The 52,956-nt window shown below is 68.7% G+C and carries 51 protein-coding genes; 18 read left to right on the forward strand and 33 right to left on the reverse strand.

Going from position 1 to position 52,956, the window contains the following annotated elements; translation table 11 throughout:
* On the reverse strand, window positions 1–1,704 hold a 1,704-nt coding region (locus VHS75_RS04430; RefSeq protein WP_329637400.1), incomplete at its 3' end, for a DUF885 domain-containing protein.
* Between the two features lie 38 nt (window positions 1,705–1,742).
* On the reverse strand, window positions 1,743–3,542 hold the full coding sequence (locus VHS75_RS04435) for a DUF885 domain-containing protein (protein ID WP_329637401.1): 1,800 nt from the start codon (window positions 3,540–3,542) through the stop codon (window positions 1,743–1,745).
* A 151-nt stretch (window positions 3,543–3,693) separates the two neighbouring features.
* On the opposite strand from VHS75_RS04435, the gene VHS75_RS04440 reads away from it, so the two are divergent.
* The 3 genes from VHS75_RS04440 to VHS75_RS04450 all read left to right on the forward strand — a co-directional run bounded on the left by VHS75_RS04440 (window position 3,694) and on the right by VHS75_RS04450 (window position 8,666).
* Window positions 3,694–6,507 carry a hypothetical protein gene (locus tag VHS75_RS04440; RefSeq protein ID WP_329637402.1) on the forward strand — a complete coding sequence of 938 codons (2,814 nt, stop codon included), beginning with the start codon at window positions 3,694–3,696 and terminating at the stop codon, window positions 6,505–6,507.
* A 68-nt stretch (window positions 6,508–6,575) separates the two neighbouring features.
* Complete coding sequence (locus VHS75_RS04445; RefSeq protein WP_329637403.1) at window positions 6,576–7,811, forward strand: TIGR03862 family flavoprotein; 1,236 nt, start codon at window positions 6,576–6,578, stop codon at window positions 7,809–7,811.
* A gap of 18 nt (window positions 7,812–7,829) precedes the next feature.
* Window positions 7,830–8,666 (forward strand): phytanoyl-CoA dioxygenase family protein, encoded by an 837-nt coding sequence (locus VHS75_RS04450; protein WP_329637404.1) that lies wholly within the window; start codon window positions 7,830–7,832, stop codon window positions 8,664–8,666.
* A 54-nt stretch (window positions 8,667–8,720) separates the two neighbouring features.
* Here the strand turns inward: VHS75_RS04450 and VHS75_RS04455 are convergent, their stop codons facing one another.
* From VHS75_RS04455 to VHS75_RS04465, 3 genes are all read right to left on the reverse strand, one after another.
* Entirely contained in the window at window positions 8,721–9,086 is a 366-nt protein-coding gene (locus tag VHS75_RS04455) for an RcnB family protein (protein WP_329637405.1), read from the reverse strand.
* 116 nt (window positions 9,087–9,202) lie between these two features.
* Window positions 9,203–9,943 (reverse strand): dienelactone hydrolase family protein, encoded by a 741-nt coding sequence (locus VHS75_RS04460; protein ID WP_329637406.1) that lies wholly within the window; start codon window positions 9,941–9,943, stop codon window positions 9,203–9,205.
* 19 nt (window positions 9,944–9,962) lie between these two features.
* Window positions 9,963–10,781, reverse strand: coding sequence for an SDR family NAD(P)-dependent oxidoreductase (locus VHS75_RS04465; protein ID WP_329637407.1), 819 nt, complete (start codon window positions 10,779–10,781; stop codon window positions 9,963–9,965).
* Window positions 10,782–10,889: 108 nt separating this feature from the next.
* Between VHS75_RS04465 and VHS75_RS04470 the strand changes: the two genes are divergently transcribed.
* Complete coding sequence (locus VHS75_RS04470) at window positions 10,890–11,753, forward strand: phytanoyl-CoA dioxygenase family protein (protein ID WP_329637408.1); 864 nt, start codon at window positions 10,890–10,892, stop codon at window positions 11,751–11,753.
* 65 nt (window positions 11,754–11,818) lie between these two features.
* Here the strand turns inward: VHS75_RS04470 and VHS75_RS04475 are convergent, their stop codons facing one another.
* The 13 genes from VHS75_RS04475 to flgB all read right to left on the reverse strand — a co-directional run bounded on the left by VHS75_RS04475 (window position 11,819) and on the right by flgB (window position 23,110).
* Window positions 11,819–12,646: a hypothetical protein gene (locus tag VHS75_RS04475; protein WP_329637409.1), complete on the reverse strand. Its 828-nt coding sequence runs from the start codon at window positions 12,644–12,646 to the stop codon at window positions 11,819–11,821.
* Between the two features lie 128 nt (window positions 12,647–12,774).
* The gene (locus tag VHS75_RS04480) at window positions 12,775–12,990 is read right to left on the reverse strand and encodes a hypothetical protein (RefSeq protein WP_329637410.1); all 216 of its coding nucleotides are present in this window, start codon (window positions 12,988–12,990) and stop codon (window positions 12,775–12,777) included.
* Complete coding sequence (locus VHS75_RS04485; RefSeq protein WP_329637411.1) at window positions 12,987–13,913, reverse strand: DUF5996 family protein; 927 nt, start codon at window positions 13,911–13,913, stop codon at window positions 12,987–12,989. The genes VHS75_RS04480 and VHS75_RS04485 overlap by 4 nt, the downstream gene beginning before the upstream one ends.
* Complete coding sequence (locus tag VHS75_RS04490) at window positions 13,910–14,977, reverse strand: tetratricopeptide repeat-containing glycosyltransferase family protein (RefSeq protein WP_329637412.1); 1,068 nt, start codon at window positions 14,975–14,977, stop codon at window positions 13,910–13,912. The genes VHS75_RS04485 and VHS75_RS04490 overlap by 4 nt, the downstream gene beginning before the upstream one ends.
* 72 nt (window positions 14,978–15,049) lie before the next feature.
* A complete protein-coding gene (cckA, locus tag VHS75_RS04495) occupies window positions 15,050–17,131 on the reverse strand; it encodes a cell cycle histidine kinase CckA (RefSeq protein ID WP_329637447.1) in 2,082 nt (693 codons plus the stop codon).
* Window positions 17,132–17,227: 96 nt separating this feature from the next.
* Window positions 17,228–18,325 carry a flagellar biosynthesis protein FlhB gene (flhB, locus tag VHS75_RS04500; RefSeq protein WP_329637413.1) on the reverse strand — a complete coding sequence of 366 codons (1,098 nt, stop codon included), beginning with the start codon at window positions 18,323–18,325 and terminating at the stop codon, window positions 17,228–17,230.
* A gap of 21 nt (window positions 18,326–18,346) precedes the next feature.
* Window positions 18,347–19,102, reverse strand: a complete 756-nt coding sequence (fliR, locus tag VHS75_RS04505; protein WP_329637414.1) for a flagellar biosynthetic protein FliR — start codon at window positions 19,100–19,102, stop codon at window positions 18,347–18,349.
* Between the two features lie 13 nt (window positions 19,103–19,115).
* Window positions 19,116–19,379 (reverse strand): flagellar biosynthesis protein FliQ, encoded by a 264-nt coding sequence (gene fliQ, locus VHS75_RS04510; RefSeq protein WP_329637415.1) that lies wholly within the window; start codon window positions 19,377–19,379, stop codon window positions 19,116–19,118.
* A gap of 95 nt (window positions 19,380–19,474) precedes the next feature.
* On the reverse strand, window positions 19,475–21,034 hold the full coding sequence (locus VHS75_RS04515; RefSeq protein WP_329637416.1) for an ABC transporter permease/substrate-binding protein: 1,560 nt from the start codon (window positions 21,032–21,034) through the stop codon (window positions 19,475–19,477).
* Window positions 21,031–21,828, reverse strand: coding sequence for an ATP-binding cassette domain-containing protein (locus VHS75_RS04520; protein ID WP_329637417.1), 798 nt, complete (start codon window positions 21,826–21,828; stop codon window positions 21,031–21,033). Before VHS75_RS04520 ends, VHS75_RS04515 begins: the two co-directional genes overlap by 4 nt.
* 77 nt (window positions 21,829–21,905) lie before the next feature.
* A complete protein-coding gene (locus tag VHS75_RS04525; protein ID WP_329637418.1) occupies window positions 21,906–22,220 on the reverse strand; it encodes a flagellar hook-basal body complex protein FliE in 315 nt (104 codons plus the stop codon).
* A gap of 14 nt (window positions 22,221–22,234) precedes the next feature.
* Window positions 22,235–22,657 (reverse strand): flagellar basal body rod protein FlgC, encoded by a 423-nt coding sequence (flgC, locus tag VHS75_RS04530; protein WP_329637419.1) that lies wholly within the window; start codon window positions 22,655–22,657, stop codon window positions 22,235–22,237.
* 21 nt (window positions 22,658–22,678) lie between these two features.
* A complete protein-coding gene (gene flgB, locus VHS75_RS04535) occupies window positions 22,679–23,110 on the reverse strand; it encodes a flagellar basal body rod protein FlgB (RefSeq protein ID WP_329637420.1) in 432 nt (143 codons plus the stop codon).
* 94 nt (window positions 23,111–23,204) lie between these two features.
* On the opposite strand from flgB, the gene VHS75_RS04540 reads away from it, so the two are divergent.
* Genes VHS75_RS04540 through VHS75_RS04550 form a run of 3 tightly spaced genes read left to right on the forward strand, consistent with a single transcriptional unit; the run spans window position 23,205 to window position 25,051 of the window.
* Complete coding sequence (locus tag VHS75_RS04540; RefSeq protein ID WP_329637421.1) at window positions 23,205–23,477, forward strand: flagellar biosynthetic protein FliO; 273 nt, start codon at window positions 23,205–23,207, stop codon at window positions 23,475–23,477.
* Window positions 23,474–24,271 carry a flagellar type III secretion system pore protein FliP gene (fliP, locus tag VHS75_RS04545; RefSeq protein ID WP_329637448.1) on the forward strand — a complete coding sequence of 266 codons (798 nt, stop codon included), beginning with the start codon at window positions 23,474–23,476 and terminating at the stop codon, window positions 24,269–24,271. The genes VHS75_RS04540 and fliP overlap by 4 nt, the downstream gene beginning before the upstream one ends.
* Window positions 24,272–24,277: 6 nt before the next feature.
* Window positions 24,278–25,051, forward strand: a complete 774-nt coding sequence (locus VHS75_RS04550) for a retropepsin-like aspartic protease family protein (protein ID WP_329637422.1) — start codon at window positions 24,278–24,280, stop codon at window positions 25,049–25,051.
* Window positions 25,052–25,054: 3 nt separating this feature from the next.
* Here the strand turns inward: VHS75_RS04550 and VHS75_RS04555 are convergent, their stop codons facing one another.
* The 6 genes from VHS75_RS04555 to VHS75_RS04580 all read right to left on the reverse strand — a co-directional run bounded on the left by VHS75_RS04555 (window position 25,055) and on the right by VHS75_RS04580 (window position 33,762).
* The gene (locus tag VHS75_RS04555; protein WP_329637423.1) at window positions 25,055–27,019 is read right to left on the reverse strand and encodes a redoxin domain-containing protein; all 1,965 of its coding nucleotides are present in this window, start codon (window positions 27,017–27,019) and stop codon (window positions 25,055–25,057) included.
* A 558-nt stretch (window positions 27,020–27,577) separates the two neighbouring features.
* Window positions 27,578–30,493 carry an endoglucanase gene (locus VHS75_RS04560; protein WP_329637424.1) on the reverse strand — a complete coding sequence of 972 codons (2,916 nt, stop codon included), beginning with the start codon at window positions 30,491–30,493 and terminating at the stop codon, window positions 27,578–27,580.
* A gap of 3 nt (window positions 30,494–30,496) precedes the next feature.
* Window positions 30,497–31,492 (reverse strand): MotE family protein, encoded by a 996-nt coding sequence (locus VHS75_RS04565; protein ID WP_329637449.1) that lies wholly within the window; start codon window positions 31,490–31,492, stop codon window positions 30,497–30,499.
* A 5-nt stretch (window positions 31,493–31,497) separates the two neighbouring features.
* Window positions 31,498–32,046 carry a DUF6468 domain-containing protein gene (locus VHS75_RS04570; RefSeq protein WP_329637425.1) on the reverse strand — a complete coding sequence of 183 codons (549 nt, stop codon included), beginning with the start codon at window positions 32,044–32,046 and terminating at the stop codon, window positions 31,498–31,500.
* Window positions 32,043–33,125, reverse strand: a complete 1,083-nt coding sequence (gene fliM / locus VHS75_RS04575) for a flagellar motor switch protein FliM (protein ID WP_329637426.1) — start codon at window positions 33,123–33,125, stop codon at window positions 32,043–32,045. The genes VHS75_RS04570 and fliM overlap by 4 nt, the downstream gene beginning before the upstream one ends.
* A 43-nt stretch (window positions 33,126–33,168) precedes the next feature.
* Window positions 33,169–33,762, reverse strand: a complete 594-nt coding sequence (locus tag VHS75_RS04580; protein WP_329637427.1) for a flagellar basal body-associated FliL family protein — start codon at window positions 33,760–33,762, stop codon at window positions 33,169–33,171.
* A 220-nt stretch (window positions 33,763–33,982) separates the two neighbouring features.
* Here VHS75_RS04580 and flgF point away from each other — a divergent pair, with 220 nt between their 5' ends.
* The 6 genes from flgF (at window position 33,983) to VHS75_RS04610 (ending at window position 38,707) form a co-directional block, all read left to right on the forward strand.
* On the forward strand, window positions 33,983–34,723 hold the full coding sequence (gene flgF, locus VHS75_RS04585; RefSeq protein ID WP_329637428.1) for a flagellar basal-body rod protein FlgF: 741 nt from the start codon (window positions 33,983–33,985) through the stop codon (window positions 34,721–34,723).
* 14 nt (window positions 34,724–34,737) lie between these two features.
* Complete coding sequence (gene flgG / locus VHS75_RS04590; protein ID WP_329637429.1) at window positions 34,738–35,526, forward strand: flagellar basal-body rod protein FlgG; 789 nt, start codon at window positions 34,738–34,740, stop codon at window positions 35,524–35,526.
* Window positions 35,527–35,529: 3 nt separating this feature from the next.
* On the forward strand, window positions 35,530–36,279 hold the full coding sequence (flgA, locus tag VHS75_RS04595; RefSeq protein ID WP_329637430.1) for a flagellar basal body P-ring formation chaperone FlgA: 750 nt from the start codon (window positions 35,530–35,532) through the stop codon (window positions 36,277–36,279).
* A gap of 15 nt (window positions 36,280–36,294) precedes the next feature.
* The gene (flgH, locus tag VHS75_RS04600) at window positions 36,295–37,029 is read left to right on the forward strand and encodes a flagellar basal body L-ring protein FlgH (protein WP_329637431.1); all 735 of its coding nucleotides are present in this window, start codon (window positions 36,295–36,297) and stop codon (window positions 37,027–37,029) included.
* An 18-nt stretch (window positions 37,030–37,047) separates the two neighbouring features.
* Window positions 37,048–37,509 carry a hypothetical protein gene (locus VHS75_RS04605; protein WP_329637432.1) on the forward strand — a complete coding sequence of 154 codons (462 nt, stop codon included), beginning with the start codon at window positions 37,048–37,050 and terminating at the stop codon, window positions 37,507–37,509.
* A gap of 67 nt (window positions 37,510–37,576) precedes the next feature.
* Window positions 37,577–38,707 carry an alpha/beta hydrolase gene (locus tag VHS75_RS04610; protein WP_329637433.1) on the forward strand — a complete coding sequence of 377 codons (1,131 nt, stop codon included), beginning with the start codon at window positions 37,577–37,579 and terminating at the stop codon, window positions 38,705–38,707.
* On the opposite strand, the gene dxs is transcribed toward VHS75_RS04610, so the two are convergent.
* The 5 genes from dxs to VHS75_RS04635 all read right to left on the reverse strand — a co-directional run bounded on the left by dxs (window position 38,704) and on the right by VHS75_RS04635 (window position 43,405).
* Window positions 38,704–40,617, reverse strand: coding sequence for a 1-deoxy-D-xylulose-5-phosphate synthase (gene dxs, locus VHS75_RS04615; protein WP_329637434.1), 1,914 nt, complete (start codon window positions 40,615–40,617; stop codon window positions 38,704–38,706). The genes VHS75_RS04610 and dxs overlap by 4 nt on opposite strands.
* A gap of 25 nt (window positions 40,618–40,642) precedes the next feature.
* Window positions 40,643–41,542 carry a farnesyl diphosphate synthase gene (locus VHS75_RS04620; protein ID WP_329637435.1) on the reverse strand — a complete coding sequence of 300 codons (900 nt, stop codon included), beginning with the start codon at window positions 41,540–41,542 and terminating at the stop codon, window positions 40,643–40,645.
* Window positions 41,542–41,784 carry an exodeoxyribonuclease VII small subunit gene (locus VHS75_RS04625; protein ID WP_293369339.1) on the reverse strand — a complete coding sequence of 81 codons (243 nt, stop codon included), beginning with the start codon at window positions 41,782–41,784 and terminating at the stop codon, window positions 41,542–41,544. Before VHS75_RS04625 ends, VHS75_RS04620 begins: the two co-directional genes overlap by 1 nt.
* Window positions 41,785–41,793: 9 nt before the next feature.
* Window positions 41,794–42,363: a histidine phosphatase family protein gene (locus tag VHS75_RS04630; protein ID WP_329637436.1), complete on the reverse strand. Its 570-nt coding sequence runs from the start codon at window positions 42,361–42,363 to the stop codon at window positions 41,794–41,796.
* A gap of 118 nt (window positions 42,364–42,481) precedes the next feature.
* Complete coding sequence (locus VHS75_RS04635; RefSeq protein ID WP_329637437.1) at window positions 42,482–43,405, reverse strand: histone deacetylase family protein; 924 nt, start codon at window positions 43,403–43,405, stop codon at window positions 42,482–42,484.
* Between the two features lie 32 nt (window positions 43,406–43,437).
* Here VHS75_RS04635 and VHS75_RS04640 point away from each other — a divergent pair, with 32 nt between their 5' ends.
* Window positions 43,438–44,010: a GNAT family N-acetyltransferase gene (locus VHS75_RS04640; protein WP_329637438.1), complete on the forward strand. Its 573-nt coding sequence runs from the start codon at window positions 43,438–43,440 to the stop codon at window positions 44,008–44,010.
* A 118-nt stretch (window positions 44,011–44,128) separates the two neighbouring features.
* Window positions 44,129–44,638 carry a recombinase family protein gene (locus VHS75_RS04645; RefSeq protein ID WP_329637439.1) on the forward strand — a complete coding sequence of 170 codons (510 nt, stop codon included), beginning with the start codon at window positions 44,129–44,131 and terminating at the stop codon, window positions 44,636–44,638.
* Here the strand turns inward: VHS75_RS04645 and VHS75_RS04650 are convergent.
* From VHS75_RS04650 to VHS75_RS04660, 3 genes are read right to left on the reverse strand one after another with little or no spacing between them, the layout of a single operon-like run.
* Window positions 44,635–46,236: a DHA2 family efflux MFS transporter permease subunit gene (locus tag VHS75_RS04650; protein ID WP_329637440.1), complete on the reverse strand. Its 1,602-nt coding sequence runs from the start codon at window positions 46,234–46,236 to the stop codon at window positions 44,635–44,637. The two genes, VHS75_RS04645 and VHS75_RS04650, sit on opposite strands and share 4 nt — an antisense overlap.
* A gap of 27 nt (window positions 46,237–46,263) precedes the next feature.
* A complete protein-coding gene (locus VHS75_RS04655) occupies window positions 46,264–47,388 on the reverse strand; it encodes an efflux RND transporter periplasmic adaptor subunit (protein ID WP_329637441.1) in 1,125 nt (374 codons plus the stop codon).
* Between the two features lie 48 nt (window positions 47,389–47,436).
* The gene (locus VHS75_RS04660) at window positions 47,437–48,864 is read right to left on the reverse strand and encodes an efflux transporter outer membrane subunit (RefSeq protein ID WP_329637442.1); all 1,428 of its coding nucleotides are present in this window, start codon (window positions 48,862–48,864) and stop codon (window positions 47,437–47,439) included.
* Window positions 48,865–48,974: 110 nt separating this feature from the next.
* On the opposite strand from VHS75_RS04660, the gene VHS75_RS04665 reads away from it, so the two are divergent.
* Window positions 48,975–49,592 carry a TetR/AcrR family transcriptional regulator gene (locus tag VHS75_RS04665; protein ID WP_329637443.1) on the forward strand — a complete coding sequence of 206 codons (618 nt, stop codon included), beginning with the start codon at window positions 48,975–48,977 and terminating at the stop codon, window positions 49,590–49,592.
* On the opposite strand, the gene VHS75_RS04670 is transcribed toward VHS75_RS04665, so the two are convergent.
* On the reverse strand, window positions 49,593–50,498 hold the full coding sequence (locus VHS75_RS04670; RefSeq protein ID WP_329637444.1) for a LysR family transcriptional regulator: 906 nt from the start codon (window positions 50,496–50,498) through the stop codon (window positions 49,593–49,595).
* A 108-nt stretch (window positions 50,499–50,606) separates the two neighbouring features.
* Between VHS75_RS04670 and VHS75_RS04675 the strand changes: the two genes are divergently transcribed.
* Both VHS75_RS04675 and VHS75_RS04680 read left to right on the forward strand, forming a co-directional pair.
* Window positions 50,607–51,614, forward strand: coding sequence for an aldo/keto reductase (locus VHS75_RS04675; RefSeq protein ID WP_329637445.1), 1,008 nt, complete (start codon window positions 50,607–50,609; stop codon window positions 51,612–51,614).
* Window positions 51,615–51,823: 209 nt separating this feature from the next.
* Window positions 51,824–52,956: VWA domain-containing protein (locus VHS75_RS04680; RefSeq protein WP_329637446.1), on the forward strand; the 1,133-nt coding region annotated here is incomplete at its 3' end.

The following is a 52,956-nucleotide window of genomic DNA, read 5'->3' on the forward strand; positions in this document are numbered from 1 at the left end:
GGCCTCATCGCGCACCTTCACCCAGACGGTGTGGCCGACCTTGTAGCTGTTGGCCTGGCCGGGACCGGCGAAGTAGCGCTCCACCTCGCGCTGGGCGCGGGTCTTGGTGTTGCCGATGGTGTCGACCATGTACTGGGTCGCTTGCTCGCGGGTCCAGCGCTTGGCGTGGATGCCGGTATCGGTGACCAGGCGCGCGGCTCGGAACAACAAGGACTGCAGATAGCCGGCCTCGCCCAGCGGGTCGAAGTCGTTGGCGCCCATCTCCTGGGCCAACTGCTCGGCGTAGAGCGCCCAGCCCTCGACGAAGGCGGAGTAGCCGCCGCCGGTGCGCCGGATGATCGGCATCTGCGTGGACTCCTGCGACAGGGCGATCTGCAGATGGTGGCCGGGGATCGTCTCGTGGTGCGCCAGCGTCCACAGATTGTAGCGCGGCCAGTCGGACGTCTCTTTCAGGTTGATGTTGAAGGCCGCCGGGCGCGACCCGTCCAGCGAGGCGGAGTTGTAGTAGCCGTTAGCGGCGCCGTCCTGGATGAACACCGGCACCCGGCGCACCTCCACCTTGGCCTTGGGCAGGGTGCGGAAGGCGTTGGGCAACAGCTTGTAGACGTCAACGATGTGGGCGTTCAGCAGCTTCAGGATCTCGGCGCGGCCCTCGTCGGTGTTGGCGAACACCTGGTCGGGCCGGTTGTTCAGCGCCACCAGCCGCGCGCCCACCGTGCCCTGGGTCAGGCCCTGCTTCTTGAGGATGGCGTCCAGCCGTCCGCCGATCTCCGCCACCTGCTCGCGGCCCAACTGGTGCACTTGCTCCGGCGTGTAGTCGGTGGTGGTCGAGGCCTTCACCGCGTCGGCGTAGTAGGCCTCGCCGTTGGGGAGGGCCCAGGCTCCTGAGTCCGGCTTGGCCTTGGCCTTCAGCGCGGTCATGGCGGCGATCTGGCGGTCGAGCGCCGGGAAGACATCGGTCTCGACGATCTTGGTGGCGCGGCCTTCCCAGTCGCCGGTGAGGTTGGCGGCCTTGGCCTTCTTGACGATGGAGGAGACCAGTATGGTCTTGCCCGCCGGCTGGTCGCGCAGCGCCTTCATCTGGCCGACGCTCAGGTCGCAGATAAATGCCGCCGGGATAGCGCCCAGCGCTACGTCGTGGCGCTGGCGGTCAAGGTCTTGATCCATCACTCGGGCGAAGGCGCTGAGGCGCGAGAGATAGGCCTCGGCGTCCTCGGCGTTGGCGACCTTGTGCGACGAGTCCAGGAAATCCGGAATCTCCTGATAGGAGCCCGACTGCTGGCTGATCACATAGGGCCGGAAGTTGCCGCCGGTATCGCCGAATTTCCACTTGTCGCCGCTACGGACCGACTGCTCCTGGCCGTAGAGCACCACGTCGAGGTCGACCTTCGAGGCGGCCGAGAGCTTGGCCCGGTCGATGGTCTGTAGCTGCTTCATCCGCCCGCGGGTGCGCTCCAGGCGCTGGGCGCGGGCCGCGAGCGAATTGTCGTCAAGTTGCGATTTCAGGGCCGTGCGCTTGCCCTTGTCGAGGCCGAGCGAGGTCGCGCGCCGTGGGCTCTCATCCACCTGCGCCTCGAAAATCTGGTCGAGCATGGCGCGCAGCCTGGCGTCCTCGGACCCGCCCTGGGCCAGGGCGGGTGCGGCCGTCAGCAGGGCCGCGCCGGCGGTGGTCGCCAGGAAGCTGCGGCGATCGAATTCACTCATGTTTTCTATCCCCCGAGAGAAAGACTTAAAGCTCTGGATCAGGCCTTGTGGGCGGCGATGTAGCCGTCGACGACGTTGCCCAGCACGGTCAGCGGCATGGAGCCGGCCGCCAGCACGGTGTCGTGGAACGAACGAATGTCGAAGCGCGGCCCCAGCGCCGCCTTGGCCTTGTCGCGCAGCTTCAGGATGGTGATCTTGCCCACCATATAGCTACAGGCCTGGCCCGGGCTGCAGGCATAGCGCTCGATCTCCTGGCCGGAATAGGCGGGCGGATCGCCTTCGATGCCGCTCAGCGTTTCGACCGCCTTCTCGCGGCTCCAGCGCAGCGCATGGATGCCGGTGTCGACCACCAGGCGGCCGGAACGCAGCAGGGCGTCGTGGATGTAGCCCAGCTCCCACGCGGGCTCGTCTTTGTAGAAGCCCATCTCCTGCGCCAGCTGCTCGGAATAGAGCGCCCAGCCCTCGATGTAGGCCCCGAAGCCCTGCACCTTACGGATCAGCGGCAGGTCGGCCTGGGTGGCCAGGGTGATCTGCAGATGGTGGCCGGGAATGCCTTCGTGGAAGGTGGTCGTGGGCATGTCCCAGAAGGCCGCCTCGCCGGTGTCGCGCAGGTTTAGCCAGTAGATGCCCGGCCGCGTCCCATCGAGGCTGCCGTTGGTGTAGTGGGTCGAGGCGCCGGCCTCGGTGCTGGCCGGGATGCGGCGGATCTCCAGCGGCGTCTTCGGCAGCTTGCCGAAGTATTCCGGCAGGCGCGCCTGCATGCGCTGGACGAGCTGGTTGAGGTCGGCGATCTCCTTGGCCTTGCCCTCGTCGGTGTTCGGATAGAGGTACTTCGGGTCCTTGTAGAGCTGCGCATAGCGCTCGCCGACCGTGCCCTTGGTCAGGCCGATCCTGGCGAACAGCCCCTCGGCGCGGGCCGACAGCTCCTTGGTGACGTCGAGGCCGGTCTTGTGGACCTCCGCCGGCGTCATGGTGGTGGTCGTGCGCGCCTGCAGGGCGGCCGCGTAATAGGCCTCGCCGTCGGGCAGCCGCCAGACGCCGGCGTCGTGCACCGCCTTGGGCTGCAGGCTTTGCAGCAGCGCCATCTGCCGTTCCAGGGCAGGCAACACCTTGGCTTCGTAGACGGCCGTCGCGTGGCCCCGCCAGTCGCCCTCGATACCCTTGGCCTTGGCCCGGTCGGCGAGGGAATTCACCAGCGTCGACTTCTCGGCCGGCGCGTGCAGCACCTTCATCTGGTTCAGCGCCTGGGCCAGCGCGAAGTCCGGCGGGATGACGCCCAGCCCGACGTCGTGGCGCACCCGTTCGATCTCCTGGTCCATCACGCGGGCGAATTCGTTCAGGCGCGAGACGTAGGCCTCGCAGTCGGCGCGCACCTCGATGGTGTGCTCGCTGTCGAGGAAGTCGGGCGCGCCCGCATAGGCGCCGTTCAGCTGGCTCAGCACATAGGGCGAGCCGGCGCCCTCGTCGCCGTAGGCGAAACGCCGGTTGGCCCGGTCGGTCGTCTCCAACTCATAGACCACGCAGTCATAGTTCACCGCCGCCATGCCGCTCAGCGCCTTGCGGTCGATGGCGCGGAAGCGCGCCAGATTCTCGGTGGTCTCGCGTTTGACACGGTCCAGTTCGGCGAGCGAGGCGTCGTGCAGCTTGAACTTCGGCGGCTTGCCGCCCGTGTCGAGGCCGAGCGACGTGGAAAGCTCCGGGCTTTCCGCCAGGGCCTGGGCGAAGAGGTCGGCCAGCGCCTTGTTCAGCTGGGCCGTGGCGTCGGCGGGCTGGGCCTGGGCGCTCGCAGCGAGGCCGAGGGTGGCGCCCGCGCTTAGCAGGGCTTGGCGGCGGCTCAACAAGGCTTCAGCTCCGGGTTACCTTTGTTACAGTCAGGCTTAAGGTCGTCCGCGGCGGGACGGCAAGCGTGGGTTTCCGTCGCGGAGGCCTTTCTGCGCCCTGCGTCTCAGAGATGTCACCTAACGCCGCCACGGTCTCCGGAGAATGACATTGCATCGACTCATCGCCCCCGCCCTCGCTCTGGTCGCCGGACTGGCCGCGAGCCCCGCATTCGCCGCGCCGGGTGACATCCTGCCGACCGGCCAGCGCATCACGCCGCAGGCGGCGCACGGCGCTCTCTTCCAGCCGTTGAACCCGGACCTGCCTGACCTGCCGGCCTTCACCGCGGGCCAGGCCTCCGCGGTGGCGCTGTCCCCGGACCGCCGGACCCTGCTGATCCTGACCAGCGGCTACAACCGCAACACCGGCGCCGACGGCAAGCGGGTGGAGGCGCTCAGCCACGAATACGTCTTCGTCTTCGACGTATCAGGCGCGACGCCGGTCAAGCGTCAGGTGCTGCAGATTCCGAACACCTTCCTGGGACTGGCCTGGGCGCCCTCGGGCGAGCGGTTCTACGTCTCGGCCGGCGTCGACGACGCGGTGCTGGAATACCAGACCGGCGCCCAGGGCTACCAGCCGGCCCGCCGCTTCCCACTGGGCCACACGGCCGGCCTGGGCGTGGAGGTCAAGCCCGAGGCGGCCGGCATCGCCGTCAGCCCCGACGGCCGCCTGCTGCTGGCCGCCAACCTGCAGAACGATTCCGTCAGCCTGATCGACCTCGCCAGCGGACAGGTGGTCGCCGAGCGGGACCTGAGGCCCGGCAAGATCGATCCCGCCCGGCGCGGCCAGTCCGGCGGCGGCTATCCCCGCGCCATCGTCTGGACCGGGCCGCACAAGGCGTTCGTCACCGCAGAGCGCGACCGCGAGATCGTCGGGCTGGCGATTCGCGGCTCGACGCTGGCGGTCACGCAGCGCATCCGCACCACCGGCCAGCCCAACGCCCTGCTGGCCGGGCCCGGCGGACGGCGCCTCTTCGCCGCCTTAGGCAATACCGATGGGGTGGCGCAGATCGATCCGGCCAGCGGCCGCGTCCTGTCACGCACGCCCACCATCGCCACCGCCGCCCTGATGGCCGGCAAGCGTTTCGAGGGCGGCGCCAACAGTAATTCGCTGGCGCTGTCGCCCGACGGCCGGCTCCTCTACGTCTCGAACGGCGGCGAGAACGCCGTGGCGGTGGTCGCCCTGGGCGCCGGGAAGGCCGCATCGCGCGTCACCGGCCTGATCCCCACGGGCTGGTATCCCACAGGCGTCGCCGTGACCGGCGGCCGGCTCTATGTCGTCAACGGCAAGAGCGACCCTGGCCCCAATCCAGGCTGGTGCCGCAACACGCTCAGCACCGATCCCAAGGACTCCGCCGCCTGCCGGGCCACCAACAGCTACGGCTGGCAGTTGGAGAAGGCCGGGTTCCTGACCCTGCCGGCGCCGGGCGGCGCGGAACTGGCGCGGCTCACCCATCAGGTGGCGGTCAACGTCGGCTTCGCGCCTGACCCTGCCGCCGCCCAGGACGCCGCGGTGATGGCCGCCGTGCGGGCGCGCATCAAGCATGTGATCTTCATCGTCAAGGAGAACCGAACCTACGACCAGATCCTGGGCGACCTGGAGGTCGGCGACGGCGATCCGAAACTGGCGATCTTCCCGCGCGCCATGACCCCCAACCAGCACGCCATCGCCCGTCAGTTCGTCGACCTCGACCACCTGTTCGCCTCGGGCGAAAGCTCCAACACCGGCTGGGACTGGACCACGGCCGCCAGGACCACCGACTTCACCGAGCGCGAGGCGCCGGTGAACTACGCCGGCCGCGGGCTGCAGTACGACCAGGAAGGCGAGAACCGAAACGTCAACGTCGGCATCGCCGATCCCAAGGCCCGCAAGGCGGCGAAAGCCGCCACGCCCGACGACGACGATATCCTGCCTGGCGCCACGGACGTTGCCGCGCCTGACGGGCCCGAGGGCGAGGAAGGCCAGGGCTACATCTGGAACGCGGCGCTGCGCAAAGGCCTCAGCCTGCGCAACTACGGCTTCTTCGGCGACCTCTCGCGCTACAACGAGAAGGCCGCCGACCGCATTCCGCCCGAGCGGGACCCGCACGCCAAGCGCCTGACGGTGTTCATCCCCACCAAGCCGGAACTGGTGAAGGTGACCGACCCCTACTTCCGCGGCTTCGACCAAGGCTTCCCGGATTACTGGCGGTTCCAGGAATGGAAGCGGGAGTTCGGCGGCTATGTGGCCAAGGGCGCTCTGCCCAACCTGACCCTGCTGCGCCTGGCGCACGACCACACCGGCAACTTCGGCAAGGGCGTGGACCGGGTCGACACTGTGGAGACCGAGCAGGCGGACAATGACTATGCAGTGGGCCTCGTCCTGCAGACCGTGGCGGAAAGCCCGTTCGCCAAGGACACCCTGGTCTTCGTCATCGAGGACGACGCCCAGGACGGCCCGGACCACGTGAGCTCGCGGCGCACGGTCGCCCTGGTGGCCGGCCCCTATGTGCGCCAGCACGCGGTGGTGTCGCACCCCTACACGACCGTCAACTTCGTGCGCACGATCGAGGATGTCCTGGGCCTGAAGCCGATGTCGATGACCGACGCGCTGGCCCGGCCGATGACCGAGGTGTTCGACCTAAAGCAGGCCAGCTGGCGCTTCCAGGCCGAGGTCCCCGCGGTGCTGCGAACCACCGATCTGCCGCTGCCCGGCAAGACCGCCGACGCGGGCTCCCTCGGCCTCTGCCGGCCGCCGCGCAGCGCCGCGTATTGGGCGACCGCCATGTCCGGGCTGAACTTCGACGTCGAGGACCACCTCGACACGCCGCGGTTCAACCAGGCCCTCTGGACCGGCATGACCGGCCAGGCCAGCGTACCCACGCCCACCGGCGAGGACCTGAGCCAGGATCGCACGGCGCGGCTGGCGGCGTCGGCCTGCCGTTGACGGCGCACTGGCGCGGCGCGTGCGACGGCTGATAAGGGTCGGCCCCGAGACCTGAGGGATTGCCCGCCATGACCGCCGCCAAGCTCCGCCGGCACGTCGCGGTCGTCGGCGGCGGGCCCGCCGGCCTGATGGCGGCTGAGGTGCTGGCCGAGGGCGGCGCCAGCGTCACTGTCTACGACCGGATGCCATCCGTGGGCCGAAAGTTCCTGATGGCCGGGCGCGGCGGCCTCAATCTCACCCATTCCGAGCCGCTGGAGCCGTTCCTGGCGCGTTACGGTGAAGCTGCCGGGCGTCTCGCGCCGCTGATCGAGGCCTTGCCGCCATCAGCCTTGATCGCCTGGGCCGAGGGCCTTACGCAGGAGACCTTCGTAGGCTCCTCGGGACGCGTGTTTCCGAAGACGCTGAAGGCGTCGCCCCTGCTTCGCGCCTGGCTCGCCCGGCTGCGAGAGCTTGGCGTTGAGCTGCGCCCGCGCCACGACTGGCTCGGCTGGGATGCCAAGGGCACGCTGCGGTTCCGAACCACCGAAGGTGAGACGGCCGTCTCGCCCGATGCGACCGTCCTGGCGCTGGGCGGCGCGAGCTGGCCGAAGCTCGGCTCGACCGGCGACTGGGCGGACGTCCTCGAAAAGTCAGGCGTAGCCGTCAGCCCGCTGAAGCCCGCCAACGCCGGCTTCGACGTGGCCTGGAGCGACCTCGTCCGTGACCGCTTCGCCGGGCAGCCGCTGAAGGGTGTCGCCCTCACCTTCGGGCGTGTCCGGGTGCGCGGCGAGGCGATGGTCACCCGCCACGGCCTGGAAGGCGGCGCCGTCTACGCGCTCTCCGCCGCCCTGCGCGACGCCATCGCGGCGCAGGGCTCGGCCAAGCTCTGGATCGACCTGCGGCCGGACGCCCGCGCCGAGGAACTGGCTGCGAAGCTGGCGCAGCAGCCGGCTCACCAGTCGCTGACCAACCGGCTGCGCAAGGCGCTGCACATGACGCCACTGGAGACCAACCTGCTGCGCGAGGCGCACGGCAAGGACCTGCCCTCCGATCCCGCCGCCCTCGCCCAGGCGATCAAGGGCGCGCCGCTGACCCTGACCGGCATGCGGCCAATCGAGCGCGCCATCTCCACCGCCGGCGGCGTCGCGTTCGGCTCCGTGGACGAGAACCTGATGCTCACCGTCCGTCCCGGCGTCTTCGTGGCTGGCGAGATGCTGGATTGGGAGGCGCCCACCGGCGGCTACCTGTTGCAGGCGAGCTTCGCCACGGGCGCTGCGGCGGCCAAGGGCGTGCTGCGCAGGCTGGAAACAGGCGTGGTACAATAGCTGCGGGAGGTCCGCCGCATGGACAAACCGACTGCCAGCTTCGACGCCGACGCCCACGCCGCAGAGATCCGCGACCAGGGCTTCACCGTCATCCGCGACTTCATGGCGCCCGACGCCATCGCCGAATTCCGCGAACGCCTTCAGCCCTTCCTCGGCAGCCACCGCGGACGCAACGACTTCGAGGGCTTCGAAACCGAGCGGGTCTACACCCTGGTCGCCCGCGCCAAGGTGTTCGAGGACCTGGCCTGCGACCCCAGGCTGATGGCCCTGCTCAGCCGCTTCCTCGAAGGCAATTTCCTGCTCTCGGCCAGCCATGCGATCAACCTGATGCCGGGCGAGACGGCGCAGGGCATCCATACCGACGACGGCTTCTACCGCCAGCCGCGGTCGAGCCCGGCCGTCGGCTATTCGGTGATCGGGGCCATCGATGCCTTCACCGCCGCCAATGGCGCGACTGAGGTGATCCCCGGCAGCCACCTCTGGACAGAGGCGGACATTGCAGCGCGCCGCGCCGAGCCCGGCGGCCTGGAGAAGTATCTGGTCCCGATGGAGGTCCCTGCCGGTGCGGCCTTCGTCTTCCCCGGCAAGCTGTTGCACCGCGGCGGCGCCAACACCACCGACCAGCCGCGCCTGGCCTTCACCAATCAGTACTGCGCCGGCTGGGCGCGGCCGCAGGAGAACTTCTTCCTGTCGGTGCCTAAGGAGATCGTGCGGGCCATGTCGCCGCGCGCCCAGGCGCTGCTCGGCTATGAGCTCTGGCCGACCTTCATGGGCATGGCCACCGCCTCACATCCGGCGAAGTCGCTGGAACCCGGCTGGGTCCCGCCGATCGTCGCCCAGGCTCCACGCGCATAGCAAAATCCCCCCGCCACGCGAGCGGCGGAGGGACTTAAGTTTCGACGGCTGCGTCTAGTGGTTGGCGGCCGCGATCGAGGCGATCAGGCCGGTCGCAATGGCGACCATCGCGTAGTTGTTGTCGTCGGTCCGCACCCAGCGATAGCCGCGGCGCGGCGCGCTCAGATGATAGGCGCGGTAATCCACATAGCGGCTGCTGTCGCGATAGTAGGTCGAGGGCATGCGCTGGCCGCGGGCCCAGTGCTGCTGAGCCTGGCGCGCGTCGTTGCGCTGGTGGACTTCCTGCGAGCGGTCATTGCCCTTCTGGTCGTCGCGGCCCTGGGATTGGGCGCCGCGGTCGTCGCGGTGGTCGGGCTGAGCCATGGCGGCCGTGCCGGTGAGCAGGCTGAGCGCGATGGCGGCGGTGAGCAGACGTTTCATGGTTGGACTCCTTATCCACGACCACAAATATCGCCCGCGGCCTGAGCTCGGTCTGAACGCCAAGGCTCAGCTAAGGTTCATCTTATGTCCGCCAGGAAACACAATAGGTTCCGCCGCTAGACAAGCCGCCGCTTCCACAGCGAGAACAGCCGCTCCCAGTGCCGCTCGGCCGCGGCCTTGTCGAACACCGCGCCGCGCTGCGGGAAGGCGAAGCCGTGGTGGACGCCTTCGTAGAGCTCGACCTCGGCGTTGAGGTTCTTCGACTTCACCAACTGGTCCAGGGCCTGGACCATCTCCATCGGGGCATAGCTGTCGTGCTCGGCGCAGGCGAAATAGAGTTCGCCCTTGGCCTTCTGGGCCGCCAGGTGCGGGCTGTCGGCCTGATCTGTCACCAGCTGCACGCCATAGATCGAGGCCGCCGCCGCCACCCGATCCGGATAGCGCGCGGCGAAGTTGATCGCGTACTGGCCGCTCATGCAGTAGCCGAGCGTGGCGATCTTGCCATGGCTCGCCGCCGGGTCGCGGTCGGCGTAATCCAGCAAGGCGTCGGCGTCGTCCATGACCAGCGGGATGGTGATCGAACCCATCAGCTCGAACATCCGCGCCCGCGCCTCGGCCTCCGGCAGCGGCGGTAGGTCCTTCAGCTCCAGCACGCCGGAGCGATAGTAGAGGTTGGGCAGCATGACGTAGTAGCCCGCCGCGGCGATGCGGCGGGCCATGTCGCGCAACTCTTCGCGGATCGCCGGCGCATCCATGAAGAACAGCACCACCGGTCTCGGCCCGTCCCGCTCCGGATGGACGATGAAGGTGGTGATGGCCCCGTGCTTGGTGGGGATGTCGAGCGTCTGTTCAATCATGGCGTGTCAGCTTTCCGGCTCAAACGAGTTCCGCGGGTTCGACCTTCTGCTCCTTCAGGAACGGCTCCGCGTAGTTGATGGTGCCCGTCAGCGTCTTCGGATCGCCGGAGGCCAGGCGATAGACCGCCTCGGCGATGTACTTGATCGGTTGCACGCGGTCCTTGGTCGCCTCGTTGATCAGGCCGTGGACCGCGACCCCGGGCGTGTCGACCAGGCCGGGCGAGACCACGTTGACCGCGATATTGTCGTCGTAGACCTCGGACGCGAGACCGGTCGTGAAGCGCTCCAGCGCGGCCTTGCACATGCCATAGACCGTGCCGCCGCCGCGCCGCGTGTAGGGCAGCTTCGGATGCAGGCCGGCGCCGGAGGAGATGTTGACGATCCAGCCCTGTTTGCGCTCGCGCATGGAGGGCAGGACCAGCTGGCTCAGATGGAACGGCGCATAGACCTGCACCTCCATCATCAGCTTGAAGCGCTTCTCCGGGAACTCCGCGACCGGCATGAAGTAGGTGATCGCCGCGTTGTTCACGAGGATGTCGATCGGGCCGTAGGCCGCCACCGCCTCCTCGATCAGCCGCTCCCGTTCGGCCGCCTGCGCCAGGTCGGCCTTGATGAAGGTCGCATGCCCGCCGGCGCGCTTGATGCGGTCGACCGTCTCGTGAAGCGTGCCCGGCAGGCGGCTTTCGCCGTCCTCGGCAGTGCGGGCGGAGACCACCACATTGGCGCCCTCCATGGCCAGGCGCGCGGCGATGGCCTCGCCGATGCCGCGGCTGGCGCCGGTGACCAGGGCGTTGCGGCCCTTCAACGGTCCATTAGGATTGATCCGGGGTTCACTCATGGCGCGTCCTCCAAATGTCTTTTGTTCTAATGGGCCAAGGCTCGCGCGGCTGGCGAGCAGACGCAAGGCTGGTTGCGTCACAGCGTGGCGAGCGGTTCACTGACGGCCATGAAGATTCCTGACGAAAAGCTGGCCGAGGTCTTCGACCGGGGCTTCACCGTGGTCGAGGGCTTCCTGGACAAGGCGACCCTGGCCGCCGCCCAGGAGGGCCTCTGGGACATCTATCCGCGGCCCGAGGCCTATTTCGCCGACCCCGAGGCCCATTCGAAGTTCACGAGGAGCCAGTTCTCGGGCCTGCGGTTCTTCCCCTACCCGTCCTGGGGCCTGAACCAGGTGCCGGTCTATCCGGACCTGATCGACGCGGCCGAGCGCTTCCTTCAGACCCAGGAGATCGACTGCTACAAGATCGAGCTCTGGGCGAAATACTCAGGCGCCATCGATTACGACCAGCATCACCACCGCGACTACGAGAACCACACCATCGTGGTTCCCCGCGCCGACCAGCTGATGCCGCAGATGACCTGCTTCATCCTGCTCTCCGACGTCACCGAGCTGGACGGGCCGACCAAGGCGGTGCCGCTGGAGAAGACCCGCGACATCCCGCTCGGGATCACCCAGACGCAGATGGGCGACTTCTTCGAGGACGAGGTGGCGGTGACCGGGCCCGCCGGCACGATCCTGATCTACAAGACCGACGTCTTCCATCGCGGTTCGAACTTCAAGGCGCCGGGCCGCTCGCGCTTTGTCATGCCGGTGGACTTCAAACCGCGCGGCTGGCGCTGGCAGGGCAAGCTGGCCTGGCCCGACCGCACCCTGAACCCCGGCTGGAAAGAAGCCATGGTAAGAATGACGCCACGCCAGCGCGACCTCTTCGGCTGGCCGCCGGCCGGCGATCCCTATTGGAACGCCCAGACGCTGAGTGACGTGGCCCTGCGCTACCCCGGCATCGACCTGACGCCCTACGGCGCCTAGGCTCCACGCAAGCGTTCGAACGGCCAACCCACGATCGGCCGCCACAGGGCCGAACGGGAGAATCCCTATTTCAGAGCGGCCGGCATGGCGTCGTGGCCGCGCACCACATGCGGAGTTACGACGATATAGAGGTCGGTCTTGGACCTGGTCGAGTTCTCGGTGTTGAAGAGGGTGCTGAGCAGCGGTACGTCGCCGACGATTGGCAGCTTGTTGCGGTGCTTGAGGTCGGCCTCCTGGGCGAGGCCGCCGATCACGAAGCTCTCGCCGTCGCGAACCGTAGCCGAGGTCGATGCCTCGCGCTGGCTGATGGTCGAATACCCTTGCGAGAACCCGGTGACCGAGGAGACCACCGCGAACACATGCGAGGTCACCATGCCATCGTCGCTGACCCGCGGGGCGATCTGCAGGGTCACCCCGACGTTGACGTACTGCACCTGGTGCTGGACGGCGTTGACGCCCGAAAGGGCGATCGAGGTGAGGATCGGCAAAGCGTCGCCGGTCACGATCTTGGCCGAACCCCCGCTCTGGGCCGCGATCCTCGGCTTGGACACGATGCGCCCCTCGCCCTTGGCGATCTGGGCGTAGAGGGCGGCCTGCATGCTGACGCTGACGCCGCCGCCCCGCGGCGTGTCGGCGAGGCCCGGGAATCCCTTGGAGAAGGCCCAGGCGGCGGTGGCGATCTGGTTGTTGGCATTGTTGAAGTCGAGGCCGAGGTTCCGGGCGCCGGTCTCGGTCAGCTCAACGAACACCGTCTCCAGCACCACGCTGGTCACCGGCTGATCGAGGCTGGCGATCGCCGCCTTGATCACCGCCACCCGATCGGGCGTTCCCTTGAGGATCACGGCGTTGAGGCGGCGATCGACGCCGATGGCGCCGTTGACGTCGCGACCCAAGGGGTCGGCTCTCCCCCGGGAGTGTAGCACCTATGGCGGGTTTCTTAGCCGCATGCCACTTTGGGTCGAGCCTGGCCATTGGCTCTCTGTCCGATGGCGGGGCCTGGCCGGATTTATGCGCCTACGCCCTAGTCGTCCTCGCCGAGCTGGACGATCCGGCGGACGCGAAGCTCGTCGATCTCCAGCCGCCTGATCCGCACCTTGCCGACGCTCAGCGCGCCGATCGCCATGGCGCCGACCGAGATGGCGCCGACGGTCAGCGCCCCCACGGCGGCCGCCCCGGCGGCCAGGCCGAGCCAGGCGCCGAGCGGCAGGCGCGGCTTGGCGATGAGGGGCTCGTTCATGCTCGCTCCAGGTCCTGGCGCGGCCAGTGGGCCAGGTCGGCCGCCGCTTCATAGGTCGACTGGAAGAAGTCCATCAGCGCCGCGTCCGGGTCGGGCGCTGTGCGCACAGCCTCGTAAGGCAGGACGAACTCTGCGAACGCGGTGTCCCAATGGGCGGCGGCAGGACGCACGGCGGCATCCTTGAACCCTTCGGGCTCCGGATAGGCGTAGGCGTAGAACATCGCCGCCATCCCCGGCGCGCCCGGCCAGAAGCCGCAGCTCGACTCCTGGTGCGAATAGGCCTCGACGCTGACCGAGGCGGGCGCCAGCGGCGTGCCCGGGTGGGCCGGCGCGCGGCGGCCGGAGAAGCGGGTCTCCGCCAGGTCGAAGCTGCCCCAGAAGAAGTGCACGGGGCTGGCCTTGCCCAGGAAACGGGCCCGGAACGCCTTCATCGCCCGGTCGGCCTGGACCAGCACGCGCCAGAACCGCTGGACGGCCGCGGCGTCGTAGGATCGGTGGGTCTCGTCGGCGTCGAAGGGGATCGGGTTCTCCACCTCGCAGGGCGTCGTCCAGATGTGCGGATGCGCGCCCACCCGGTCCAGCGCCGCCATCGTCTGGCGATAGAACGCCGCCACGGTCATCGGCTGCAGGGCGAAGCTCTCCTCATGGCCGTCGCTGCAGGTCAGCCGCAGGCGGTGGTCCAGGAAGTCGAAAACGATCTCGAAGGTGCGGCCGGCCAGCGGGATCGGCGAGGTCGTCAGTCCGCGCGCGGAGACGTAAAGCGGCACGTGCCACCAGTGGTTCACCGGAGGGGTCATGACCATCCGCACCTTACCCACGATCTGGGTCCACATGTGCAGGGTAGCCGCGGTGTCGGCCCAGTCGTCGTAGGCGAGCGCCGGCCAGTCCGCAGCAGAGCCGGCCAAGGCGCCCGCCGGGGTCACGCCGCCTGTCCCGCCGCGGCGCGCACCTGCGCCACCACGCTCGCCCAGTCGCCGGGCGTCGGCTGGCGGAAGATGCGCATCGAGGGATACCAGGGGCTGTCGGTGCGATCGATCAGCCAGCGCCAGTCCCCCTTGTAGGGCAGGAGCAGCCAGCAGGGCTTGTCCATAGCGCCGGCCAGGTGCGCCACAGCGGTGTCGACGGTGATCACCCGCTCCAGGCCGCGGACGATCTCGGCGGTCTCCTCCATGTCGCGCGCGCCGGTGGCCTCGCGCTCCAGGCGTGTCACGCCGGGCAGGGTCGCCAAAGCGGCGGAGGCTTCCTCGGGCATCGAGCGGTTGTGGTCGTCCGGGTGGCTCGGCGCGCCGCGGGTGATCAGGCCCACGCCCGACCCGCCCTCGCGGCCGGTGAGGTAGGGCGCCGGCGGGATCGTCTGCAGCGTCGTGCCCATCCGCCACGGCAGGGACGCCGACAGCACCCAGGCGTCGTGGGTCGGGATCTGGACCGGTCCCTCGGCGGCGATGACCTCGCAATCCAGCGCATCGAAGAGCCGCTTCAGCGCCGGATGGCACATCAGGGTCACCCTGATCCCGCGCGCGCGCAGCGGCGCGACGTAGCGGGCGTACTGGATCTGATCGCCCAGGCCCTGCTCGTGCCAGATCAGCAGGCTGCCCACCGCCTGGCCCTGCCACTCCGGAAAGCTCAGGGGCGGCTTACGGTTGTGGCCCGGCTTGACCATGCGGGCTTCGTAGTAGGGCCACGCCTCGGCGTAGCGGCCCAGGCGCAGCAGCAGGAAGGCGAGCTGGCGCTGCGCAGGCGGATCGTTGGGATCGAGCCGGAGCGCGTCGCGGTAGGCGGCCTCGGCCTCCGCCCAGCGCCGGCCGTCCTCAAGCAGGAGGCCCAGATTCACCGCCGTGACCGTGGTCGGGAGCGAGGTCTGCAGGGCCGTATAGTAGCGCTCGGCCTCCTGCAGCCGGCCCGCGTTGTGGGCGGCCACAGCACGGTCCCACACCTGGGCGGCGGTCAGCGTCTGGCGCTCGGGGACTTGCGGATCGACAGGCGGCACGGCGGGCTTTCGAACTGGCGGAGGGGTGGGCCGATGTTTGGCGGCCCGGCCCCCGGAAGGCAAGCTCGGCCGTCAGGCCGCCTTCTGCAGTTCCTGCTTCACCCGCTCGGCCAAGGTCTTGATGTCGATCGGCTTGGGCAGGAACGACACGTTGACCTCGCCTTCCAGCAGGTCGGAGAACTCGCTCTCCGCATAGCCGGAGATGAATATCACCGGCGCGGCGCCCAGATAGCAGCGGGCTTGTTTCAACAGGTCCGGGCCCTGCATGCCGGGCATCACCACGTCGGAGATCATCAGGTCGATGGTCCCGGCATGGGTCTGAGCCAGCTCCAGGGCCTCCTCGCCGCTGGCCGCCTCGATCACCTCGTAGCCGCGGGCCCGCAGGAGCTTCGCGGCCACCCCGCGCACGGCGTCCTCGTCTTCCACGAACAGGATGCGGCCCGCGCCGGACAGATCGCGCGCCACCGGCCGCTTCGGCGCCTGGGCGACGGGTGGCGGCGCCACGCCGGCCACCGGCACATGCACCGGCAGGAAGATGCGGAACGCCGCGCCCTCGCCCGGCTTGGAATCCACCGCGATCCAGCCGTCCGACTGCTTGACGATGCCGTAGACGGTCGCCAGCCCAAGACCGGTGCCCTCGCCCACGGGCTTGGTGGTGAAGAAGGGGTCGAAAATCTTGTCCATCACCGCGGGCGGGATGCCGGGGCCGTCGTCGCTGACCTCGATCATCGCCTGGTCGCCCTGGGCGGTTGGATAGCCGAGGCTCTGGGCCTGTTCCTGGGTGACGCGGGCGGTGCGGATGTTGACGCAGCCGCCGCCGTGGGCGCGGACGCTGTCGCGGGCGTTGACCGCCAGGTTCATCACCGCGGTTTCCAGCTGGCTGCGGTCGGCGCGCACCTGCGGCAGGTTGCGGCCATAGTCGGTGGTGAGCTTGACGTCCTCGTAGAGCACCCGGCGCAGCAGCACCTCGAACTCGCTGACCAGCTCGCCGATGTCGAGGATCTCACGCTGCACGGTCTGTTTGCGCGAGAAGGCCAGCAGCTTGCGCACCAGATCGGCGGCCCGCGTCGAGGTCTGCTTGATCTCGTTCAGGCCTTCGTAAGAGGGGTCGCCCACGGGATGGCGCGTGGCCAGCACGTCGAGCTGCATGAAGATGGCGGTGAGCAGGTTGTTGAAGTCGTGGGCGACGCCGCCGGCCAGCTGGCCGATGGCCTGCATCTTCTGGCTCTGGGCGAGCTGCAGCTCGATCTGCTTCTGCTCCGAGACATCGACCAGATAGGCGACGAACCCGCCGTTGTTCCTGGAGAGATAGAGGTGGGCGATCCGCGCCGGGTCGTAGGCCAGGCGCACCTCCAGCGGAGCGCCGGAGCCCTGGCCGGCGCTCAGCTTTTGGGCCGCGTCAATCCGGCTGGCGGGGTCGATCAGGTCGCCGAACGCCTGGCCCTTCTCGCCGCCGCCGGCGACGGCTTTCAGCGCCGGGTTGGCCTCGATGATCCTGGCCTCGAAGGGGTCGTCGCCCTCCAGCAGGGCCGCGCCGAAGGGCGAGGCCGCGGCGAAGGCGTCCAGCACTTTGGGCGGTGGCGGCGCGGCGCTGGAAAAAGCGGTCAGCACCTCCAGGGCGGCAGGCGGCAGGGCGAGCGCGCCCGCGCCCGGGCCATTCAGCCGCACCAGGAAGCGGCGCAGCCCGAGTGGCGAGACCAGAGCCGAATGCTCGGCGCCGCCGGCCTTGATCGCGGCCTGGGCGGTCTCTCCGCGGCGCGCGGCGGTCAGGGCGGCGAACAGGCTGGAGGCCGAAGACCCCGACTTGGGCAGGCGCGCGGCCGTGCCGATGGTGGATTTCCAGGCGGCGTTTGCGGCGTGGACGCGACCGTCCGGCGCGGCGATAGCGGCCGGCTCACTCAGCGCGTCGACCAGCTGCTCCGCGCCGGGCTCGATCTCGGCCGCCGTGTCCGCCGATCCGCGCAGGACGAAAAGCCCGAGGCAGGCGACGCCCGCCAAGCCGATCAGCAGTAGCAGCCCGGCCAAGGTCGTGGGGCCCGCGTTCATCGCCGGCGCCGCGGCGAAGGCGACGGCCATCAGGAAAAACACCACAGCGGCGGCGGTCAGCGGCTCGAACCAGCCCTTACGGCCTTTGCGGACCTGCGGCTCGGCCATGGCCAGCGACAGCGCCTCCTGCTTGACCCGCGATGGGCCTTGGACGATTTCGCTCAGCGAATCGGTCACGTGCATTCTCTCACAGGCAGGGTCGCGTTACAGGCCGCCGGCGCGCAGCGACCTGGCGGCCGCCTTGCGTCCGGCGCTGAGGATGAAGCCGATGATCTTGGCGACCGCCTCATAGTGCGCCGGCGGGATGATCTCGTCGATGTCCACGGCGGCGTAGAGGGCGCGCGCCAGCGGCGGGTCCTCGATGATCGGCACGCCGGCGGCTTCGGCGATCTCGCGAATCTTGAGGGCGAGACTGTCCACGCCCTTGGCGACGCACAGCGGCGCGGGCGCCTCGTTGGTGTCGTACTTCAGCGCCACGGCGTAGTGGGTCGGGTTCATCACCACGACGGTGGCGCCCGGCACCGCAGCCATCATGCGGCGCTTGGCGCGCGTGTTGCGCAGCTGCTTCTGCTTGGCCTTGATGTGGGGATCGCCTTCGGACTGCTTGAAGTCCTCCTTCAGCTCCTCCTTGGTCATCCGCATGCGGGCCATGAACCGCTGGCGCTGCCAGAACCAGTCGGCGCCGGCGACCAGCGTCAGAAAGGTCGCCACCGCGAACACCAGCCTACGCAGGATGTCGGCGGAGAAGCTCAGCACGACCACCGGGTCCATGCTGACCAGGCCCTCCAGCTCATTGAGGTGCGGGTTGAGCACCCACCAGGCCAGGAGGCCGGTCAGGCTCACCTTCAGCAGCGACTTCAGGAACTGGACGAAGCCGTCGATGCCGAAGATCCGCTTGAAGCCGGCGGCCGGCGAGACCTTCTTGAAATCCATGGACAGCCGCTCGGGGCTGAACATCAGGCCGGTCTGGATGACATTGCCGAACACCCCGGCCGCGCAGGCCGTCAGGATCACCGCGCCGATCACCGGCGCCGCGGCCATCACCGCCGCGCGCATGATCTGCACCCCGCCGCCGCCCGCAAAGCTCATGGAGTCCGGCGACGCCAGGAACGGGGTGAGCGCGGTCATCAGATTGCGCGAGAGATAGCCGCCGCCCAGCGCAACCACCGTGGCCGCGCCGGCCAGGGAGGCCATGGACGCCAGGTCCTGGGTCTTGACCACCTCGCCGCGTTCGCGGGCCTGCTGGAGTTTGCGCGGTGTCGCCTCTTCTGTGCGTGAGGCCGCGTCGTTGGTGTCGCTCATGGGTGCTCACTCATGGGCGGGCTAGCCGAACATCGCGACGAGGTCGCGGTAGTGGTCGATCCACACCACGCCGATCAGGCCGAGGCTGAGGGCGAAGATCGACAGGCCCAGCAGCACCATCAGCGGCGAGGCCACGAAGAAGATTTGGAATTGCGGCATCACCCGACCGACCAGGCCGATCGCGACGTTGAAGATCAGCGAGAAGGCGACCACCGGCGCAGCCAGCTGCAGCCCGAGCGCGAAGGAGCTTGAGACCGTCTGGATCGCCAGGGTGTTGGCGTCGGCTAAGGGCATGCCTCGGGTGAACGGGAAGATCGTGTAGGAGCGCACGATCGCCGACAGAAACATGTGGTGCAGGTTGGTGCTCATGATCAGCACCAGGCCCAGCAAGCCCAGGAAGGTGCCGAGCGTCGTGGACGGCGCGGCCTGGGTCGGGTTGGCGGTCTGCGCGAAGCCGAGGGTGGTCTGGATCGAGACGATCTCGCCGGCTGCGGCCAGCGAGGACATGAACATCCGCAGGATCGTGCCGATCATCAGGCCGATGGCGGTTTCCTTGATCACCGCCAGGCTGATGCCGCTGATGTCGCCCGGGATCGGCGGGATGGCTGAGGCCAACACCGGGAACAGCACCAGGGCCAGCAGCAGGGCCAGCGACAGGCGGATGCGCACCGGCACGAAGGTCTCGCCGAAGCCCGGGATCAGCATCAGGATCGGACCCAGGCGTGCGAAGATCAGGCCGGCGGCGAAGACCTGTTGGGCCGGGGCGTAATGTTCCATCGCCCGCCGGCCTCTAGAGGCTGGCGATGCGGGCGGCGATGTGGCGCATGAAGCCGTTCATCAAGGAACCCATCAGCGGCAAGAAGATCAGCAGCGACACGAAGATCGCGACGATCTTCGGCGCATAGACCAGCGTGGCTTCCTGGATCTGCGTCAGAGCCTGCAACAGGCCGATGCCGACACCCACGATCAGGCCGACGATCAGGCAGGGCGCGCAAAGCTGGATGGCCAGCCAGATGGCGTCGCGCCCGACGTCCAGAACCTCGGCGCCGCTCATAAGGACCTCTTGGAAGCTGGAAGACTTGGGAAAGCTTGACGAATTCGCGCGCTCAGCGAACTCCGCCACCATGGTCCGGCATGGTTAATGAAAGCCTACGGACTGGGCAGAATCTGCCGGCTGAGCGCCTTGGCGGCCTCGGCTGGCGAGGCCTTTCCCTGGTCTCGGTCGACGCTGTAGTTGGCCGCCTGCATGGCCCCCACCGAGATCTTGCCGATCAGCGGCTGCAGGGCCTCAAGCAGGCGCTTGTCGTGCGCCCGCTTGGGCGAGATCAGCACCACCGCGTCGTAGGGCGGGATCGCGCCCTTCGGATCGGTCAGGATCACCAGATGGTCGGCAGCGATGCGGCCATCGGACGAGAACGCGCTGATCACGTCGGCCTCCCCACCGCTGAGTGCACGGTACATGAAGGTCGGCTGATACGACCGCTTGGTCTTGAACTTCAGGTCGTAGGCGCTCTCCACCGCCTTCCACTCCGGCCGCGACAGGAACTCCAGGTCCGAGCCCAGGGTCAGCTTGGGCGCCTCGCGGGCCAGGTCGGCGATGGAGGTCACAGCGAGCGCCTTGGCCCGGTCCGAGCGCATGACGAAGGCGTAGGCGTTCTCGAACCCCAGCGAGCCCAGGACGGTGACCCCGTCGCGCGTCTTGAGCTCCGCGGTGAGCACCTTCAGCACTTCGGCGCGGCCGGGATTGTCCTTGCGGTTCAGCACATTGGTCCAGAGCGTTCCTGAATAGTCGACATAGGCGTCGATCTCCCCGGCGGCGAGCGCGCGATAGGCGACCGCCGAGCCCAGGTCCTCCTTGCGGCTGACCTGCGCGCCCGAGGCCTCCAGCCGCGAGGCCATCAGTTCGGCCAGGATGTACTGCTCGGAGAAATTCTTGGCGCCGACCGTATAGGCCTGGGTGCGGTTCAGCCCGGCCGCCAAGGGCGCGACCGCGGCGGCGACGCCGATCAGCAGGCCGGCAGCCCCGATCAGCATCAGGCGCAGGCTGCGTTTGCGGGTCCCCGCCTCGATCAGCCCCAGCAGCTGGTCGGCGACCAGCGCCAGGACCGCCGAGGCCGCGCAGCCGAACAGCACGAAGACCCAGTTCTCGGTCTGCAGGCCGGCGAAGATGTAATTGCCGAGGCTGGTCTGGCCGACCGGCGTCGAAAGCGTGGCGGCCCCGATGGTCCAGACCGCGGCGGTGCGCACCCCGGCCATGATCACGGGCGCGGCCAGAGGCAGCTCGACTTGTAAAAGGCGCTGGCGCGCGGTCATGCCGACCCCGTCGGCCGCCTCCTTGATCGCCGCGTCGACGCCCAGGATGCCCGCGGCCCCGTTCCGCAGGATCGGCAGCATGGAATAGAGCGTCAGCGCTAGCAGGGAAGGCAGGAAGCCGAGGGCCGAGAAGCCCTTGCCGATCACGGCCTGACTGAGCGCCGAAAGCGCCAGCAGCAGTGGAAAGAACAAGGCCAGCAGCGCCAGGCTTGGGATGGTCTGGATCAGGCTTGCGCCCGCCAGCACCGGCCAGCGCAGCCGCGCGCTGCGGCTGGCGGCGATCGCCAGCGGCAGGCTGATGAGCACGCCCAGCAGCAGGGCGCTGAAGCTCAGCAGCACGTGCCAGCCAAGATATTCCGGCAGCAGCGCGAAGGCCTGCGAGAGCCGCGGGCTCATGTCGCCCCGTCCGCGGGCGTGTTCGGCGCGGCCGCCAGCTTGGCGCGCAGTCGCTCGGCCTGGCGGCGCGGCGCCTCCAGCAGGTCACGGACCCCGGCGTCCTTGGCGTGGGCCAGCAGCTCGCCCGGCGTCCCGTCGGCGACGATGGCCCCGTCGCGCATCACCACGATGCGGTCCGCCAGCAGCACAGCCTCCGCCATGTCATGGGTGACCATCACCGTGGTCAGGCCCAGCCGGTCGTGCAGGCCGCGGTAGTCGGTCCCCAGCGCGTCGCGGGTCAACGGATCGAGTGCGCCGAACGGTTCGTCCATCAGCATCAGCTTCGGCTCAGCGGCGAGCGCGCGGGCGACGCCCACCCGCTGGCGCTGGCCGCCGGAGAGCGCGGCGGGCGCGCGCGATCCCACCTCCAGCGGCAGGTCGACGAGGCCCAGGAGGTTCGCCACCCGCCCGTCGATCCGCTTGTTGTCCCAGCCCAAGAGCTTGGGGGTAATGGCGATGTTCTCGGCCACCGACAGGTGAGGAAAAAGGCCGATCTCCTGGAAAACATACCCGATCTTGCGACGCAGGAGGTGCGGCTCGGCGCTGGTCACATCAACGCCCAGCACCCGGACGGCTCCCGCGTCGGGCGTCACCAGCCGATTGATGGTCTTTAAGAGAGTAGTCTTGCCGGAGCCGGAGCCGCCGACCAAGGCGGTGAACACGCCCGCCTCGATGGAAAGGTCGACGCCGGCCAGGGCCGCGTGGCCGCCGTAGCGTTTCTCAACCCCCGAAAGCTCGATGACCGGCCCCGCCATGGCCAAGGCCTAGCACGTAATGTGAAGTTCGAAGAACGCTTGGATCCCCGCCTTCGCGGGGATGAGTCGCTACGCGCTCAAATCGGCATCCGCATGATTTCCTGGTAGGCGCTGATCACCTGGTCGCGGATCGCCATCACCGTCGACAGGCTCTGGCTGGCGTCGGAGACGGCCGTCACCACGTCGATCAACTGGGCCTTGCCCTGCGCCTGCAGGGTCATCTGGTTCTCGGCGGTCTTAGTCGCCTTCATGGTGTCGGCCATGGCCGACTTCAGGATGTCGCCAAAGCCGCCGCCGGCCGAGGCGGCGCCCGGTCCCACGGATGCGGGATCGACGGTCATCGCCTTCTGGACGGCGCCGTAGGCCTTGGCGGCGGCGAGAGCGGTCATCATCGGTCAGCCCTCCCCTATGGCTTCAGGAGGTCGAGCGTGCGCGTCGCCATGGCGCGCGACGTCTCGATGACGTTGAGGTTGGCTTCGTAGGCCCGCTGCGCGTCGCGCATGTCCATCGCCTCGATCAGCGGGTCGACGTTGGGGGTCTTCACATAGCCGGTGGCGTCGGCCGAAGGATTGGACGGGTCGAAGGCCGAGTTGAACGGCGACTTGTCGGGCACCGCGCGGGCCATCTTTACGCCGGTGCCGCCGCCGGGCGTCGCGATCGCCTGGAACACGGGCGCCTGCCGGCGATAGGGATCGCCGCCGGCGGTCTTGGAGGTGGAATTGGCGTTGGCCAGGTTCTCCGCGATGATCCGCATCCGCGCCTGTTGGGCGCGCAGCGCGGAGACCGCGATCGACTGGGTGGCGTTCGGCGTCATCGAATCGTTGGCCATGTCGCGTCCCTATCCTTCGACTCAGCTGCCGGGTTTCTTGATGGCGAGCTTCAGGAAGCCGGTCGCCTGCTGGTAGATGCCGACCGCCGCGTCATATTCCATCCGGGTGTCGGTGAGCTTGACCATCTCGTCCTCGAGCACCACGCCGTTGCCGTCGATCGTCTCTTCCGAGTCCGGGGACTTTGCGGTCTTGACGATGGCGCCGGCCGGGCCGGTCCGAGCGTTCGGGGCCTGAATGTGGCCTGGCTGGGTGACGGCCATGACGCCGGCCGGCGCCACGGCGGCGGGGCTAGTCGCGGCCTGCACGTGGGCCTGGAAGCTGAAGGGCTTGAGATCGCGGGCGGTGTAGCCTGGAGTATCCGCGTTGGCGACGTTTTCGGCGATGATCCGCTGGCGGTCGGAGAGGTACCCCAACCGGTTCTTCAGCATCGAAAGGATGGGAACGTCGGTCATATCCATGGTCGGCATGGTGAAGAAACAGGGTTAACCCCGACTTAAGGGACTCAGCGGTTTCCTGGCGGCTAATTTCCGAAAGCCGCAGAAGCGCATGGTCACCGAATTCGTCAGAGCCGTTTTCGCCCTCGTCCTCACCCTGGGGCTGATCGGCCTGGGCGCGGTGGCGCTGCGCCGCTATGGGCCCGGCGCCTTCTCCCGCTTCGCCCGCCCCAAGGCCGAGCGCCGGCTGGCGGTGATCGAGAGCCTGGTGCTCGACCCGGCGCGGCGCCTGGTCATCGTCGCGGTCGACGGGCGCGAGCAACTCATCCTGCTGGGCGAGGGCCGGCTGGTCTCGGCGATCGATGCGCGCAAAGGGAAGGCCTGATGATCGAGCTCTTCAAGGCCATCAAGACCCTGCCGGCCGAGGACTGGCGGCGCGCCGCGATCCTCGCGGCCCTGACCACCCTGGCCAGCCTCGCCTTCCCCGCCGCGGCCATCGCCCAGGCGGTGAACATCAACCTCGGCACCGGCGGAGGCCTGACCGAACGGGTGGTGCAGCTCATCGGGCTGATGACGGTGCTGTCGCTGGCGCCGTCGATCGTGATCATGACCACCGCTTTCGTGCGGATCGTAGTGGTGCTGTCCCTGCTGCGCACGGCGCTTGGCCTGCAGCAGAGCCCGCCCAACTCGGTGATCATCTCGCTGGCGCTGTTCCTCACCGCCATCGTCATGGGCCCGACCCTCCAGAAGTCCTACGACGACGGCATCAAGCCCTTGATGAACCAGCAGATGGAGCTGCCCGCCGCCTTCGACGCCTCGGCCGCGCCGGTGAAGGCCTTCATGCTGCAGCAGGTCGACCAGGGCGACCTGGCGCTCTTCATCAAGCTGTCGCGGATCCCCAAGCCGGCCAACGCGCTGGCGACGCCGATCCAGGTGGTGACGCCGGCCTTCATGATCTCGGAGCTGAAGCGGGCCTTCGAGATCGGCTTCCTGCTCTTCGTGCCCTTCCTGGTCATCGATCTGGTGGTGGCGAGCGTGCTGATGAGCATGGGGATGATGATGCTGCCCCCGGTGGTCGTCAGCCTGCCGTTCAAGCTGATCTTCTTCGTCCTGGTGGACGGTTGGCGACTGGTGGCCGGAAGCCTCGTGCAGAGCTTCCACACCGTCCCGGGCGCTTAAGCCGCCATGTCCCATGATCCGGGGCCGTGGCGGCAGGACCCGCCGGAGCCGCCGCCGCGTCCGCCGCCCAGCCGCCTGCCCATCATGCTGGCGGTCGCCGTGGCCGTGGGCGTCCTCATCTGGGTCCTGGCCCGCGCCTTTCCGGAAGACCTCCGGACCGGCGACGACTGGGCGTGGGTCGCGCAAGCCGCGCTGGTGGTGCTGATCGTCGGCACGGGCGTCTTCCGGCTGAGCCGCGGCCGGTGGAGCGAGCATCTGCGCCACGCCGCCGTCTGGCTAGCGATCATCGCGGTCCTGGCAGTGGGTTATGCCTATCGCGGCGAACTTCAGGGCGTGGCGCAACGAGTGCAAGGCGCCTTCGGCCCCGGCGAGCCGATCGCCACCGCCGCCCACGAGCTGGTGATCAATCAGGACGATCAGGGCGGCTATATCGTCGTCGGCCAGGTGAACGGTCAGCGCGTGCGCTTCCTGGTCGACACCGGCTCCAGCGACACGGTGCTGGCGCCGGCGGACGCCGGGCGGATCGGCGTCGATCTCGCATCGCTGCATTTCGACCGCACGGCGGAGACCGCCAACGGCCTGGGCTACGGCGCGCCCTTCACCGCCGACAGCCTGACGGTCGGTCCGATCCGGCTCAGCAATCTGCCGATGGTGATCAACCAGGCGCCGATGAGCGCCTCGCTCCTGGGCATGACCTTCCTGAGCCGCCTGGACTCCTTCGAGTTCCGCGGCCGCAAGCTCATCCTCAAATGGAGCGACGCCAAGGCGCCGCCCCTCTGAGCGTTAGACGTCGGGCGTGTCGCCCTTCTGACGGGCCATCCGGCGGCTGGGCAGAATCTTGGCCAGTTCCTCGGCGGTGAGCTTGCCGCGGTGGGTGACGTCAGCCGCGTCGAACTTGGCCTGCAGGTAGGCCAGCGGCCCCTTCAGCTCGTTCTTCTCGATGAAGCCGTCGAGGTTCGAATCCAGCGAACCCATCATCTGCGAGGCGAACAGCTTGGCCTGCAGGTCGTTGCGCACGTGGGTCGTGGTCTCGTCCGCCCAGCGGTAGTTGACCCGGAAGTACATCATCTCGTCCGGGGTCTGCTCGCCCCAGGTGACGTTGCGCTTCGGATCCGGGTTGGCCGGGTTGTGCACCGAGTTGTCGTAGACCCAGGTGGCGACCAGCTTGGTGCCGGCCTTCACGTGGATCGGTGTCACCGGATCGTAGTCGCGCTGCCAGTTGAAGTCGTACTTCGGCAGGCTGAGCAGCATCTGCTCCTTGCCGTCCGGCAGGACCTCCTTCAGCTCCACGTGGTAGCCGCGGTAGTGGGAGTGCGGATAGAGCGTGTAGAGGTAGGCGTCGGCCGGGAAGGTCAGGTAGGCGACCTCCTGGTGACGCGCCTCGCCCGCCGGAATGTAGAGGGCGAAGGTCGAGATCACCGTCGAGCGCTTGATGTACTCCGGCGTGGTCTTCAGCGTGTAGAAGCCGACCTGGGTCTTATCGACCGTCTCCTTGCCCATGGTCGTGTAGTGCATCTGGAAGTGCAGCTTGCCGCCCGCCGGCACCGGCGCGCCGGAGCCATCGGCCATGACCTGCGGCTGGGCGCCCGGGGTGTATGAGCCAACGGAGCCGCCCGGGATCGCCGCGGGCGGCTGGTTCGGGTCGGGGATGTGGTTGGAGACCACGTGGTGCAGCACGCGCCGGTCGCCGGGCTTCATGGCGATCGCCTTCAGCCAGGTGTTCTCCTTGAAGGGATTGTCGACCACCTGGTTCTGGTACTCGACCAGGCCGGAGGCCGGGACCTTGAAGGTGGGCAGGTCGACGATGACGTCGGGCTTGCCGAGTTCCGGCGGCCATTCCGGCGCGGTCTTGCTGGCGTTGGCCAGCAACGGGTCGGGCCCGTCGCCGCGCGGCGCGCCGGCTTCGATCCAGTGGACCAGGGTCTTGGTCTGGTCGGCGGTCAGGCCCTGGTCGTTCTTGAACACGCCGATATGCGGGTCCGCGAAATAGGGCGGCATGCGCCGGGTGCGGATCGTTTCGCGGATCATCGGCGAGAAGCCCTTGATCACCGCATAGCTGTTCATGGCGAAGGGGCCGATGCCGCCGTTCACGTGGCAGGAGACGCACTTCTCCTGCAGGATCGGGGCGACGGTCTTCGAGTAGGAGATGTCGGCGAACTCCGCCGCGTGGGCCTTTTCCGGGAAGGCCACCGGCTTGCCGACCGTGTCGGAGACCCGGGTGACGGCGGGCGCGGCGCCGGCCAGCAAGGCGTCCACCGCCGCGCCGGCGTGGGCGTCCATCGGGCCGCGATAGGCCACGGTCCAGGTCTTGGGATTGATCACGAAGACTTCGCCTTCGCGCTGCACGCCCAGCTGTTCGCCGACCAGCTGCTGCTCGTCGATCAGGATCGGGACGGTCAGCCCCTGCTTGGCGGCCTCGGCGGCGACCGAGTCGCGGCTGTCGGCGAGGTTGGAGTCCAGGGCCCAGACCACGACGCCCTTGTCCTTGTAGGCGGCGTTCAGCTTCTCCAGCGCCGCCGACGCCTCCTTGGAGACCGCCGTGCCGTTCGACCGGGTCATCACCACGATCGCCGGCGAATAGCCGAAGTAATGGAGATGCTGCGCCAGACGCGTCTGGTCGGTCAGCTGGAAGTCGTCGACGTGTTGCGGCGTCGCGTTCGGCGTGTCCGCCGCGAGGCCGACGGGCGCGGCGAAGGCGGCGATGCTCAGGCCCGCAATCGCAGCGGTGGCCAATAGTGCGCGTTTCATGGCGTCAGCTCCCAGCTTTGCGTCGTCCGGATATCACTGTTTCCCTGCACGAATGTTGCAGCGGCGGCGAAGCGGCGAGTCCGCCCAGGCCATCAAGTGCATCCAGATCGACGAAAAAATTTCAATTTGTTGATATTTATAGGGTTTTTAAAATTCGATCGTCGCGCCTCAGCTGGCGAACCGGACGAGGCACAGCGACAATTCTGAGCGCATCTGACTGGAACGTCAAAAGGTCTCTGCCTGCGGTGGCGTCTGCGGGGCGCTTCTGTCCTTGGGGGCCTTTAGGCATTAGGCTCACGTCCATATCGACGGATGAAGAGATAGACTGCCACGGCTACAGCCAATGTGATCGGCACGGCCAACGCGAGCGCCTGATGGCTAGACCACATCCAGCCGCCGCATATGAAAACGGCGATGATCGCCACGCCGGGCGCCATCTGAGGGGTTGGCCAATTCATCCCGCCACCATAGCCGCGACCTGGCTCAGGCGGAATGCTTGTCAACGGCGGCAGATTTCAAACTGAGACACCACCCTGCCTGCCGCTACGGCAAGTCAGGCTAGCCCTTGGCGGTCCCCGTCGCGGCCTGGGCCTGTTTGGCCGGCGCGGGTTTCGCGGGCGCGGCCGGCGCGGCGGCGGCCTTGGTGGGGCCGGTGGGCGCGGGCCGGGTCTTGAAGCGGTCCTTCATCTTGGCGACCCAGCCGGTGAAGGCCTCGTTGTCGGCGCTGACCCGGCCGAAGTCGGCGACGCTCAGACGGTTGGTGGAGACGCCGGTGAGCGCGATGCGCAGGGCCTCCGGATTGTGGGCGGCGTCGAAGAAGCCCTTGTACTGGCCGGAAAGGCGGGTGAGCGCCGCGTCGTCGCCGGCCAGGCTGTAGGCCACCCCGGCGCGTAGTAGCTTGCCCTCGTCATCGGCCGACAGCGCGGTCGGATCCTTCCAGCGGGCCCCGAGCGCCTTCTCGAACTGCGGACCGGCCTTGGCCCAGTCCTTCTGCTTCCAGGTGATCTCGGCGCGGAGGTCCTGGCCCTCCTTGGTGGTGTCCTTCTCGATGATCTCGAGCGCGGTGTCGTACTTGCCGACGCCCATCCAGGCGCGGGACTCCACCAGCCGGCGCTCGGCGTTCAGCGCAGCGGGCAGCACCGTGGTGCGCGAGGAATTGATCGCCTGGATCGCCTGCTCGGGCTTCTTGTCCATCAGGTAGATGACCGCCAGATCGGTGGCGACCTGGGCCTTGGGCACGCCGTCGAGGCGGTTGTCGGCCTGGTACTTCAGAAGCTCGGCGGCCTGGTCCAGCAGGTCCACGTCGACCAGCCGGCGGACCAGCTTGCGAACCATCAGGTCGCCGTCGGCGCCGATCGGCGTCAGCTCCTTGAAGTCATAGAACAGGGCCAGCGCCTGCACCGGCTCCAGCCCGTCGGCGCTGCCGTTGAGGAAGAGCCCGCGGAACGCGGCGTTGAGGTCGGACGACAGCTGCAGCGCCTCGGGCAGGTCCGGCAGGCGGGTGCCGGCCGAGCGCAACGCCTCCAGCGCCTCGCGGTAGCGGCCCTGGCTCAGATAGAGCTGGCCCAGCGCGCGGATGGTCTCCAGCTCGGTGGCGTCGCCGCGCCAGCGGTAGCGCAGGCCGTCGAACACCTGGGCGGCCTGGACGGGCGTGGCCTTGCCCATCTCCAGCTTGATCTGGGTGGCGCGCAGCAGGGCCGGCGAGGACAGCGATTCCCGCGGCGCGCCGGCGATGGCGGTATACATCCGCAGCGCCCGGTCCTTGTGGCCCTGCTGCTCGATGATCCGCGCCTGCACGAGGCGGGTGGCCAGCTCTTCATAGACGTCGGTCTTGTCGGCCAGGGCCAGGTGGATGCGGGCGTCGGCGCTCAGCAGATCGCCCTGCGCCAGGGCCGCCTGGGCGTCGGCCCGGGCGAAGCGGGCGCGCCAGGTCGGCGGGAACATGTTGTAGGCCTCGGCGCCCTTCACGAACTGGGCGCGGGCCTCGGGCCATTGGGCCAATTTGCTGGCGATGTAGGACTTCCAGAGCGCGCTCGAGCGGTCCTCGGCCAGGACCGGCGCAGAGAAGTCCGCGTCCGCCTCCTTGTAGCGGCGAGCCATTACCCGGGCGACGCCGCGCAGGCCGCGGAACTCCGGATTATCCATCAGCTGCGGATTGGCGCGGGCGGTGTCGTTGAGCACGCCGATCGCCTCGAAGGAGAGCTCTGAGCCCACCAGGAAGCGAGCCAGCGCCATGCGCGCGCCCACCGGCGCGGCCTTGTCCTTGTTGGCCGACTCCACGGTGGCGGCGCTCAGCAGGTGCTGATAGCGGTCGAGGAAGCCCTTGGGCCCGGTCCTGCTCCAGTCGGCGTCGATCAGGGCCGGCATGGCGGCCGGCTTGGGCGCGTCCACCGTCAGGCGGGCGTCCTCCTGGGTCGCGAAGCTGGGCGACAGAGCCAGGCCGACCTTGCGGCCGATGCGGACGATGTCGCCGTCGCGGGCGACCTCCAGGTCGTCGATATGGCTCTCGATGGCCAAGCCCTGGATCGAGGGCAGGACCGCCATCTGCACATAGTCGCGGCGGCTGGGCAGGCCCTTGGCGGGGCCAAGCGCGGTGACCACGTCGAGCGTGTCACCAGCCTGCGGGTCGGCCATCTGGACGATCTTGGTGGCGCCGGCCACGGCCGCCTTCAGCGTCGCGGGGCCCTCGGCCTCATCGCGGGAAAGGCGCACGACGCTGGGCGAGCCCTCATCGCCGGGGCCAAGCGCGATGGTCCAGGTGTTGCCGATGGAGGTGGCGAAGACTGGCACGCCATGGGCCGCCTCGATGCGCACGGCCGAATAGTCGCCGCCCTTCATGGAGGAGATCGCGCTGTACTGGACCAGGCCCTTAGGCGAATGACCGACGTCGATCACCGCCGGCGCGTCGAACACCACCCAGATCGCGTCGCCCCGGCGGAACACCGCCGCGCCGGCCGGATTGGCCCAGGTGAAGCCGAACTGAACCTGGGCGTTGTTGACGCTGGCGGCCATGTGGACCACGCCGCCGGCCGGGACCGGGTTGGGGCGCTGAGGCTCGGGGATCGCGGCCTTGGCTGCGGCAAGTTCGGCGGCGGTCGGCGGCGCCTTCTGGAAGACGTTGACGAAGGTCGCCCCGTCAGCGGAACCCACCTTGTAATCGGCGTCGTCGGTCAGGGTGATCGACAGCTGCAGATGGCCGCCGATATGCTTCTTCTCGGCGGTCTTGATCCATTTGGGCGGGGCGGTGTGCAGCCGCGCGATATCCGGGTCGGCGTCCCGCGGGAAGGTGAAGACCAGGACCTGGCCGTCCTTCTTCACCTTGGCGTCGGGGGCCCCGCGGAATTCCACGCGGGAGAAGCCGTCGGACTGGGCGACACGCACATCAATAGACGACGTCGCCGCGCCGGCGGGCGCGACGACGCTGGCGACGGCGATGGCCGCCACACCTGCGCGCAGGGTCTGGCGCAGGTTCATTCGCTATCCGGCTTTCGCCGGAGGCGGCGCGGCGGGTTCGGCGGCGGCGGGCTTGTCCGCCGGTTTGTCGGCGGCGGCCGTGGCGTCGTCGGGCGCCTTCTTGCGCGGGGGAGCCTTCTTGGCGGCGCGGACGGGCTTGGCCTTGGCGGGCGCGGCCTTGGCCGGATCGTCGGCGGCGGCGGTCTTGCTGGCCACCGCGTCGGCCTGGGCCTGGGCGTTCTGGGCCAGGGTCTGGGCGGCGGCGAAGCGGTGGGCCAGGGACTCGGTGAGCTTCTTGGCGTCCTGCGGCGGCATCTGGCCGACGATGGCGGAGAGCGAACGCTCCTTCATCTTCGCCGCGATCGGCAGGCGCACGCCGTCTTCCAGGATCGCCATGCGCGCGGCGGCGTCCTTGGGCTTCATGCCTTCGTAGACCTTCACCAGCCGGTCGACCTCGGCCTGCTCGCGGCCGTCGGCCTGGGTCAGCAGGCCCTGGATGTCGGACTTCAGCGCGGTCAGCACCTTGGCCTTGGCGTCGAGCTTGGCTTCGGCGGCGGCCAGGAGCGCGAGCTGGGTGGACAGGTCGGCTTCGCGCTGGTCGAGCTGGCCGCGGCGAGCGCCCAGGTTCTGCAGCACCTGCAGTTCGGCCGGCGAGAGACCGGCTTCCTTGGCCAGTTCCGCCGCTGTGGGCGCGCAGACGCCCTTGGGCTGGATGGTCGGCGGCGGCAGGCCGGCAGTGGCCGCGGCGTCCGTAGCTGAGCCGGTGGGAGCGACAGCGCCGCCCGGGATGGCGGGCGCGGCCGGAACGGCCGCAGGCGCTGCGGCGGCCGGGTCAGCGGCCTTGGCGTCGGCGGGTTTCTTGGCGGCGGACTTCTTGACCGGCTTGGTCGGGGCGGCGGCGTCCTCGGCCCAGGCGCGGGCGCCGGAGAGCATCCCCGGCAGATCACGCGCGCCGGCCAGGGCGTTGATCGCCAGAACGCCGCCAAGCGCGATGCCGACCAGCGGCAGGATGCGGGGCATGGACTTCACCGGCGGGCTCCACGGACGTCGTCAAGAGTGAGGGGTTCGTCGTCGAAGAGGTCGTCCTCGGCGAGGCGGCGGGCGCGGGCGATCTGGCGCTCGAGCACGGAACGTTCGCTGGCTGTCGCGCGGTCGGGCGTGGCGGCGCGCAGGGGCGGCATCGTCCGCTCCGGACGCATCTCGCGTGCGGCGGCCAGCAGGGCGCCGAGGCGGCGTTCGGCCACCGGATCGTCGGGCGTCGCGGCCGGCGCCGGTGCGGCGCGTTGCGGAACATTGGCGTGTTCGACCAAGCGCTCGAGCTTGATGGCCAGACTGCGGCCTTTGTCGATGCGGTCGGCCAGCAGGTCGACAGCCTCGTCGGTGGCGGCGCGCAGGTCGGCCAGGCCCTGTTCGGCGCGCGCGGCGGCGGCGTTCAGGTCGGTGACAGCAGCGGCGAAGCCGTCATGGCTGTCGCGCAGGGCCTTCAGGCGGCGGTTCAGGCGCCAGCCCATCATCAGCGCGGCCAGCAAAAGCATGGCGAGCAGCGCGTTCATGGCCAGACCGATCAAGCTCATGATGTCCTCGTCACGGCTTGCCGCGCGTGGGGCGACAGAGGCGCCTCCACACGGACGGCGATGTGGGCGTTGCGGCGGCCCATGCGGCCGCGGGTGAGCGGGATGACACCGGCGCGGAGCTCGATCAGGCTGTCGGGCGTGGCGTTGAGCATCAGGGTGTCGCCGACCTTCAGGTCGAGCACCTTCTTGAGGCCCATCTGCTGCTCGTCCAGGACGGCGCGGACCTCCATCTGGGTGGTCCACAGCTCGGTGGCCAAGTGGCCTTCCCAGATGTTGTCGCGGCCGAACTTCTCACCCATGAACTGCTGCAGCAGCATCTTGCGGATGGGTTCGAGCGTCGCATAGGGCAGCAGCAGCTCGATGCGCCCGCCGCGATCTTCCATGTCGATGCGCAGCTTCACCAGGATGGCGGCGTTGGCCGGGCGCGCGATGGCGGCGAAGCGCGGGTTGGTCTCCAGGCGGTCCAGGGTGAAGGTCACCGGCGTCAAGGGCTCGAACGCCTCGCGGGCGTCGGCCAGCACGACCTCGACCATCCGCTGCACCAACACGCGCTCGATGGTGGTGTAGGGCCGGCCTTCGATGCGCATGGCCGCGGTGCCGCGACGGCCGCCCAGCAGCACGTCGACGATCGAATAGATCAGGTTGGAGTCGACCGTCAGCAGGCCGTAGTTGTTCAGCTCCTCGGCGCGGAACACCGACAGGATCGCCGGCAGCGGGATCGAGTTCAGGTAGTCGCCGAAACGGATCGACGAGATGTTGTCGAGGCTGACTTCCACGTTGTCGGAGGTGAAGTTCCGCAAGGAGGTGGTCATCAACCGGACAAGCCGGTCAAAGACGATCTCCAGCATCGGCAGGCGCTCGTAGGAGACCAGGGCCGAGTTGATGATCGCGCGGATTCCGGTCCGCTCGCCGCCCTCTTCCTCGGACAGGTCGAAGCCCAGCAGGCTGTCGATCTCGTCCTGATTGAGGATGCGTTCGGCCTGACTGTCGCCGTCGTCCCAACCGGGCGCGGCTTCAGCCTGGGCGCCGGCGGCGACGCCTGGAATCTCTTCGGTGTTGTCTTCGGGTTCGTCGGCCATGCGTCACTGTGATCGCTGCGCGGCCCTCCTTGGGGAGGACGCGCTAGTTGATCAGCATCTCCTCGATCAGGACGGCGTTGGCCTTGTTGGGGGCGATCACCAGGTTCACCCGGCGCAGGATCTCCATGCGCAGCTGGTAGGAGCCCTGGGACCCGGAAAGATCCTCGGGGCGCAGCTCGCGCAGGAAGGTCTGGAACATGTCCTGGAGCCTGGGCATGTTCGGCTCCAGCTCGTCGACCGTGGCCTGGTCGGGCAGTTCGAGGGTCAGCTTCAGCTTCAGGAAGGTCGGCCGGCCATCAGCCGTCTGCATGTTCACGACGACATCGGGGATCGTGTAGAACAGCACGCCGTCAGGGCCCTCGCGGACCACGGCCGCGTTCTTGTCGTCCTTCTTGCCCTTGTCGTCTTTCTTCTTGGCCGCGGGCTTCTTCTTGCCGTCCTTGCCGGCCGCCGCCTCAGGCTTCGGCTTCATCAGGAAAAAGGCGCCTGCGCCGCCGCCGCCCAGCACCACGAGCGCAGCGGCGCCCGCGATGAGCATGAGCTTCATCGGCAGCTTCTTTTTGGGCTTCGCGCCCTCAGCTTCTTCGCCTTCGGCGGCTTCCCCTTCGGGAGCCTCCTTGACCTTGTCTTCGGCCACGCGCGCGTTCCTTAGAACCTTACACGCTCACTCTTGTGGCCAAGTTGGTTAACGCGCGGTTTTTAACGGACGTTAATGAGTGACAAGCCTGCCCGGCATTTTCCGCCGCCGGGCGCCCGTTAACTTTCTTATTTGTTGATTTTGTTCGGGTTTCAAACTGGCCCGAAGCTTGCAGCTGGTCTGGGCGAAAGTGTCGCGTCCAAAACGCTGCAAGGAATCCATGGACAACGCCCTCTACGTCGGACTGTCGAACCAGATGGTGCTCAAGCGCCAGATGGACATCGTCGCCAACAACATCGCCAACGCCGACACCACCGGCTTCAAGTTCGAATCCCTGATGACCAAGGAGGTCCCGGGCGCGCCCGCCTTCACGCTCGGCGGACCGCGGCCTGTGAAGTTCGTGGGCGCCGACGGCGTGGCCCGCGACTTCGGTCAGGGCACGCTGAAGAACACCGGCGCGGCGCTGGACGTGGGCATCGAGGGCCAGGGCTTCCTGAAGGTCACCACCAAGAACGGCGACCGCTTCACCCGCGACGGCCACCTGCGCACCGACGCCAACGGCCTGATCACCACCCAGGCCGGCGACCCGGTCGCCGATGACGGCGGCGGCACGATCACCATCGACCCGCAGAAGCCCGGTGAGATCACCATCTCGCCTGACGGCATCGTCAGCCAGGGCAAGGAGCAGGTCGGCAAGATCGGCGTCTACAAGTTCGACAGCCTGTCGGCGCTCGAGAAGACCGGCGACAACTACTACCAGAACTCATCGAACCAGACCCCGACGGCCGCCGACACCGCCAAGCTGCGCCAGGGGATGCTGGAAAGCTCCAACGTCAACCCGATCCTGCAGATCACCAAGATGATCCAGGTCAGCCGGGCCTACGAACAAGTCTCCCAGATGATGTCCGCCGAATCCGATCTGTCGCGCAACTCCGTCGCGCGGCTCGGCAAGGCGAATTAGTGAGGATCTGAGCCATGCAAGCTCTACGCACCGCCGCGACCGGGATGGCCGCGCAGCAGATGAACGTCGAGGTCATCTCGAACAACATCGCGAACATGAACACCGTCGGCTACAAGAAGCAGCGGGCCGAGTTCCAGGACCTGCTCTACCAGACGGTCGAGCAGGCGGGCGCCCAGTCGTCCAGTCAGGGCACCATCGTCCCGACGGGCGTGCAGATCGGCGCCGGCGTGAAGACCGGCTCGGTCTACCGGATCGGCACGCAAGGCGCGCTGACCCAGACCGGCAACCAGTACGACCTGGCGATCAACGGCCGCGGCTTCTTCCAGGTGCTGACGCCGAGCGGCGACACCGCCTACACGCGGGCCGGCAACTTCTCGGTCAATGACCAGGGCCAGCTCGTCACCCAGGACGGCTATCTGGTGCAACCGGCGATCTCCATCCCGCAGACCGCCACCGCCGTCACCGTCTCGGCCGCCGGCCAGGTGCAGGTGACCGTGCCCGGCACGCCCGCTCCCACCACGGTGGGCCAGATCGAACTGGCCAGCTTCATGAACGAGGGTGGCCTCTCCGCCCAGGGCGGCAATCTCTACCTGGAAACCGGCGCGTCCGGCCCGCCGGTCACGGGCGTCCCCGGCGTGCAGGGCCTGGGCACCCTGACCCAGGGCTACACGGAAGCCTCCAACGTCGATCCGGTGACCGAGATCACCTCCCTGATCGTCGCCCAGCGCGCTTACGAGATGAACTCCAAGGTCATCTCCACCGCCGACAACATGCTGGGCGTCACCAACCAGATGAAGTCCTAAGGCATGCGCCTCGCTCTCACCCTCTTAGCGGCCCTGGCGTTGGCCGGCCCGGCGCTCGCCGGCCACGCCGTCAGCCTGAAGGCCGACACCGCCAGCGGCGACACGACCGTCACCCTGGGCGACCTCTTCGATGGCGCCGGCCCCGCCGGCCGCGTCGCGGTCGCCGAACGCACCGGCCAGACCGTGGTGCTGGACGCCGCCGCCGTACAGGCCGCGGCCCGCCGCGCCGGCCTCGACTGGGACAATCCCGACGGCCTACGCAAGATCGTGGTGCGCGCCGGCCTTACCGGCGGCTCCGGCGCGGGCCCGACCGGCGCCGCACGCGGTAATGTCGAGGTGCTGACCTACACCCGCAGCCTGAACGCCGGCGAGATCGTGCAGCCGACCGACCTCACCTGGATCAAGGTCGCCGCCGTTCCCGCCGACAGCCCCTCCGACGCCGAGGCCGTGATCGGCCAGGCGGCCAAGCGGCCGTTGCGCGCCGGCGCTGTGGTGCTGGCCCGCGACGTGGGCGCCGCCACCGTCATCAAGCAGGGCGACCTGGTCACCGTCACCTACGAGGCCGACGGCATCCTGCTGTCCCTGGAAGGCAAGGCGATGGGAACCGCCGGCGTCGGCGAGGCCCTGGCCGTGCTCAACACCCAATCCAAGAAGACTGTCCAGACGATGGTGACCGGACCCGGCCAGGCCGTGGTCGGCCCCGCCGCCCAGGACATCAAGACCGCCCGCTCGCTCCGCTACGCCGCCCGTTAAGAGGAAGACCGCTTCATGCGCACCCGTTTCGCCATCGCCGCCGCCCTGCTCGTGCTCGGGCCGCTGGGCGCCTGCTCCACCATCAAGGAGGCCGTGAAGGGCCCCGAGCTCGCCCCGGTGGGCTACCCCGCCGCGCTGGCGCCCCTGGATCAGAAGATCATCGCCCAGGCCAACGCCCCGGCGCCGGCCACCGCCAACTCGCTGTGGCGCACGGGCGCCAGGACCTTCTTCAATGACCAGCGCGCCGGCAAGGTCGGCGACATCCTGACCGTGCTGATCAACATCAACGACTCCGCCAAGACCACCAATGAGACCACGGCCGGCCGGACCTCCACCAACAACCTGGGCATCCCGAACCTGCTGGGCCTGGAGTCGACTCTCGGGAAGATCCTGCCGAGCGGCTTCAATCCGGCCAGCGCGGTCAGCACCAACGCCAAGACCACCAGCGACGGCGTCGGCGCCGTCAACCGCCAGGAGCAGATCAGCCTGACGATCGCTGCGGTCGTCTCGTCCGTGTTGCCCAACGGCAATCTGGTGATCCAGGGCACCCAGGAAGTGAAGATGAACACCGAGGTGCGCCAGCTGACTATCGCCGGCATCGTGCGCCCGGAGGATATCTCCTCCAACAACACCATCCTGCACACCCAGATCGCCGAAGCGCGGATCAACTACGGCGGCCGCGGCGACATCAGCCGCGTCCAGAAGACCCCGGCGCTGCAGTCGATCATGGAGAAGTTCTCGCCGTTCTAAGCGGCGCGAACTCCGCGGATGATGCGCCGTTTCGCCATTCTTGCCCTGGCCGCCGCAGCCGCGCTCAGCGGCTGCGCGCTGCCGGCCGACCGGCCACGGATGACCTGGGGCGTCACCGCGACCCGCGAGGAAGGGGCCAAGCTTGTGCTTGGCGTTGCGGCCACCGACGAGGTGCGCCTGATGATGACCTGCCAACCACGCTCCGGCGCGGTGACGGTCACGATCGTGGGGCGGTCGGGCGACGGCGCCGTGGCCGAAATCCACTCCGGCAAGATCTGGAACCGCTACACAGGCGCCGGTCACGCCGACGACGAATTCCCCGGGGCCATGGACATCGACTTCCACCTCGACGCCGCCGACCCGGTGCTCACCCACATCGCCGACACTGGCGAAATCATGGTCATCCTGACCGGCCGGCGGCTGATCTTGCCGAACGCCTTCGCCCCGGCCCACGATTTCCTGGCGATCTGCCGGCGCTAGGCGGTTTGACAGGCTGGGCTACGGGCCTAGTTTCCCCTTCGCCCATCGCGGGCGGGGGGAACGCGAGATGCGCCGACTGACGGCCGTGATCCTGGCGCTGGGGCTTTCGCTGGCCGCGTCGCCGGCGCCCGCCGAGGCGTTGAAGGTGGTGTCCGAAAACCCGCCCATCCAGCCCGGCTACAACCGCTTCGTGCTGCATTCCGACCGCATCGGCCGCGATTTCGCGGTGACGGTGAACACGCCGTCGGCGACCGTCTTCCTACCCGGCCAGAAGCTACCGGCGATCTATGCGCTCGACAGCGGCTACGGCCTGGCCGGGCCACAGGGGATGTTGCTCGGCAACACCGGGGCGATGGAGCCGGCGATCATCGTCAGCGTCGGGTATCTGCCGGGCCAGACCCTGTTCCGCAACACCGACCTGCTGCACAACAAGCTGACCCAGGACGGCGTGACCATCGGCGGCGGCGGCGCGGCCTTCGAGGCCTTCCTGCTGGAGGACCTCAAGCCATTCGTCGAGGCCAAATTCCCCGCCGACCCGGCGCGCTCGGTGCTGTTCGGCCACTCGTTCGGAGGCCTGTTCGCGGCCAACGTCTTCGCCGACAAACCGGACGCCTTCTACGGCTATGTGATCGGCAGCGCCTCGGTCTGGGCCGATCCGCCGGTCGCCGCGCGCGTCGCCGCCGCCATGGCCCACGCCCATGGCCAGCGGGTCTATCTGAGCGTTGGCGAGAAGGAAGGCTGGATGGTCCCGGGCGGCAGCAGCCAGATGACCGACGGCTTCAGCGGGCTGATGGCGGCGATGACATCGAAACCCGGCGTGATCCTGAAGACCCAGCTCTATGCCGGCGAGACTCACCTCTCCTACTATCCACGCCTGGTCACTGACGGCTTCCCTCATGTGCTGCCGCCGGCCATGGCCCTGGGCGCGAGCCAGACCGTGCTGACGCCCGAGGTGCTTGCGCGCTATCTTGGGGTCTACAGCCTACCGGACGGCCGCAAGGTCACCATCACCCGCCAATCCAGGGGCGATCTGGCCGGGCAGGTCAGCGGAATCCCGCAGGTTCCGCTGCAGCAGAACGGCGCCGACCGGTTCTATGCCCCGACCTCGGACCTCAACGTCACGTTCGACAAGAGTGGCCTGACGATGGTGGGCGTCGACGGCGGGACGGTGCGAGCAACGCGGGACAAGACGCCCTAGGCGCGCCAGCCCTTGGCCACGGCGTTGTCCATGCCTAGCGCGGCCAGGGCCGCGCGGACGATGCCCTCAGCGTCGAGGCCGGCCTGGGCGTACATAACTTCGGGCTTGTCCTGGTCCTGGAAGACGTCGGGCAGCACCAGCGGGCGGACCTTCAGGCCGCGGTCCAGCGCGCCGTGTTCGGCCAGCGTCTGCAGGACAAAGGCGCCGAAGCCGCCGACCGCACCCTCTTCCACCGTGATCAGGGCCTCGTGCTCGCGGGCCAGGCGCAGCACCAGCTCGACGTCCAGGGGCTTGGCGAAACGGGCGTCGGCGACGGTAGCGGAGAGGCCGCGGGCGGCCAGCATGTCGGCGGCCTTCAAGGCTTCACCCAGCCGCGTGCCGAACGACAGGATGGCCAGCGCCGTGCCTTCGCGCACGATGCGGCCCTTGCCGATCTCGTAGGGCTCGGCCAGCGCCGGGATCTCGACGCCCGTGCCCTCGCCGCGCGGATAGCGGAAGGCGGACGGGCGGTCGTCGATCTCGACCGCCGTGGCGACGGCGCGGGCCAGCTCGGCCTCGTCCGCCGGGCCCATCAGCACCATGCCGGGAAGTGCGCCCATGAAGCCGATGTCGAAGGAGCCGGCGTGGGTCGGGCCGTCGGCGCCCACCAGGCCCGCGCGGTCCATGGCGAAACGCACCGGCAGGCGCTGGATCGCCACGTCGTGCACCACCTGATCGTAGCCGCGCTGCAGGAAGGTCGAATAGATCGTCGCGAACGGCTTCATCCCGTCGGCGGCCATGCCTGCAGCGAACGTGACCGCGTGCTGCTCGGCGATGCCCACGTCGAAGGTCCGCTCCGGGAAACGCTGCTGGAAGAGGTCGAGGCCGGTGCCCGACGGCATGGCCGCGGTGATCGCCACGATCTTCGGGTCGATCTCGGCGCGCTTGATCAGCTCCTGGGCGAACACCTTGGTGTAGCTGGGCGCGCTCGCCTGGGCCTTGGCCTGCTGGCCGGTGACCACGTCGAACTTGACCACCGCATGCAGCTTGTCGGCCGAGCTTTCGGCGGGCGCATAGCCCTTGCCCTTCTGGGTCACCACGTGGACCAGCACCGGGCGGTCGGTGATCTCGCGGGCGTTCTTCAGCACGTGGACCAGGGCGTCCATGTCGTGGCCGTCGATGGGGCCCACATAGTAGAAGCCCAGCTCCTCGAAGAGGGTGCCGCCGGTGACCATGCCGCGGGCGAATTCCTCGGCCTTGCGGGCGGCCTCCTGCATCGGCCTGGGCAGCACGCGGGCCACCGTCTTGCCGACCTTACGCAGCGACTGATAGCCGCCGCCGGAGACCAGGCGAGCCATGTAGGCGCTCATCCCACCCACCGGCGGGGCGATCGACATGTCGTTGTCGTTGAGGATGACGGTCAGCTGCTGGGTGGTCTCGCAGGCGTTGTTCATCGCCTCATAGGCCATGCCGGCGCTCATCGACCCGTCGCCGATCACCGCCACGACGCGGTTGTCCGCGCCCTTCCGGTCCCGCGCCGCGGCGAAGCCCAGGGCCGCCGAGATCGAGGTCGCCGCGTGCGCCGCGCCGAACGGGTCGTAGGGGCTTTCCGCCCGCTTGGTGAAGCCCGACAGCCCGCCGCCCTGGCGCAGGGTGCGGATGCGATCGCGCCGGCCGGTGAGGATCTTGTGCGGATAGGCCTGGTGGCCGACGTCCCAGATCAGGATGTCCTTGGGCGTGTCGTAGACGTGATGCAGGGCCACCGTCAGCTCGACGACGCCCAGGCCTGCGCCTAGGTGTCCGCCCGTCTGGGAGACCGCGTCGATGGTCTCCGCGCGCAGCTCATCCGCCAGTTGTCTAAGCTCGGCGATCGACAACCCGCGCGTGTCGGCGGGCGATTTGACGGTGTCGAGCAACGGAGTGGTGGGCATGGGCAAAGCGGACCGCGGGCAGGAACTAGTTCCGGCGCTCTAACACGAAATCGACGCTCGCCCGCAGGAATTCGGCCGCGACGCCAAAGGGCTCCAGATGCGATTTCGTCTGCTCGGTCAGCAGGGTCAGCCGCTCGCGCGCCGCGGCGACGCCAAGCAGGGTGACGAAGTTAGCCTTGCCTTTGGCCGCATCCTTGCCCACCGCCTTGCCGAGTGTGGCCGCGTCCCCCTCGGCGTCCAGCAGGTCGTCGACGATCTGGTAAGCCAGGCCTAGGTCGTGGGCGAAGGCCATCATGGCGTGGCGCTCCGAATCCTTGGCCCGCGCCAGCGCCAGCGGCAACTCGAAGGCGCACGCGATCAGGGCGCCGGTTTTCAACCGTTGCATCCGCGCAACGCCGCCCAGGTCGTCGCGGACCCCCAGAATGTCGATCATCTGGCCGCCGGCCATGCCCCTGGCGCCGGAAGCCTGGGCCAGGCGCATGACCAGCTCGGCGCGGATCGATCCGTCGGCATGGGTGTCGGGGTGCGCCAGGATCTCGAAGGCCGCCGTCTGCAGGGCGTCGCCGGCCAGGATCGCGGTGGCCTCGTCATAGGCCTTGTGCAGGCTGGGCCGGCCGCGGCGCATGTCGTCGTCGTCCATGCTGGGCAGGTCGTCGTGGATCAGGCTGTAGGCGTGGATGCATTCCAGCGCGCAGGCCGCGCGCAGGGCTGAACGCTCGGCGACGTCGAACATCTTGCCGGTCTCGATGGCGAAATAGGCCCTCAGGCGCTTGCCCGGCCCGAGCGCCGAATAGCGCATCGCCTCGGTGAGCTGGGCCTCCGGTCCCTCGGCGCGCGGCAAGAGTTCGTCGAGCGCCACCGTCACCAGGTCGGCGGCCGCAGCTACGCGCTGGGCGAGCGGCGCAACTTGGGGACCGGCGGCCATCAGCTGAACTCGGCGGGCTCGACTCCCGGCGCGCCGCCCGCGCCCACGACAATCTTCTCCACGCGCAGGCGCGCGGCCTCGAGCCGCGTCTCGCAGTGGGCCTTCAAGGCCGCGCCGCGTTCGTACATGGCGATAGAGGCTTCCAGCGGCGCCTGGCCGCTCTCCAGCCGCGCCACGATCTGCTCAAGCTCGGCCAGGGCCTGCTCGAAGCTGAGGGTGGCGATGTCGGCAGGTTCGGACATGGCGTCTTCCTAGAACCGCTCGAAGCGCCGCGTCGACCAGTATTTGTAGCCCTCGCGCACGGTCTGGCGCCATCCGAGGCGCCGCAGCGAGCGCGAGATCATCATATTGAAGAAGCCGTGGGCGAGGACGACGACGCTTTGTCCCTCGCGCGCGAGCGCGTCCAGCTTCAGCGCGGCCTGGTCGGCGCGGGCTTCGGCTTCACGGCGCGACTCCTGGCCCTCATGATGGTTGAAGAACCACCACCAGAACCGCGCGAAGAAGCCCCACAGCCGCGGCGACAGGCGGATCCACGACGGCCAGTTGGGCGGCGGCAGGGGCGCTTCGATCAGCAGGTCGTCGCGCGCGAAATCCCGGCCCTGCCCCACCAACTCGGCGCTCTCGACGGCCCGCGGGCGGGTCGACGAGATCAGCAGGTCGCAGCGGCTGACGAAGCCGCTCAAGGCCGCCGGCGGCGTCTGGCCGGGCAGCAGGCCCATGATTTCGTAGCGGCCCCAGAAGTCGCGGTATTCCTTGGCCGACAGTTTCACCTTGCGCGACAGCGCCGGCTCGCCGTGGCGCGCCAGGGTGATAGCGCCCATCGCGGGCGCGTCGGACTTCGGCGCAACGGAAGGCTCACCGGTCAAGGCGTGGGCCAGTCCATCCGAACGGCTGACGTCCAGCCCCTCACCCGTCGGTCCCTTACCCCCAAGAATGGGCCTACCCCTCGGCAAGGGCCCGCACATGCGCTAGCGCCGACGAGCCCAGAGCCTGCAGGTCGTAACCGCCCTCAAGCGAGGACACAACCCGGCCCTTGGCGTGGCGGTTGGCCACGTCGGCGATGGCGCGCGTCGCCCAGGCGAAGTCCTCGGCCTCAAGCGCCTGGCCCCCGCCGCCCAGCGGATCGCGGACGTGGGCGTCGAAGCCGGCGGAGACGATGATCAGGTCCGGCGCGAAGGCGTCGACCCGCGGCATCAGGCTCTCGAAGGCCTTGCGCCATACCTCCCGAGGCGCGCCCTCCGGCGAGACGGCGTTGGCGATGTTGGGCGCCACCGGCTCGTCCGGATGGCCGGTGCCGGGCCACATAGGCCACTGCTGGATCGAGGCGAGGAACAGGCCGTCGCGCCCGTTGAAGGCGGCCTGCGTGCCGTTGCCGTGATGGACGTCGAAATCGACGACCGCGACCTTGCCGAGGCCCGCCGCCTGGGCGGCGCGGGCGGCCACCGCCACGTTGGAGAAGATGCAGAAGCCCATGGGCAGGCCCGGCTCGGCGTGGTGGCCCGGCGGACGCACGGCGCAGAAAGCCCGCTGGGTCTCGCCGGCCGCGACGTCGCGCACGGCGCTGACCACGGCGCCGGCGGCGCGGCGCGCGGCGGCCAGGCTGCCCGCCGACATGAAGGTGTCCTCGTCCAGCTTCAGCCGCCCCTGCCCCGGCCGCGCCGCGAAGATCGCGTCGAGGTAGGCCTGGCCGTGGACCGCCGCCAAGTCAGCGTCGTCGACGAGCGGCGCGTCGCGGGGCGCGAGACCGAGGTCGCTGTCCGCCAGGGCCGCGGTCACCGCCGCCAGCCGCTCGGGCCGCTCAGGGTGGCGGTCGCCCGGACGGTGGTCGAGCATGTCCAGATGGGTGTAGAGCGCGACAGTCATGCCTCATCCTAGCGTAGATTCCACGGTCGCCGATGCCTGAACCTTCGATCCGTCGCGCCGGTCCCGCTGACGCGCAAGCCCTGTCCGACATCGGCGCGGCCACGTTCGTCGAGACCTTCGGCCACCTCTATCCGCCGAACGATCTCAAGGCCTTCCTGGCCGAGGCCTACAACCTTGAACGCACGGTCGCCGACCTGGCCGATCCCGCGAAGGCCTCGTGGATCGTCGAGGCGGACGGCGAAGTGATCGGCTATGCCCTGGCCGGCCCCTGCGGCCTGCCGCATCCGGAGGTGACGCCAGCCTGCGGCGAGTTGAAGCGCATCTATCTGAAAACGGCCTGGCAGAACGGCGGCCTGGGCGCGCGCCTGTTCGCCGAAACCCTGGCTTGGCTGCAGGCTGACGGCCCCCGCGCGGTCTGGCTCGGCGTCTGGTCGGAGAACCACCGGGCCCAGCGGTTCTATGACCGCCAGGGCTTCGCCAAGGTGGGCGAATACGGCTTCGCCGTCGGCGCTACAGTCGACCGCGAATATATTCTTAGGCGAAATGGGGTGAACTTTGCCACCCTGACCGCGAATTCGGCGTCGAACGAACACAATTTCGCCTGATTCACCTAGAGATCCGGTGAAATATTGCCGGGATTTAACCAATCAGCCCTTGGCGTGAAGCTCTGCTTTTGGGATTCTGTCGCCCAAGCCATTTCGGCGGTCAGGCGCGACGGGGAGCATGCTCAGGATCGGCTATCTGCGGCGCGGGCCCGCTGAGTTCGGGGGTGATCCGACGGCGGAGGCCGCCCGGCTGAGCGCGCTCGGCTGCGAGGTGGTGCGGACCGAAGCGGTGACGGCGCCCGGTCGTCAGGGCGACGCGGTATTGCGTTCGATCCTCGGGACGATCGGCGCAGGCGACGAGCTGGTGGTCACCCGGCTGGACCAGCTGGGCGACGGCGGTCGCGCCATGCTGGAGGTCCTGGAACAGCTGGAGCGACGCGGCGCCAGCCTGCAGGTGCTGGACCCTGCCCTCTCCAGCCGCGGCCCCGGCGGACCGGCCCTGCGCGCGGCGCTGGAGGCGGTGGCGATGCTGGAGCCCCTGACGGCGCGTCCACGGCGCCCCGCGGCGACCCAGGAGATCCGCGACCTGCAACGCGCCGGCGTCGGCCCCGTGGAAATCGCCCGGCGCCTGGGCGTCTCGCGCATGACCGTCTGGCGCAAACTCAAGGCCCCGGAGGGCTGCGCCTAATCTGCCGCGGCGTGGGTCGCGCCGGCGCCGAGCGCCTTCTTGGTCAGCCAAACGCAGGGAATCAGCAGGATCATCATCCCCGCGGCGATGCGGAAGATGTCGTCGGTCGCCAGGAGATAGGCCTGGTTGACCACCTGGTTGGTGACCGCGCCCACCGCCTGCTGCGCCGACAGGCCTACGGACTGCAACTGGCTGACCGCGCCGACGAAGGCCGGATCCTGTGCGCCCATGACCTCGGACAGCCGGTTCTGATGCAGGGTGGCTGTCTGCTCCCAGACGGTGGACACCAGCGAGGCCGCGAAGCTGCCGGCGGTGAGCCGGGCGAAGTTGTAGAGGCCCGACGCCTGCGGCACCTGATGGCCGGGCACCCCGTTCAGCGTCAGGGTCACCATGGAGACGAAGAAGACGCTCATGGCCACGCCCTGGACCAGGCTCGGGATGACCAGGGCGATGAAGTCCACGTCGGTGGTGAACAGCGAGCGCAGGTAGAACGAGAGGGCGAAGGCGGCCAGCGCTACGCTGGCGGTCCAGCGGGCGTCCACCCGATTCATCAACCGCGCGGCGAAGGGCGTCAGGAACACCGCCACCACGCCGGATGGCGCGGCCACCAGGCCGGCCCAGGTGGCGATGTAGCCCATCCGGGTCTGCAGCCAGAGCGGGCTCAGCAGGTTCGCCCCGAAGAACAGCGCGAAGCCGATGCAGGTCACCACGGTGGCGATCAGGAAGTTGCGCGACTTCATCAGCGACAGGTCGACGATCGGATACTGCTCGTTCAGTTCCCAGATCACCCAGGCGATGAAGCCGATGATGGCGATGATCACCTCCACGACGATCGCCGGCGAGTTGAACCAGTCGGCGTCCTTGCCGGTATCGAGCATGACCTGAAGCGCGCCGACCCAGGTCAGCAGCAGGAAGAAGCCGGTGCGATCGATGGGCACGACACGCGTCGGGGTCTCGCGGCTGATCATGTTGCGCCAGCAGATCACGGTGCAGACGATCCCCACCGGCACATTGATCAGGAAGATCCACGGCCAGGAGATATTGTCCGAGATATAGCCCCCGAGGATCGGCCCGCAGATCGGCGCCACCAGGGTGGTCATCGACCAGATGGCGAGTGCGGTCCCCCGCTGGGTCGCTGGGAAGATCATGATCAGCAAGGCCTGAGAGCCGGGTATCATCGGTCCGGAGACCGCGCCCTGCAGCACCCGGAAGATGATCAGCGACGGCAGGTTCCAGGATACGCCGCAGAGGAAGGAGGCGATGGTGAACAGCACCACCGAACTGACAAAGGTCTTCACCACCCCATAGCGCATCATCAGCCAGCCGGTGAGCGGCACTGAGACTCCGTTGGCCACGGCGAACGAGGTGATCACCCAGGTGCCCTGGCTGGTCGAGACGCCGAGATTGCCTGAGATGGTCGGGATCGAGACGTTGGCGATGGTCGTATCCAGCACCTGCATGAAGGTGCCGAGCGCCAGGGCGATGGAGGTGATCGCCAGCAGCGAGCCGGTCATCGCCGCCGGCAGGACCGGGCCGCCGACGGGCGCCGCGGCGGCCGCCCCCCCGGCTTTCTGGGCGGATTGTGCGTCGTCGGCCATGGCCGTCGTCTCCGTGAGCCTTGAGGCCTAATTCGCGCCGGAGATGTCGACGGCGGCCTTCATAGAGAGGCCGACCCGCAAGGGGTGCTGCGCCAGCTCCTTCGGGTCGAGATCGATGCGGACCGGCAGACGCTGCACCACCTTGATCCAGTTGCCCGAGGCGTTCTGGGCCGGGATCAGCGAGAAGGCCGAACCGGTGCCGCCGGAGAGACCGCGCACCCGGCCGTGGAACTTCACGCCGGAGCCATAGAGGTCGGAGGTCAAGGTCACCGGCTGGCCGGGCCGCACCTTCTTCAGCTGAACTTCCTTGAAGTTGGCGTCGACATAGGCCTCGCTCGCCGGAACCACGGCCATCAGCGGCGCGCCGATCGCGACCTGCTGACCGACCTCCACCTGCTTCTTGGAGACGATTCCGCCGATGGGCGCCTTCAGCACCGTGCGGTCGAGCGTCAGCTGGGCGGCGTCGAGGCGCGCGCGGGCGGCGGCGACCTCCGGGTTCTGTTCGAGGCTGACGCCGGCGATCAAAACGTGGTTGGCCTCGCGGTTGCCGGCGGCGGCGGCGCGGCTGGCCTGGGCCTGGGAGAGCGCGGCCTGGGCTTCGGCGTATCTGTTCTTGGCGTTGGTCAGCTCATCGCCGGAGACGGCGCCAGAGGCCGACAGCGCCTGGCGGCGGTCGAGGTCGGTCTTGGCCCGGTCGAGGTCGGAGCGGGCGCGGGCGATGTCGGCGTCGCGGGCGCTGAGCTGGCCGGCTAGCGCGGCGTCGTTGGCGTCGTAGCCCTGCACCTTGCGCTCCGCCTGACCCAGCGCCGCCTGCGCCTGAGCGACGGCGATCTTTGCGTCGGCGTCGTCGAGGACGATCAACGGCTGGCCGGCCTTCACCGCGTCGGTCTCACGCACCAGCACCTTGGCGACCGGTCCCGCGATCAGCGGCGTCACCTGGGCGACGTCGGCCCCGACATAGGCGTTGTCTGTCGCCACCGTCTTGCCGGAGAAGATCAGGGCGTAGAGGCCGTAGAGCGCGACGCCCACGACCACCACGACGGCGAGCCAGATCAGCTGCGTGCGGCGGCGCGCCTTGGCTGCGTTGACCTGGACGCCGATGCCCAGAGCGCCGGTGGCGGGGGCCTTGTCGAGAGTGGCGGTGTTGGACATCGGGGTGGTCCTTGAAGACGCGTGGCGGGTCGTTGCGGGTTGGTTGGATCAAGCGGCCGCGTGGTAGCCACCGCCGAGGGCGCGGACGAGTTCCACGTCCAGCGTCAGCGCGCGGGCGTCGAGGTCGGCCACGGTGCGCCGGCGGCGTAGCACGCCCTGCTCGGCGAGCAGGACCGTGGGATAGGTGGCGAGGCCGCCCTTGTAGCGCAGGGTGGCGATGCGGAAGGCGTCCTCGCTGGCGGCCAGCGACGCGCGGCTGTCGGCGAGCTGCGACTGCAGGGCGCGGCTGGAGGCCACCACATCGGCCACCTGGCGGAAGGCCTCGGTGACGGCGGCGTCGTAGCTCGCCACCGCCGCGTCGCGATCGGCCTCGGCGCCGCGCAGGCCGGCCTTCAGGCGTCCGCCCTCGAAGATCGGCAGGCTGATCGCCGGGCCGATCGAGCCGATGTCGGAGCCGGAGGCGAACACCTTGTCCAGATGCAACGCCTGGGCGCCGATGAAGCCGGCGAGGTTCACGTCAGGATAAAAGGCGGCGCGGGCCCCCTTGATGCGTGACACGGCCGCCTCGGCGCGCCAGCGCGCGGCGGTGACATCGGGGCGGCGGCCCACCAGGTTCGCGGCCAGCTCGGCTGGCACGCCCAGGGGCTTCAGGGCCGCCGGACTCGGGCGGGCCAAGCTAAGGCCGCGGTCAGGACCGGCGCCGGCGAGCGCGGCCAGGCTATTTCGGGTCAGGGCGATCTGCTCGTCGATCGCCGCCAGATCGGCCTTCGACTGCAGTGGGTCGGCCTCGGCCTGGCGCTGCTCGGCCAGGGTGTCGAGGCCGTTGATGACGCGGTCGGCCACCAGCTTCGAGGTCTCACTCTGCACGTCGAGGGCGCGGACCGCCACGTCGCGCTCGGCGTAGAGCCGCGCCAGATCGGCGTAGGCGGCGGCGACATTGGTCGACAGCACCAGCCGCGCCTCGGCGGCGTCGGCCTCGGCGGCTCTGGTGTCAGAAACCGCCGCAGCCACCGCCGCGCGGTTCTTGCCCCAGAAGTCGAGCTCCCAGTTGAAGTCGAGCGCCAGGCGGCCATACCAGTTGTAGCCCTGGGGCACGAACTGCGCGGGAATGCCGAGGTTGTAGCTCTGCTTCTGCTGCTCGATGGAGGCGTCGCCGGTGACGTTCGGCAAGCTGGCGGCGTGCTGAGCGGCGGCGATCGATTGCGCCTTGCGCACGCGGGCCTCGGCGTTCGCCAGCGTCGGGGATCCGGCCAAAGCCTCGGCCATCAGGCCGTTCAGCTGCGTGTCGCCATAGGCCATCCACCAGCCATCGCCCGGCCAGTCGCGGGTGGGCCCGGCCAGGGCCAGGGCCTGGGTTGCCGCGTAGCTGGCCGGCGCCTTGGCCACCTTCGCGGGCGCGGACGGCGGCAACGTGGCGCAGGCGCTCAGCGCGCTGGCGGCGAGGAGCAGAGCGGGGAGTGTGCGGTGACGGGTCATTCTGCCGACTCTTGTCATACCGTACGGTACGGTCATATATTGTGAGCGACGATATAGCGAGCGCCACGGTGGCGCGTCAAGACTGACCATACCGTACGGTTGGAAAAAAGATGCAACTAGCGAAAACCAAGCTGGACCGCGATCAGCGCCGTGAGCTGATCCTAGATGTGGCGCAGGGTGTCTTCTTGGAAGAGGGCTTCGCCAACGCGTCGATGTCAGTCATCGCCGCCCGGCTCGGCGGATCGAAGGGCACGCTCTACAACTACTTCAAAAGTAAAGACGAACTGTTCAACGCCTATGTCGAACGGCGGTGCCTTTGGCAGGACGAAATCTTCGCCGCCCCGCTCGCCGACGAGACGCCGGAGACCACATTGCGGCGGATCGCACGCGCCTACCTGACCCGCATGCTGACCGACTTCAACCTGAAGAATTTCCGCCTGATCGCCGCCGAAGCCGAGCGGTCGCCCGAGATCGGCCGCATCTTCTATGACGCCGGCCCGCGCAAGGGCGCCGAGCGGGTGGCCGAACTTCTGGAAGGCATGGCCAGGGATGGCCACCTCGACCTCGACGATCCGCTGGACGCCGCCTACGCCTTCCTCGGCCTGACGCAGAACCGCTACTTCAAGGCCCGGCTCTGCAACGCCATTCCCGAGCTCACCGAAAAGCAGATCGAGGCCGAGGCAGCGCTAGGCACGCGCACCTTCCTGCGGGCCTTCGGCAAGCGCTGACTACCAGCCCTCGCGCCGTCGCCGCTCCTGGATGAAGGCCACGAAGGCCCTGAGCGCCGAGGGCGGATAGCGGCGGCTGGGGTAGTAGAGCAGCGGCCCCGAGAACGGCTCGGACCAGTCGTCCAGTACGCTCACCAACTGGCCGGACGCCAGATACGGCGCCACCACGCCATCGAAGAACGCGTAGAAGCCCGCGCCGTCCAGGACCGCGCGCAGCAACAACGCCGGGCTTGAGGTGATCAGCGGCCCCTGCACCGCCACCTTCACCACCTCTCCGTTCCGCTCGAACTCCCAGGGCGGCTGCGCCCCGCTGGGAAAGCGCACCCGCAGGCAGGGCCGGTCGAGGAGTTCATTGGGATGCTGCGGCGCGCCATAGCGGGCGACCACCTCGGGCGTCGCCGCCACCGTGTAGCGCTGCGGCGGGCCCAGCGGCACGGCGATCATGTCCTGCGCCAGGCTCTCCTCCCAGCGGACCCCGGCGTCGAAGCCCTTGGCCACGATGTCCACTAGGCCGGTCTCGGAGATGATCTCCAGACGCACGGCCGGATAGGCGGCTAGGAAGTCGGCGACCATCGGCGCCAGCACCAGGTCGACGGCCGGCTCCGGCGCATTGATCCGCAAGGGTCCGGAAGGTTCGTCCTGGGCTGACCGCGCCTCGTCGACCGCAGCGGCGATCTGACCCAACGCCGGCTGCAGGGTCTTCAGAAGGGCGGCGCCCGCCTCCGTCAGCGCCACGCTGCGGGTCGTGCGGTTCAGGAGCCGGACGCCCAGCGAGGTCTCCAGGTCCCGAAGCGATTGGCTGAGCGTTGACGGCGAGACGCCCCGCTCGATCGCCGCGCGCCTGAAATTGCCGTGCCGGGCGATGGCCGAGAAGCTATCCAGGGCGACGAGGTCGATGCGATCCATTGTTCGGCATCCCGCACAGTCCGTGCAGCATTATACGGCTTATTCGCGCGGCGGGTCAGGGCTAATTGGCGGGCTACACCGGCGATCCGGCCGGACAGGAGGTCCCAGATGGAAATGCGCAAACTCGGTAAGACTGGCCCGGAGGTCTCGGCGATCGGCCTGGGCGCCATGGGAATGTCGGGGATGTACGGCCCCGCCGACCGGGCGGAGAGCCTGGCCACCATCGGCGCAGCCCTCGACGCAGGGATCAACCTGATCGACACCGGCGACTTCTACGGCATGGGCCACAACGAGATGCTGCTCGGGGAGGCCCTGAAGGGCGTCAGCCGGGACAGCTATCTGCTCAGCGTGAAATTCGGCGCCCAGCGCGGCCCGGACGGCGCCTTCCTGGGCTTCGACGGCCGCCCTGCGGCGGTGAAGACCGCCCTCGCCTACAGCCTGCAACGCCTCGGCGCGGACTATATCGACATCTACCGCCCTGCCCGGCTCGACCCCAATGTGCCCATCGAGGATAGCGTCGGCGCCATCGCCGAGTTGGTGAAGGCCGGCTACGTGCGCCACATCGGCCTCTCCGAAGTGGGCGCGGCCACCATCCGCAAGGCCGCCGCCGTGCATCCGATCGTCGACCTGCAGATCGAATACGCCCTGATCTCGCGCGGCCTCGAAGACGAGATCCTGGGCGTCACCCGCGAGCTGGGGATCGCGATCACCGCCTATGGCGTGCTGTCGCGCGGCCTGATCAGCGGCCACGCCACCAGCAACACCTCCGCGCCCGGCGACTTCCGCGCCCACAGCCCGCGCTTCGAGGGCGAGAACCTGCAAAAGAACCTGGCCCTGGCGGAGGTGCTCCGCGCCGAGGCCGCCAAGCTCGGCCTGACCCCCGCCCAGGCCGCCATCGCCTGGGCGCTGGCCAAGGGCGACGACATCGTGCCCCTGGTCGGCGCGCGCCGCCGCGACCGCCTGGCGGAGGCCCTAGGCGCCCTGGATCGTCCCCTGACGCCCGACGAGGTCGCGACACTTGAGCGCGCCGTTCCCAAGGACGCCGCGGCGGGAACCCGCTACCCCGAGGCGCAGATGGCTATGCTGGACAGCGAGCGGCGCTCCTCCGTCCCTTAGCGGGGAGGGACAGATCGCGAAGCAATCCGGGTGGGGTAGTCGCGTTCAAATGCTGACTCAGCACGCCGGCCCACACTTCCCCGCCCGTCTCCCCTGGATCAAGTCCGGGGTCGCCACCCTCCCCAGGACGGGGAGGGAACTGGACATCGCGCATCCGACGCCGCATCCTCGGCGTTCAAACAGACGTTCGTCGCGCAGGGTCTCGCCGCATGTTCATGCGTTTCTTCACAGAGCTTCGCCAGGCCAAGGTGCCGGTGACGCTGAAGGAATACCTGATGCTCATGGAGGGCCTGGACAAGCAGGTCATCGACCGCTCGGTGGACGATTTCTACTACCTGTCGCGCGCGGCTCTCGTGAAAGACGAGAAGAATATCGACAAGTTCGACCAGGTCTTCGCCCACGTGTTCAAGGGCCTGGAGCGGATGGGCGACGACGTCGCCGTCGACATCCCCGCCGAGTGGCTGAAGAAGCTCTCCGACCAGTTCCTCACCGAGGAGGAGAAGGCACAGATCGAGGCCATGGGCGGCTTCGAGGCGCTGATGGAGGCGCTCGCCAAGCGCGCCAAAGAACAGGCCGAAAGCGACGAGAAGGAAGGCCAGGGGCGCGGCCAGGGCGGCAACAACTCGCCCTTCGGCGCCAACGGCTATCACCCCGAGGGCGTGCGGATCGGCCAGGACAAGGGCCGCCACGGCAAGGCGATCAAGGTCTGGGACAAGCGCGAGTACAAGAACCTCGACGACCAGGTCGAGCTCGGCACCCGCAACATCAAGGTGGCGCTGCGCCGCCTGCGCAAGTTCGCCCGCCAGGGATCGCCGGACGAACTGGATATCGGCGGTTCGATCAAGGAGACCGCCAACAAGGGCTATCTCGACCTGGTCATGCAGCCCGAGCGCCGCAACACGCTCAAGGTGCTGCTGTTCTTCGACATCGGCGGCTCGATGGATAGCCACATCAAGGTCTGCGAGGAGCTATTCAGCGCGGCGCGCACCGAGTTCAAGAACATGGAGTTCTACTACTTCCACAACTGCCTCTACGAGACGGTGTGGAAGGACAACCGGCGCCGCCATGCCGAGAAGCTCGACACCTGGGAAATTCTCAACAAGTTCCCGCGCGACTGCAAGGTGATCTTCGTCGGCGACGCGACCATGAGCCCCTATGAGATCACCTATCCGGGCGGCTCGGTGGAGCACTGGAACGAAGAGCCGGGCGCGGTATGGATCGACCGCGCGGCCAAGACCTGGGACAGCGTGGTGTGGATCAACCCCACCCCGGCGCGCCACTGGGACCACACCCCCTCGATCGGGGTGATGCGCGAACTCCTGCACGAGCGCATGTTCCCCCT

The organism is Phenylobacterium sp. (genome assembly GCF_036264965.1).
Taxonomy (GTDB): domain Bacteria; phylum Pseudomonadota; class Alphaproteobacteria; order Caulobacterales; family Caulobacteraceae; genus Phenylobacterium.

What these genes read in the sequence shown, in the direction of transcription:
- VHS75_RS04625 (WP_293369339.1), bottom strand. Translation starts at nt 41,784, where the DNA reads ATGTCCGAACCTGCCGACATCGCCACCCTCAGCTTCGAGCAGGCCCTG.
- flgB (WP_329637420.1), bottom strand. Translation starts at nt 23,110, where the DNA reads ATGACCGACGTTCCCATCCTTTCGATGCTGAAGAACCGGTTGGGGTAC.
- VHS75_RS04460 (WP_329637406.1), bottom strand. Translation starts at nt 9,943, where the DNA reads ATGATTGAACAGACGCTCGACATCCCCACCAAGCACGGGGCCATCACC.
- VHS75_RS04675 (WP_329637445.1), top strand. Translation starts at nt 50,607, where the DNA reads ATGGAAATGCGCAAACTCGGTAAGACTGGCCCGGAGGTCTCGGCGATC.
- VHS75_RS04630 (WP_329637436.1), bottom strand. Translation starts at nt 42,363, where the DNA reads ATGGGCGCTATCACCCTGGCGCGCCACGGCGAGCCGGCGCTGTCGCGC.
- VHS75_RS04480 (WP_329637410.1), bottom strand. Translation starts at nt 12,990, where the DNA reads ATGAACGAGCCCCTCATCGCCAAGCCGCGCCTGCCGCTCGGCGCCTGG.
- VHS75_RS04640 (WP_329637438.1), top strand. Translation starts at nt 43,438, where the DNA reads ATGCCTGAACCTTCGATCCGTCGCGCCGGTCCCGCTGACGCGCAAGCC.
- fliM (WP_329637426.1), bottom strand. Translation starts at nt 33,125, where the DNA reads ATGGCCGACGAACCCGAAGACAACACCGAAGAGATTCCAGGCGTCGCC.
- VHS75_RS04515 (WP_329637416.1), bottom strand. Translation starts at nt 21,034, where the DNA reads ATGAGCCCGCGGCTCTCGCAGGCCTTCGCGCTGCTGCCGGAATATCTT.
- VHS75_RS04665 (WP_329637443.1), top strand. Translation starts at nt 48,975, where the DNA reads ATGCAACTAGCGAAAACCAAGCTGGACCGCGATCAGCGCCGTGAGCTG.
- VHS75_RS04560 (WP_329637424.1), bottom strand. Translation starts at nt 30,493, where the DNA reads ATGAACCTGCGCCAGACCCTGCGCGCAGGTGTGGCGGCCATCGCCGTC.
- VHS75_RS04670 (WP_329637444.1), bottom strand. Translation starts at nt 50,498, where the DNA reads ATGGATCGCATCGACCTCGTCGCCCTGGATAGCTTCTCGGCCATCGCC.
- fliQ (WP_329637415.1), bottom strand. Translation starts at nt 19,379, where the DNA reads ATGAGCGGCGCCGAGGTTCTGGACGTCGGGCGCGACGCCATCTGGCTG.
- VHS75_RS04550 (WP_329637422.1), top strand. Translation starts at nt 24,278, where the DNA reads ATGTCCCATGATCCGGGGCCGTGGCGGCAGGACCCGCCGGAGCCGCCG.
- VHS75_RS04635 (WP_329637437.1), bottom strand. Translation starts at nt 43,405, where the DNA reads ATGACTGTCGCGCTCTACACCCATCTGGACATGCTCGACCACCGTCCG.
- VHS75_RS04650 (WP_329637440.1), bottom strand. Translation starts at nt 46,236, where the DNA reads ATGGCCGACGACGCACAATCCGCCCAGAAAGCCGGGGGGGCGGCCGCC.
- flgG (WP_329637429.1), top strand. Translation starts at nt 34,738, where the DNA reads ATGCAAGCTCTACGCACCGCCGCGACCGGGATGGCCGCGCAGCAGATG.
- VHS75_RS04465 (WP_329637407.1), bottom strand. Translation starts at nt 10,781, where the DNA reads ATGAGTGAACCCCGGATCAATCCTAATGGACCGTTGAAGGGCCGCAAC.
- VHS75_RS04445 (WP_329637403.1), top strand. Translation starts at nt 6,576, where the DNA reads ATGACCGCCGCCAAGCTCCGCCGGCACGTCGCGGTCGTCGGCGGCGGG.
- VHS75_RS04520 (WP_329637417.1), bottom strand. Translation starts at nt 21,828, where the DNA reads ATGGCGGGGCCGGTCATCGAGCTTTCGGGGGTTGAGAAACGCTACGGC.
- flgH (WP_329637431.1), top strand. Translation starts at nt 36,295, where the DNA reads ATGCGCACCCGTTTCGCCATCGCCGCCGCCCTGCTCGTGCTCGGGCCG.
- flgF (WP_329637428.1), top strand. Translation starts at nt 33,983, where the DNA reads ATGGACAACGCCCTCTACGTCGGACTGTCGAACCAGATGGTGCTCAAG.
- VHS75_RS04660 (WP_329637442.1), bottom strand. Translation starts at nt 48,864, where the DNA reads ATGACCCGTCACCGCACACTCCCCGCTCTGCTCCTCGCCGCCAGCGCG.
- flgC (WP_329637419.1), bottom strand. Translation starts at nt 22,657, where the DNA reads ATGGCCAACGATTCGATGACGCCGAACGCCACCCAGTCGATCGCGGTC.
- VHS75_RS04605 (WP_329637432.1), top strand. Translation starts at nt 37,048, where the DNA reads ATGATGCGCCGTTTCGCCATTCTTGCCCTGGCCGCCGCAGCCGCGCTC.
- VHS75_RS04540 (WP_329637421.1), top strand. Translation starts at nt 23,205, where the DNA reads ATGGTCACCGAATTCGTCAGAGCCGTTTTCGCCCTCGTCCTCACCCTG.
- flhB (WP_329637413.1), bottom strand. Translation starts at nt 18,325, where the DNA reads ATGAGCGACACCAACGACGCGGCCTCACGCACAGAAGAGGCGACACCG.
- VHS75_RS04470 (WP_329637408.1), top strand. Translation starts at nt 10,890, where the DNA reads ATGAAGATTCCTGACGAAAAGCTGGCCGAGGTCTTCGACCGGGGCTTC.
- VHS75_RS04450 (WP_329637404.1), top strand. Translation starts at nt 7,830, where the DNA reads ATGGACAAACCGACTGCCAGCTTCGACGCCGACGCCCACGCCGCAGAG.
- VHS75_RS04455 (WP_329637405.1), bottom strand. Translation starts at nt 9,086, where the DNA reads ATGAAACGTCTGCTCACCGCCGCCATCGCGCTCAGCCTGCTCACCGGC.
- VHS75_RS04610 (WP_329637433.1), top strand. Translation starts at nt 37,577, where the DNA reads ATGCGCCGACTGACGGCCGTGATCCTGGCGCTGGGGCTTTCGCTGGCC.
- VHS75_RS04620 (WP_329637435.1), bottom strand. Translation starts at nt 41,542, where the DNA reads ATGGCCGCCGGTCCCCAAGTTGCGCCGCTCGCCCAGCGCGTAGCTGCG.
- VHS75_RS04525 (WP_329637418.1), bottom strand. Translation starts at nt 22,220, where the DNA reads ATGATGACCGCTCTCGCCGCCGCCAAGGCCTACGGCGCCGTCCAGAAG.
- flgA (WP_329637430.1), top strand. Translation starts at nt 35,530, where the DNA reads ATGCGCCTCGCTCTCACCCTCTTAGCGGCCCTGGCGTTGGCCGGCCCG.
- VHS75_RS04655 (WP_329637441.1), bottom strand. Translation starts at nt 47,388, where the DNA reads ATGTCCAACACCGCCACTCTCGACAAGGCCCCCGCCACCGGCGCTCTG.
- VHS75_RS04555 (WP_329637423.1), bottom strand. Translation starts at nt 27,019, where the DNA reads ATGAAACGCGCACTATTGGCCACCGCTGCGATTGCGGGCCTGAGCATC.
- VHS75_RS04645 (WP_329637439.1), top strand. Translation starts at nt 44,129, where the DNA reads ATGCTCAGGATCGGCTATCTGCGGCGCGGGCCCGCTGAGTTCGGGGGT.
- cckA (WP_329637447.1), bottom strand. Translation starts at nt 17,131, where the DNA reads ATGGCCGAGCCGCAGGTCCGCAAAGGCCGTAAGGGCTGGTTCGAGCCG.
- dxs (WP_329637434.1), bottom strand. Translation starts at nt 40,617, where the DNA reads ATGCCCACCACTCCGTTGCTCGACACCGTCAAATCGCCCGCCGACACG.
- VHS75_RS04565 (WP_329637449.1), bottom strand. Translation starts at nt 31,492, where the DNA reads ATGCCCCGCATCCTGCCGCTGGTCGGCATCGCGCTTGGCGGCGTTCTG.
- VHS75_RS04570 (WP_329637425.1), bottom strand. Translation starts at nt 32,046, where the DNA reads ATGAGCTTGATCGGTCTGGCCATGAACGCGCTGCTCGCCATGCTTTTG.
- fliR (WP_329637414.1), bottom strand. Translation starts at nt 19,102, where the DNA reads ATGGAACATTACGCCCCGGCCCAACAGGTCTTCGCCGCCGGCCTGATC.